Origin of the sequence: Polaribacter porphyrae (assembly GCF_002954685.1) — a bacterium.
GTDB lineage: Bacteria > Bacteroidota > Bacteroidia > Flavobacteriales > Flavobacteriaceae > Polaribacter > Polaribacter porphyrae.
In genome coordinates this window covers 1,537,323-1,581,024 of sequence record NZ_MSCN01000001.1, presented here as the reverse complement: position 1 = coordinate 1,581,024, position 43,702 = coordinate 1,537,323, and the positions used below count along the sequence as shown (strand labels likewise).

The 43,702-nt window shown below is 28.5% G+C and carries 41 protein-coding genes and 1 pseudogene (1 of these 42 running past the window's edge); 25 read left to right on the top strand and 17 right to left on the bottom strand.

Going from position 1 to position 43,702, the window contains the following annotated elements; genetic code table 11:
- Positions 1-71: 71 nt before the first annotated feature.
- The 4 genes and pseudogenes from BTO18_RS07115 to BTO18_RS18170 all read right to left on the bottom strand — a co-directional run.
- Positions 72-1,898 carry an ATP-dependent helicase gene (locus BTO18_RS07115; RefSeq protein WP_105015564.1) on the bottom strand — a complete coding sequence of 609 codons (1,827 nt, stop codon included), beginning with the start codon at positions 1,896-1,898 and terminating at the stop codon, positions 72-74.
- Positions 1,891-3,636, bottom strand: a complete 1,746-nt coding sequence (locus tag BTO18_RS07110; RefSeq protein WP_105015563.1) for an ATP-dependent nuclease — start codon at positions 3,634-3,636, stop codon at positions 1,891-1,893. The genes BTO18_RS07115 and BTO18_RS07110 overlap by 8 nt, the downstream gene beginning before the upstream one ends.
- A gap of 1,323 nt (positions 3,637-4,959) precedes the next feature.
- On the bottom strand, positions 4,960-5,166 hold the full coding sequence (locus BTO18_RS17970) for a hypothetical protein (protein WP_244905137.1): 207 nt from the start codon (positions 5,164-5,166) through the stop codon (positions 4,960-4,962).
- Positions 5,167-5,181: 15 nt separating this feature from the next.
- Positions 5,182-5,456 (bottom strand): annotated as a pseudogene (locus BTO18_RS18170) (SIR2 family protein); the annotation flags it as partial.
- A gap of 847 nt (positions 5,457-6,303) precedes the next feature.
- Between BTO18_RS18170 and BTO18_RS07095 the strand changes: the two are divergent.
- Positions 6,304-6,840 carry a DUF6943 family protein gene (locus BTO18_RS07095; RefSeq protein WP_146106891.1) on the top strand — a complete coding sequence of 179 codons (537 nt, stop codon included), beginning with the start codon at positions 6,304-6,306 and terminating at the stop codon, positions 6,838-6,840.
- 15 nt (positions 6,841-6,855) lie between these two features.
- On the opposite strand, the gene BTO18_RS07090 is transcribed toward BTO18_RS07095, so the two are convergent.
- From BTO18_RS07090 to BTO18_RS07075, 4 genes are read right to left on the bottom strand one after another with little or no spacing between them, the layout of a single operon-like run.
- A complete protein-coding gene (locus BTO18_RS07090) occupies positions 6,856-7,053 on the bottom strand; it encodes a hypothetical protein (RefSeq protein WP_105015559.1) in 198 nt (65 codons plus the stop codon).
- Position 7,054: 1 nt separating this feature from the next.
- On the bottom strand, positions 7,055-7,300 hold the full coding sequence (locus tag BTO18_RS07085; RefSeq protein WP_105015558.1) for a hypothetical protein: 246 nt from the start codon (positions 7,298-7,300) through the stop codon (positions 7,055-7,057).
- Entirely contained in the window at positions 7,263-7,700 is a 438-nt protein-coding gene (locus tag BTO18_RS07080; RefSeq protein ID WP_105015557.1) for a DUF5675 family protein, read from the bottom strand. Before BTO18_RS07080 ends, BTO18_RS07085 begins: the two co-directional genes overlap by 38 nt.
- 2 nt (positions 7,701-7,702) lie before the next feature.
- Complete coding sequence (locus BTO18_RS07075; protein WP_105015556.1) at positions 7,703-8,458, bottom strand: hypothetical protein; 756 nt, start codon at positions 8,456-8,458, stop codon at positions 7,703-7,705.
- A gap of 155 nt (positions 8,459-8,613) precedes the next feature.
- On the opposite strand from BTO18_RS07075, the gene BTO18_RS07070 reads away from it, so the two are divergent.
- The 3 genes from BTO18_RS07070 to BTO18_RS07060 all read left to right on the top strand — a co-directional run bounded on the left by BTO18_RS07070 (position 8,614) and on the right by BTO18_RS07060 (position 10,950).
- Positions 8,614-8,811, top strand: a complete 198-nt coding sequence (locus BTO18_RS07070) for a hypothetical protein (RefSeq protein WP_105015555.1) — start codon at positions 8,614-8,616, stop codon at positions 8,809-8,811.
- A gap of 487 nt (positions 8,812-9,298) precedes the next feature.
- The gene (locus BTO18_RS07065) at positions 9,299-9,646 is read left to right on the top strand and encodes a helix-turn-helix domain-containing protein (protein WP_105015554.1); all 348 of its coding nucleotides are present in this window, start codon (positions 9,299-9,301) and stop codon (positions 9,644-9,646) included.
- Positions 9,646-10,950, top strand: a complete 1,305-nt coding sequence (locus tag BTO18_RS07060) for a type II toxin-antitoxin system HipA family toxin (RefSeq protein WP_105015553.1) — start codon at positions 9,646-9,648, stop codon at positions 10,948-10,950. The genes BTO18_RS07065 and BTO18_RS07060 overlap by 1 nt, the downstream gene beginning before the upstream one ends.
- Here BTO18_RS07060 and BTO18_RS07055 read toward each other — a convergent pair.
- From BTO18_RS07055 to BTO18_RS07040, 4 genes are all read right to left on the bottom strand, one after another.
- Positions 10,947-11,543 (bottom strand): CopD family protein, encoded by a 597-nt coding sequence (locus BTO18_RS07055; RefSeq protein ID WP_105015552.1) that lies wholly within the window; start codon positions 11,541-11,543, stop codon positions 10,947-10,949. The genes BTO18_RS07060 and BTO18_RS07055 overlap by 4 nt on opposite strands.
- Positions 11,544-11,660: 117 nt before the next feature.
- Entirely contained in the window at positions 11,661-12,677 is a 1,017-nt protein-coding gene (gene hemH / locus BTO18_RS07050) for a ferrochelatase (RefSeq protein WP_105015551.1), read from the bottom strand.
- A 35-nt stretch (positions 12,678-12,712) separates the two neighbouring features.
- Positions 12,713-13,246 (bottom strand): TrmH family RNA methyltransferase, encoded by a 534-nt coding sequence (locus tag BTO18_RS07045; protein ID WP_105015550.1) that lies wholly within the window; start codon positions 13,244-13,246, stop codon positions 12,713-12,715.
- A 15-nt stretch (positions 13,247-13,261) separates the two neighbouring features.
- Positions 13,262-14,146: a helix-turn-helix transcriptional regulator gene (locus tag BTO18_RS07040; RefSeq protein ID WP_105015549.1), complete on the bottom strand. Its 885-nt coding sequence runs from the start codon at positions 14,144-14,146 to the stop codon at positions 13,262-13,264.
- A gap of 203 nt (positions 14,147-14,349) precedes the next feature.
- Between BTO18_RS07040 and hemA the strand changes: the two genes are divergently transcribed.
- From hemA to BTO18_RS06945, 18 genes are all read left to right on the top strand, one after another.
- Positions 14,350-15,582 (top strand): glutamyl-tRNA reductase, encoded by a 1,233-nt coding sequence (hemA, locus tag BTO18_RS07035; RefSeq protein WP_105015548.1) that lies wholly within the window; start codon positions 14,350-14,352, stop codon positions 15,580-15,582.
- 9 nt (positions 15,583-15,591) lie between these two features.
- The gene (gene hemC / locus BTO18_RS07030; RefSeq protein ID WP_105015547.1) at positions 15,592-17,184 is read left to right on the top strand and encodes a hydroxymethylbilane synthase; all 1,593 of its coding nucleotides are present in this window, start codon (positions 15,592-15,594) and stop codon (positions 17,182-17,184) included.
- Positions 17,185-17,255: 71 nt separating this feature from the next.
- On the top strand, positions 17,256-17,558 hold the full coding sequence (locus BTO18_RS07025; RefSeq protein ID WP_105015546.1) for a GIY-YIG nuclease family protein: 303 nt from the start codon (positions 17,256-17,258) through the stop codon (positions 17,556-17,558).
- Positions 17,559-17,612: 54 nt separating this feature from the next.
- Positions 17,613-18,575, top strand: coding sequence for a porphobilinogen synthase (gene hemB, locus BTO18_RS07020; protein ID WP_105015545.1), 963 nt, complete (start codon positions 17,613-17,615; stop codon positions 18,573-18,575).
- A gap of 243 nt (positions 18,576-18,818) precedes the next feature.
- The gene (locus BTO18_RS07010) at positions 18,819-19,121 is read left to right on the top strand and encodes a GIY-YIG nuclease family protein (protein WP_226789122.1); all 303 of its coding nucleotides are present in this window, start codon (positions 18,819-18,821) and stop codon (positions 19,119-19,121) included.
- Positions 19,122-19,166: 45 nt separating this feature from the next.
- The gene (hemL, locus tag BTO18_RS07005; protein WP_105015542.1) at positions 19,167-20,456 is read left to right on the top strand and encodes a glutamate-1-semialdehyde 2,1-aminomutase; all 1,290 of its coding nucleotides are present in this window, start codon (positions 19,167-19,169) and stop codon (positions 20,454-20,456) included.
- Position 20,457: 1 nt separating this feature from the next.
- Positions 20,458-20,640: a hypothetical protein gene (locus BTO18_RS07000; RefSeq protein WP_105015541.1), complete on the top strand. Its 183-nt coding sequence runs from the start codon at positions 20,458-20,460 to the stop codon at positions 20,638-20,640.
- Positions 20,641-20,643: 3 nt separating this feature from the next.
- Positions 20,644-20,877 (top strand): hypothetical protein, encoded by a 234-nt coding sequence (locus BTO18_RS17835; protein WP_105015540.1) that lies wholly within the window; start codon positions 20,644-20,646, stop codon positions 20,875-20,877.
- Positions 20,874-21,899, top strand: coding sequence for a uroporphyrinogen decarboxylase (gene hemE, locus BTO18_RS06990; protein ID WP_105015539.1), 1,026 nt, complete (start codon positions 20,874-20,876; stop codon positions 21,897-21,899). The genes BTO18_RS17835 and hemE overlap by 4 nt, the downstream gene beginning before the upstream one ends.
- A complete protein-coding gene (locus BTO18_RS06985) occupies positions 21,900-22,388 on the top strand; it encodes a DUF6973 domain-containing protein (protein ID WP_105015538.1) in 489 nt (162 codons plus the stop codon).
- 50 nt (positions 22,389-22,438) lie between these two features.
- Positions 22,439-23,791, top strand: coding sequence for a TrkH family potassium uptake protein (locus BTO18_RS06980; RefSeq protein ID WP_105015537.1), 1,353 nt, complete (start codon positions 22,439-22,441; stop codon positions 23,789-23,791).
- Positions 23,792-23,793: 2 nt separating this feature from the next.
- Positions 23,794-24,552 carry an EI24 domain-containing protein gene (locus tag BTO18_RS06975; protein ID WP_105015536.1) on the top strand — a complete coding sequence of 253 codons (759 nt, stop codon included), beginning with the start codon at positions 23,794-23,796 and terminating at the stop codon, positions 24,550-24,552.
- Between the two features lie 705 nt (positions 24,553-25,257).
- Positions 25,258-26,187, top strand: coding sequence for an oxygen-dependent coproporphyrinogen oxidase (hemF, locus tag BTO18_RS06970; RefSeq protein ID WP_105017526.1), 930 nt, complete (start codon positions 25,258-25,260; stop codon positions 26,185-26,187).
- Positions 26,188-26,251: 64 nt separating this feature from the next.
- Positions 26,252-27,646: a sensor histidine kinase gene (locus BTO18_RS06965; RefSeq protein WP_105015535.1), complete on the top strand. Its 1,395-nt coding sequence runs from the start codon at positions 26,252-26,254 to the stop codon at positions 27,644-27,646.
- Complete coding sequence (locus BTO18_RS06960; protein WP_105015534.1) at positions 27,646-28,347, top strand: response regulator transcription factor; 702 nt, start codon at positions 27,646-27,648, stop codon at positions 28,345-28,347. The genes BTO18_RS06965 and BTO18_RS06960 overlap by 1 nt, the downstream gene beginning before the upstream one ends.
- A gap of 189 nt (positions 28,348-28,536) precedes the next feature.
- Complete coding sequence (locus BTO18_RS06955; RefSeq protein WP_105015533.1) at positions 28,537-29,781, top strand: S41 family peptidase; 1,245 nt, start codon at positions 28,537-28,539, stop codon at positions 29,779-29,781.
- Positions 29,782-29,898: 117 nt separating this feature from the next.
- Complete coding sequence (locus BTO18_RS06950; RefSeq protein ID WP_105015532.1) at positions 29,899-30,447, top strand: hypothetical protein; 549 nt, start codon at positions 29,899-29,901, stop codon at positions 30,445-30,447.
- A 190-nt stretch (positions 30,448-30,637) separates the two neighbouring features.
- Positions 30,638-31,987, top strand: a complete 1,350-nt coding sequence (locus tag BTO18_RS06945; RefSeq protein WP_105015531.1) for a dihydrolipoamide acetyltransferase family protein — start codon at positions 30,638-30,640, stop codon at positions 31,985-31,987.
- Between the two features lie 167 nt (positions 31,988-32,154).
- On the opposite strand, the gene BTO18_RS06940 is transcribed toward BTO18_RS06945, so the two are convergent.
- The gene (locus BTO18_RS06940; RefSeq protein WP_105015530.1) at positions 32,155-33,036 is read right to left on the bottom strand and encodes a gliding motility protein GldB-related protein; all 882 of its coding nucleotides are present in this window, start codon (positions 33,034-33,036) and stop codon (positions 32,155-32,157) included.
- A gap of 98 nt (positions 33,037-33,134) precedes the next feature.
- Positions 33,135-34,214, bottom strand: coding sequence for a helix-turn-helix domain-containing protein (locus BTO18_RS06935; protein ID WP_105015529.1), 1,080 nt, complete (start codon positions 34,212-34,214; stop codon positions 33,135-33,137).
- Between the two features lie 390 nt (positions 34,215-34,604).
- On the opposite strand from BTO18_RS06935, the gene BTO18_RS06930 reads away from it, so the two are divergent.
- The gene (locus BTO18_RS06930) at positions 34,605-36,101 is read left to right on the top strand and encodes a DUF6770 family protein (protein ID WP_146106889.1); all 1,497 of its coding nucleotides are present in this window, start codon (positions 34,605-34,607) and stop codon (positions 36,099-36,101) included.
- Here the strand turns inward: BTO18_RS06930 and BTO18_RS06925 are convergent.
- Complete coding sequence (locus tag BTO18_RS06925) at positions 36,098-37,405, bottom strand: M48 family metalloprotease (protein WP_105015527.1); 1,308 nt, start codon at positions 37,403-37,405, stop codon at positions 36,098-36,100. The two genes, BTO18_RS06930 and BTO18_RS06925, sit on opposite strands and share 4 nt — an antisense overlap.
- Before the next feature lie 68 nt (positions 37,406-37,473).
- Between BTO18_RS06925 and BTO18_RS06920 the strand changes: the two genes are divergently transcribed.
- Positions 37,474-39,120 (top strand): amidase family protein, encoded by a 1,647-nt coding sequence (locus BTO18_RS06920; RefSeq protein WP_105015526.1) that lies wholly within the window; start codon positions 37,474-37,476, stop codon positions 39,118-39,120.
- Here BTO18_RS06920 and BTO18_RS06915 read toward each other — a convergent pair.
- Positions 39,117-39,503: a fibronectin type III domain-containing protein gene (locus BTO18_RS06915; protein ID WP_105015525.1), complete on the bottom strand. Its 387-nt coding sequence runs from the start codon at positions 39,501-39,503 to the stop codon at positions 39,117-39,119. The genes BTO18_RS06920 and BTO18_RS06915 overlap by 4 nt on opposite strands.
- 224 nt (positions 39,504-39,727) lie before the next feature.
- On the opposite strand from BTO18_RS06915, the gene BTO18_RS06910 reads away from it, so the two are divergent.
- A complete protein-coding gene (locus tag BTO18_RS06910; protein ID WP_105015524.1) occupies positions 39,728-43,300 on the top strand; it encodes a TraB/GumN family protein in 3,573 nt (1,190 codons plus the stop codon).
- A 70-nt stretch (positions 43,301-43,370) separates the two neighbouring features.
- On the opposite strand, the gene BTO18_RS06905 is transcribed toward BTO18_RS06910, so the two are convergent.
- Positions 43,371-43,702, bottom strand: partial view of a M56 family metallopeptidase gene (locus tag BTO18_RS06905; protein WP_105015523.1) — the 3' portion only. 985 nt of this gene lie beyond the right edge of the window; 332 of the gene's 1,317 nt are visible here — the last part of the coding sequence; its start codon lies off the right edge, out of view — the gene reads right to left on this strand; its stop codon occupies positions 43,371-43,373.

The following is a 43,702-nucleotide window of genomic DNA, read 5'->3' as shown; positions in this document are numbered from 1 at the left end:
ATCTAGAAGTATGTTTAAAAATATTAATTATACAATTAAATATTTATAAATTATTATTTTGATAATTAAATTTAAATTAAAGGTTTTAAAAACCTCGAAATAGTTTTAGATTTATAATCACCCCAAGGCATCAATCTCCTTTTTGGGTATGTCACAAACAAAAATCTTTTAGCCCTTGTAAAAGCTACATAAGTATTGTTTTTCTCTTGTTGTAATTCTTCCCCACCTTTATTAACAGCTCTAAAATCTGGGAATGTACCATCGTCCATTCCAATTAAAAATACAATTTCATTTTCTTGTCCTTTCATTGTGTGAACTGTACTTAAACAAATACCTTTTTCTTTACTGCTAGTATTATTGGTTAAACCTAAAGCAATTGCAGATTTGAAACCGTCAAGTGATGGTCTTAAATTCTGCTTTTTGTATTGAATTAATTGATTTGCAAAATCTTCCAATTCATCTAATGTTAGCTTCTTTTCGTCATCATCAACTATTAAATCATTAAAAAGTTTTTTTAATTCCTCAATTTTCAAATGCAGATTATCTATGCTACAATCGTTTATAATATTGTTAATGTTTAATGAAATTGGATGTTTTGAATCTTGAAGCTCATTAAAATTATAGACATCCTTGACTTTTAAAATGTTTTCTAATTTATTTAGATGCAACCTATCAAGAGGATTGATTTTAATTCTAAAGTATAAATCAAAAATCTTCATTGATATCGAGCTAAATTTAATGCCCACATTTCCTGATTTAAAGTAGTAGGGTATCTTTTCTTCTTTTAGCAATTCTTCAACGTATTTGAAAACAAATTTATTTCTAGCTAAGATTGAAATTTTCTCATAATTGATTTCTCCTTCAATATCATCGTGTGTTTTTAAATTAATAAGTTCTTTAATTTTATTTAAAATAAACTCTGCTTCCTTAACTTCAGTGTCAACTGGTGTAATTTCGAAAATTCCATCAATCACATAATTTATTGCTTCCACATTTAGATTCATCAATTCGTTTGAAGCTTCAATTACAGACTTTGAACATCGATAATTTTCATCTAATGTAATCTTCTCTGCTTGAAAATCCCTTACAAAATCTTCTTGCATATATGTTGGTGCTGAACCATTAAATCCATAAATAGATTGGTTTGGGTCTCCAACCATCATTAAATCTTTTATGGTATTCCCAGATAATGCTTTTAACAGGAAATATTGAAGTTTATTCAAATCTTGGCATTCATCAATACAGATAAAAGAATAGGATTTACGATATAGATTGGCAACAGCTTCATTATTAGTAAATAGCTCATAAATTAATCTAATAATATCATCAAAATCAATAGCGTTGTTTGACTTTAAAATGTCTTGATAGGTTTCAAAAAGATATTGATATTCTTCATTCTCGGAACTTTCTGCCAATTCTTCTGCTGAAATGACATCCCTTTTTACTGTTGAAATAAACTGTAAAGCATTATAAGTATATTGATTTTTTTTCTTCGGCTCTAAATCATCATAAATTTCTTTAAAAAAGGGAACAGATTTAATAGCTTGCTTAATTAATTCTAATCTATCTGAATCCTCTTCGAAAATATGAGGCATTTTTTTATAACCCAAAAGCTTAAACCTTAATTCAAGAATTGATTGACAAAAACTATGAAATGTGCCAACAAATACATTTTTGCTGATTTTTTCTGAACCACCTAATCTTTCTCTAATTTCAGAAGCTGCTTTATTTGTGAATGTTATAGCTAATATTTTACCGTCAATAGAATCTGATAATCGCTTTATTCTTTCCGTCAAAACTCTCGTTTTCCCACTTCCTGCACTTGCCAAAACCAAATATGCTCCTTGATTTAAGTTTACGATACTTTCTTGTTTCTCTGATAATTTAATTTTAGTCATCACTTACAGGATTTAATATTGCTTTTACTTTATCAAACAATTCAATCATTTTCTCTGGTAAATCTTTAGCAGACTTGCATAATTCGAGAGCTATCAAAGGTGCAAATTGTGTTTTTAAATTTACGATTATATCATAATAGTCTTCGTTTGGTATTAAATCTAACTGTGCCTTTTTTGCAATTTCGTGTTGTGGATTAGAACATTCAGACAACTCCAAACTATAATAAGCTTTCTTTACTTCATCTATATATCCAGTATTACACAATTCTTTTTCGAAATCATTTTCATCATTTAGAAAAACAACTCTGCTTATGTCATTTAAATTAGATTTTTGTATTTGCTTTTCTACTGTGGTATGAGCTTCTGGTTCATTATCACTAAAGATTAAATAAGGAATATTAAATGCTTCAAAAAACCTTATAAATGGTAAATAATTTCCTGAACCGCCAACTCCAATAAAATCAACACCAAGTTCAATAGAGCTTTTTTCAAAATATCTTTCAATTGTTATTGGTAATACTTGTTCTTCAGTTTCGCCTTCAAAAAGGATAACTAATTTAGAAAAGAACAATTCGCCTCTAGTATTTGTTACTTGTCTATATATTTTACGAATGTCTTCGTTATTCAATCCAGTTTCATCAAACTTTCCAATCGTAGTATCTGTAGTGTTTTTACAAATACTTCTAATTTCATATAATTGTGCGCTACCAGCAATATAACTTGAATGCGTAGAGAGTATCTTTTGACCGACTATGTTGTTTATTTGAGAATATAACTTTTTTTGAGCATTTGGATGCAAGTGAGATTCAGGTTCTTCAATGGCAATGATGGGATAGTAAGCAACTTGACTTGCATCAGCCAAATTCATATTTTGTAAAATAAAAGCCTTTAAGATTAAAAGTGATGACCAACTTCTTGTGCCCATACCGTGGTATTCCATTGAAAACTGGGAATAATTGATTTTAACCCCTTTATTTAAATCTCTCAGCTTCTTGGTAAATGGCGTAATATCTACTGTGTTATTTGGATTATCCATTGCTGTGTCTAATTCCTCAAGAATTGAGTGAAGACTTGTTAAAACATCACTACGATCAATTGTTTCTTTGTTTAATTCTTTTACAAGGTCTTCAATTGTTTTTTTATCTTCATCACTATAATTTATAGATGATAGAAGTTTACCTAAAAAAGAAGTTTTAGATTTTAAATCCTCTAAAATATCTCTATTGGCATCTAAATAAAAAAATGGAATTTCATCAAAGTAAAAACTCAATGAGGTTTGATAAATTTGTTCATACCAAAACCCATCTTCATCACTTTTAAAATCGGGCCATTCATCAATAATGAATTGCTTTTTTGTAAATGTTTTTCTAATAAGGTTTTCTTCAATAATTGTTCGAAAAGCAAGTATTTGATTTCCTGCGGAATCAATTGTAATTCTGTTTTCTGTAATTACTGTAGACCATTTATCTTCAAATTCAGGTATTTGATTTCCATTATCATCTATACTAATAAATAGCACATCTATTATAATTATACTTCTAATAATAGCATCTGAAAAGAAAAAATCATCATCAGTAATTTGAAATGAGTTTGATAGTGCAAGTTGCAATGCTTTTAATAGCGTTGTTTTGCCTGCATTGTTAGTGCCAACAAGAACAGAAGTAGGCTCAAAATCAACTTCTAGATTATCTAACCCTCTAAATCCGTGAACTCTAACTTGCTTTAATAATATCCCCATCTATTTTATGCTACTTTTTTTAATTTAGAAGAAGTATATATTTCAAAATCTGTCAAAATTAATATATTATTTGAGTCAATTGTATTTTGATGTATCGTTTTTTTAGCTTTTTTCAACTTGCTGCATAGAAAATAAAATCCTTTTTAATTTATTTTACAAGATACTAAAATATTATTTTTTGTTGCCAATAAATTAAAGTAGAAAGATGTTACAAGTTTTGTCCTTTATTTTAATTGAAAATAAGCATACAAACTTCCCCACAAACCAAAACCCAGATTATTGTTGTCACAAAAAGCCCCTGTCTTTTGGCTTGTTCCGCGCGCCAATACAAGTTTAGCGTTTTAGTATTCTATAGGTTATTGCATTTTAGAGCTTGTTCCATTCGCAAACTCATTGCACAACTCCAAAAAGCAACACGCACTTAATGTTTCATAAAACACAAAACTCCCCAAAGCTAAGTTACATAATGCGCAGTTATACTGCTCTTCCATAGATTCCAGGCACTATAACGCCATTATGTAAAATAGCCGCACTTCCAACGCTCACATTCGTTATTAATAATTAAATTTAGTTATCTAAACATCATTCCGTTTTTGTCGCATTGTTTTTATAAGTGCTTTTAGCAACTTTAAATGAAGCATAAGAACTATATAATTAGAAGCAGAAAATTAAATACAATTTATAAAGCACCTATAAAATCAAAAAAAGCCAATAAGAGTATAACTTTTTATTTGCAAAAAAATGAAGATAGTTGGTTTCGCTAAAAGTAAATGCGAATTTATAGTCAATAAAACCAATGCATATAATTCAATAATTTTACTCTAGTTCTTAATTTGCAAAACATTCACTTTTAACAAAACCAATAAAAGAAATTGGTAAAAGCAAGTAAAAAGTAATACCCTTATTCTCGCTGCTGCCAGCGCACTAGGTATGTTTATTATTTTTTAATTGCTTATCTCATTCATCTGCACAAAAATTCTACTAATATCTATTACTAAAATTCTTTGTTTGTCTCATTTCGCTAAGAATTAAAAAAAAATCACAATCGTTACCTGCATTTCAAAGCTATAGGTTTCATCAATTGACAATATTTTCAATGGGTCTGTGGTAACTTTATTCCATTCACTAAACCCTTTTTAGATAGTTGTTCCTCACATACAATCACCTAAACAGCGCCCATAAAAAAGTTTGTATTAAAACGTCTTTAAATTATTTTTATTTATGCTAAAACCTTACTGATCAATCACACTAAGCTCTTTGCTTTATTCTCTTAATAAGAATTACAATAAAAAAATTATTAAAACTTGCTAAGATTTGACTAAATCAACTAATATACTTTCTCAATTCGTGTTTTTCATCTTTAATAAAATCATTAATAATTTTTATATATTTTACTAAAGAACTATAATCCACTTCATTTTTCATGGGCAATCTTATCACTTTAACTCCAAGATTATAAAGATAATTATCAAACAACTTCTTTATTTTTAGTTCCTCTTTTGGGTTATCAAAAATTAAAGCATAATGCATATTCCTTGTTAGCGTCCTACTCGTTCTTAAAAGTTTGATTAAATTCACGTCAGTGAACGAAGTCCCAATAAACATACAAGTTTCATTACAAAATTTAGTTAATTGTACAATATTTGTCCAAGAATAAGGTTTTGAAAACTCTTCATTATACTCACTTTCTGTAAATATAATTCTTGTTTTTTTCCACCATAAATTGGAAGTATTCCGTGTAGGTGTATAATTTGATTAATAGAATTGTTATTTATTGGTTCAAAAGAAATTGAATTTACTATTAAACCTTTTTCTTTCATCCTAATCTCTATAAGGTCGTCATAATTTGTTGTTAAAACATTGTTTATGTCATCTGCAGAAATTAGTTTTACGACTGCTTCTAATAAGCTTGAATACTCTATTTCATTTTGATAGTATAATATTTTTCTAATCAGATATATCCAATTTCTTGGTTCAATTTGACTTTTTATTTGCTCCATTATTTTCATCGGGTCATTTGCTGCAAATTTTTTAGCTAAAATTTTATCTTCTTCACTCCATAAAAATTTTTCCCAAAGTGCAATTGACATATTGGTTGGTACTCTTTTTGTATCTTTTGAAAATTCCCAATGAGCAAAAAAAGTGGTGCAAATCTCTTCTGTAAGTTTATTCCAAGTAGGTACTCCACAAGAAGCAGACAAACCTGCTCCAACATAGATAGTTGTTTTTTTTTCTTTATCTGTTTTAGTAATTATACAAAATAGTTTTTACTTTTTGTTTCTAAATTCACTATCAGTTTAGATTCAATCATAAACTCTTATAATAAGTTATTTTATCAATTTCTAATTCAAGTTTTAAAATTCCATTAAAATATAACATAAAACCCGCATAATTGAGAGGTGGATAAATATAGCTGTAAGATAGTCTTTTAAAATACTTCTTGAAAAAGAAACCGTAAGGTAATAAAATAAAAACAACAAAAAGAAGTCAAAACAATGGCTCCCTGCAGCCACTGCTTTTTAGGCTATAAAGGTCAAGCCTTTGGGTTTTGATAAAAATCTCCACTTCCATCCTGAACTCGTTTCAGGACCTCTCTGTTAAAACAAAACTATAGTCTACCTCTAAAAACTGTAAACTTCTAGTCCAGTCGTATTTTTCTCAAAAACCTTGACAGCCTATCCTCGCCAAGGTAGAAAACACTTTCTTTTTGTTGTTTTTCTTTTGAAAAAATTTATGTGCGAAGCGCAGCGCAGCATAAGCATCTTAACTTTAAAATGGATAATTATGCAAACTTTTCAAATCAAGACCCATCAACCTGGGCGCAACTATGACAAACCTCATTTTTTTATCTTAAATAAAGGACTAAACTCTGGAAAACCATTCACAGCTCCTGTAAGGAACTCTTTTGTCGTTTCCACAGAAACCATTCTGCAAAAAGAAGCCCTTTTTCATTTGTCCTATATGTTGCTAGAATCCAAGTGCTATCGGTATTATCTAAAAGGGTCAGTCATTCCTTTTATCTACATTGCAGATGTCAAAAACTTATTAGAAAAAAATAGTAAGTATTTTGGTCAAAAAGACTTTGAAACCAAATTGAAAACCTTAAAAAAAGTAGAAGAATTAGAGCTCGTTTTTCAAAACAAGCTAAAAGCAATACAAGAATTAAAAATAGCAGTATTAAGATCCTGTAAATTGAAACACTAAACAACAACAGCGCAATTATTTTTTGCGCTGTTTTTTTATTGATTTTACAAAAGCTTTCATCATCACAGAAGCAATAAAACTCACAATCGCCCCCAATGCAGCCAATACAATAGTAGTGATGATGTCTTCTGAACCAATATGAGTGATGGCTGAAAAAAAAGTACCCCCTAATACACCAGCACTCAAATTGGAATGGGGTATTTGAAAACTCATATTACTTTCTTTTTTGAATGGTTTCTATTTCTGTGTTTTCTTTATTGTCAGAGACCACAGCTTGACTCACAGCAGTCGCTACAGTGCCTGCAACCGTCATATAAGTAGCAATAGTAACAATCGTTGCAGGTATCGCCACTGGTGCAGCTATAATAGCACCCCCAGCAGTAGCCAACGCAATTCCTATATTTCGTAATACTCTAAAAAATTTAGGAGTAGGTTTTTGATAACGTTCTATAATTTTCATGATTTTGTGATGTAATAGTTAATAAAATTTTTTCTTTTCGGTCTTTAGCTTGATACACCAAAGACAATAATTTCTGCATTGCATCTCTTGAGTAGATTCCTTTTCCAATACCACTCAAGTAGCTTACAGGAGCAATACAACCTTCCAAATCTCTTTTAGCATCATTAGCAGGATGAAATAAAATAAGGCTTCTATCGTCCACGTTTTTTAATATCAAATGATGCTTAAACTTTTTAGAGAATCGAGGAACGATTTCATATTGTCCTTCTGGAATACAGGAAATGTTTCGAGTATTATTTCTCCAGGGCAACTCTATGGTATGACAAAGAAACCGATTAGAAATAAACAGAGTACCATTGGTACCCTGTTTAAAATAAGCTCTTTGTAGTACTAACTCCATGACTATGGAGTATCAACAGTCGCAACAGATAATGCATTGTAAGCACCATTTTTAAGGGCATACATTTCTCCGTTCACTTCCTGATAAAACTCAACTCCAATAACCTGTACTACTTGTAAGGTAGAGTTAGCAGTTATCGTAGCAGATAATGCAATGGCAGCAGTGTCTGCAGCGGTATAGGGTAAAATAGCAGTCGTATCACTCTCAAAAGTTGAGGTTTCATTCTCAAAATCCAATTCGGCAGCACCCATCACTATTTTAAAATGTGTAGTTCCTGCAGGAGCTGCAATTCTAACCACAGGAGAAAAAGCAGCTAAGTCTAAAGTTGCTTCTCCTGTAACTCGATCAAAAGCTTTGGTAAACGGAGCGAATAAAGTTGCTCCTAACTTTCCATTCAAATTGAATTCAAAACCTTCTAAAAGTCCTAGATTGCCATCTTGCAACGTTCTCAATCCTCTTTCGTTAGTCGTATCCGTTTTCGTAATCGCTACTAAAGATTTTGTCAAACGAGAAACCACTCTTTTGTCTTTTGCATTCTGCAAAAGCAAACGAATGGCGTTTCGCAATACTTTACCGCCTTTACCAGCGCGTCCAAATTCAGAACCATTTTCTCGCGTTCTTTGAAACGCAGGATCATTCTGGATTCTGCTTTTGTCTACACCTCCTTTTTCACGAGCGAGGTGTCCATCACTTGTTTTATAAAAAGAAATACCTCCGATAGTTCCTTTTAATTTGATAATTCCTGTTTGTTTTGCCATAAGTATATTTTTTTTGATTTATGACACAAATCAAGTAACTTTATAACCAAGAAAGAAAAAGCAAACTCCATATACTACCATTCCTTCCGATTACGCCAAAAAAATCAAATAAGTAAAGTATGGTATGAGTATGGATAAAGCATAGATAAAGTATGATGAATACAAAAAGAGCTTGCATATATCCAAAAGACATTCAGCGAATCACTGGGCGTAGTGAACGCTATGGACGTAAGTTATTAAATGACATCAAGAATTTTTTAGATAAAGAACCTCATCAGTTTATAACTGTAGATGAGTTTTCAGAATATTCTGGTATTCAGATAGATATAGTAAATCAATATATTATTGATTAAATTATAAGGGACTAATTAGGTGTCAGTATTTAATTGCAACATTGGAAACCCTTATGAATAAAGGGTTTTTCTATTTCGTTTTAGTTCCTCTTTCTCCGCAAAAAAAACCGAAATAAAAGTTTCGGTTTTTTGTTTTTTATATCTTATTAAGATAAAATATCTATTACGCTTACAAAATTTTGCTATGTTCTTTTTTCTACAACAGTAATTTCTTTTCAGCTAAATACAACGCATAAAATATACTACTGTTTGTTTAATAACTATTTTATAAACTTAAAATTTAGTTTTTTATCAAAGCTATTACAAATTATTTGCTCATTATTTTTCTATTTTTCATTATCTTTTCATTCATTATTAATGATTTATAATTCATAATGAATGAATTAAAGTTTTAATAAATTATATTTAATGCATTTTATTTTAAAATCTAATATTAATTTGTATATTTGTATGAAATTTAATTCATTATATCTTTTAAATAATATTTATGAATGATTTAATATACAATAACTGGTATGCAATGAGCGATGAAAACTTATCTAAAAAGATAGGTGAGTTTGTAAAACACCATCGTTTACAGCAAAATAAAACACAATCTGTTATTGCTACACAAGCTAACATTAGTAGATCTACATTAAGTTTGTTAGAGCGTGGAGAAACAGTAACATTGTCTACTTTGCTACGAGTTTTACGTGTACTAGAAGTTTTATATGTTTTAGATGTTTTTAAAGTGACGCAAACCATTAGCCCAATACAGTTGGCGAAAATGCAACAAAACCAAAGAAAAAGAGCTAGTGGTAATATTGCAGCTGAAGAAGATTTAACCGATTGGTAATGATAACAACTGCTTTTATTAAATTATGGGGAAAAACTGTTGGTGCTATTGCTTGGGATGAGAAACAGCAATTAGGTTTTTTTGAATATGATAAAAATTTTCTTGATAAGAAAATAGAAGTAAGTCCACTAAAAATGCCAGTAAATTCTGCACAAACTATTTTTTCTTTTCCAGAATTACGTCCTCCCAAAAATAGTGAATTTAATACATTTAAAGGTTTACCAGGTTTATTAGCAGATACGCTACCAGACGCTTACGGAAATCAATTAATTGATGTTTGGTTGGCACAGCAAGGGCGTCCTGAAAAAAGTATGAATCCTGTGGAGCAACTTTGTTTTATTGGTAAAAGAGCAATGGGTGCTTTAGAGTTTGAGCCTATGCAATTGCAGAATAGTAGCAATGCGTTTACAGTAGAAATAGAAAGTTTGGTAGATGTTGCCAGGAAAATGCTACATAATAGAAGTCAATTTAAGGTAAATGTAAATAAACAGGAAGAAATTGCTATAAAACAGATTATTGCAATTGGTACATCTGCAGGTGGAGCCAGACCAAAAGCGGTTATTGCATACAATAAAAAAACAGGAGAAGTTCGTTCAGGGCAATCTAATGTTCCTAAAGACTTTGAACATTGGTTAATTAAATTAGATGGTGTAAGTGATGTGCAATTGGGAGATACGCAAGGTTATGGACGTGTTGAAATGGCATATTATTTAATGGCAAAAGCTAGTGGAATAAAAATGATGCCTTGTGAGTTGTTAGAAGAAAATGGTAGAGCACATTTTATGACCAAAAGATTTGATAGAGACAAAGGTAATATCAAACACCATATACAAACATTTTGTGCAATGAAACATTTTGACTTTAATTTAATTACAAGTTTTAGTTACGAACAATTGTTTCAAACCATGCGTGAATTACGCTTGACGTATAAAGAAGCAGAAGAGATGTTTAGGCGAATGGTTTTTAATGTATTTGCTAAAAATTGTGATGACCATACTAAAAACTTTTCTTTTATAATGAAGCAAAATCAAAAATGGGAATTGGCACCAGCTTATGATATTTGTTTTGCATATAATCCTACAAGCTATTGGGTAAGTCAGCATGCATTGAGTATTAATGGCAAGCGAAAAGATTTTAGTTTAGATGATTTTCTAAAGGTTGCAAAATCGATGAATATGAAAAAACCAAAACAAATCATAGATACAGTAAGAAATGTAGTCAAAAATTGGAGTAGTTTTGCAGATGAAGTTGGTGTAGATGAAGAAAAAAAACAGATGATTTCAGAGCATTTACTCACTATCTAGATATTGTCCTCATCAGAATCTGTACCTTCTAAAACTTCTCTTTCAGCTTTGTCCCAAGATTTTTTTGCTCTAATTCTTTTGTAAAGTTTGATACTTAACATTAGTAATAGACCAAATAATACAATACCAATAACTCCCCAAATCCAATTAATAGTATTTTTTAAGGTGACTAAAAACACAACAGCAAATAAAATAATTGTGGCTACTTCATTTAAAAGACGTAATCTAAAAGCAGAATATTTAACAATATTTTTCTGTAATTTATTGTAGATATTTTGACAAAATCCGTGATAAAAGTATAGACCTAAAACAAATGCAAGTTTAATATGCATCCAAGGTTCAGATAAGTAATATGGGCTTTCATATAGCATCCAAAAAGCAAAAAAACTGGCTAAAATTGCAGATGGCCAAGTAATAATATACCAAAGGCGTTTGCTCATTAATTTATATTGCGTTTGTAAAATCTCTCTAGCAGGCTCTAATTTATCTTCTGCTTCTGTATGATAAATAAACAGGCGAAGGATATAAAATAAGCCTGAAAACCAGGTAACTACAAAAATAATGTGTAATGCTTTTATGTATAAAAAATCCATAGATTTAAATTAAATTTTAAATTTACACTATTTGTTGGCAAACAAGTTTAGCCCTGATTGAAGTGGCATCCTTTTTTTTTTTTTTTTAAAGATATAATGGAAAGCAGGAAATTGCTTCTAATTATTATTCCAATTTTCAATCCACTCTTTCATTACATTAACCCAGTCATCATTATCATTTAAACAGGGAATATGTTTGTAATGTGTGCCTCCAGCTTCCAAAAACTCTTCTTCACCTTCCATTGCAATTTCTTCTAATGTTTCTAAACAATCAGAAACAAAAGCAGGTGTAATAACAGCTAACTTTTTCTTTCCTTCTTTTGGGAATTTTTCTAACTCAAAATCTGTGTAAGGTTTAAGCCAAGGGTCTTTTAATAATCTAGACTGAAAAGAATTACTCCAAGTACCTTCTTTTAAATCAAGTTCTTTTGCTATTGCTTTTGTAGTTTCAAAACACTGGTGTCTATAACAAGTATAGTGTGCAACAGAATTACGCTCACAACAAGAGCCATCAATTTTACAGTGACTTTTTGTTGGGTCAGATTTTTTAATATGACGTTCTGGAATTCCATGATATGAAAACAAAATATGGTCATATTCAAAATCTTTTAAATGATGTGCAATATTATCACTCATCACTCTAATATAATCTGGCTTTTTATAAAAAGGAGGTAAAGTGTCTAAAATAACACTTGGATAATGTTCAGCTAAAATTTCTTCTGCTTTAGTAACCACAGTTTCGTAAGAAGACATGGCATAATGTGGGTATAAAGGTGCTAAAAAGATTTCTGTTACTCCTTTATCAACCAAATTTTTAATGCCTTTTTCCATACTCATACTTCCATAACGCATTGCTAACTCAATTGGAATATCAATTTTTTGTTTTAGTTTTTCTGTAAACCGTTCAGAAATTACAACTAAAGGTGAGCCTTCATCCCACCAAATTTTTTTGTAAGCTTTAGCAGATTTTTTTGGTCTAAAGTTTAAGATAATTCCTTTAATTAATACGTAGCGTTTCCAATATGGAATATCGATAACACGTTCGTCCATCAAAAACTCATCTAAATACGTTTTTACATCTTTAATGTTAGTAGAATCTGGTGATCCTAAATTGTTTAATAATACTCCTTTCATTAAAATAAGTTTCAAAGTTTAGAGTTTCAAAGTTTTTAATTTGAAACTCTAATATTTTTATTTTTGCTTACTGCTAACTGATTCGTAGCTTCATAAAGCGTAATCGCTAAACTATGTACCACATTTATACTTGAATTACGACCATACATTGGGATTGCAATTGTATAATCCATCAATTTAACATCTTCAATTCCATTGCGTTCACTACCCAAAAGTAATACGATTTTTTCATGATTTTCAAATTTAAAATCTTGAATATTGATGCTTTTATCAGTAATTTCTATGCCAATAATTGTATTGCCTTCTTCTTTTAATTGGTGTATGATTTTTGAAAAATCACTGTAAAAATCATAGTCAATTTGATTAATTGTATTTCTCGCAGTTTTAATTACTTTTCGGTTATTTAGTTTTGGAGAATCCTTATGAAAATAAATTTTCTCAACTCCAAAACTTTCAGAAATACGAAAACACATTCCAATATTTTCTGGGGTTCTAATAGCATCACAAACAATAGTTATTGGGAACTTCTGTTGCTTATTTTTAATATCGTAATGTGTAAGTTGTTTCACTCTTTTAATTTTCTTCTAACTTTTAAGACTCATTACATATTTCTTTGGTGTTGTGCCAAATTTCTTTTTAAATGCTGCAATAAAATGACTTGCAGTACTATAACCAACTCTCATTCCTACTTCATTAACGTTATATTGATTCGATTCTAATAATCTACGAGCATGCTCCATTTTATAATCAAACAAAAAACTAAAAACAGTGTCTCCATATATTTGTTTAAACCCTTCTTTTAACTTTTTGATATTTAACCCTATTTCATTTGCTAATTCTTGCAAACTAGGTGGTTCAGCCATTCTGTCAATTATTATTTCTTTGGCTTTTCTAATTTTGAGTACATTTTGTTCGTCAACTAAAAAAGGACAATATTCGCCTTCAGTATTTTCTTCCTTTCGAAAATGTAAACTCAACAACTCATAAACTTTTCCTTTTACATAGAGTTCACGAATAGAGCTATTGATATTAGAGTTTATAATTTGTTGTAAAACAATAGAAACAGTAGGTTTTATTTCTGTATCATCATAATATTTTCGGTTACTATTTTCATCACTTAAAAAAGGGATATAACCAGATTCTTTAGAAAAAAGCGAGTGGAATTTTTCAATAGAAATTAACAAAGAAACCAATGTGGTTTTTGGTTGGTTTTCTAAATGTATGGGTAATTTTCTCTGCGGATTATATAATAGAATAGATCTGCCATCTAAAACATCAAAAGAATATGATCCATTATTAAATAAAAATTTAGAATTACCTCTCAAACAAAAGTGAATTTGAATAAAAGTACTGTCAATATTCCTTTCAAAAACCTGAATATTTTTGCTTTCATTCTGAAAATGAAGTACATAAAACCCTTTCTCTAATGTAATTTCTTCAAAAGTACTTTCTCCGACATTTTTGAACATAATCTAAAACTTAATTTCGTTTCTTTTTATTTAGAATGATTCTATATAATATTCTTTTAAAACCTTGCTAACACTGCAAAAATAAGGATTTTTGAAAGTTTTTTTGTAAAAAATCATCTAAAAATCATCTAACGTTATTAAAAGTACTTTTAGCGATATTTTTTTATATGTATTGTTCCTAATTTTGTTTCAGTTTAAATTTTATGATAAATAATCAAAAACATTTCTACAATATTGGTGTCAGTTACAAAAAAGCTGATGCTAAAACTCGTGGGAAATTTTCATTGTCAAAAGAAAACCAAATTGCTTTATTAGAAAAAGCAAAAGAGAATTCTATTGAAGGTGTTTTTGTAATATCTACATGTAATAGAACAGAAATTTCAGGTTTTGCAGAAAGACCATGTCATTTAATTGAATTATTGTGTGAATTTTCAGAAGGTAGTATTCAAGAATTTTCTAATATTTCTTTCATTTATAAAAATGAGGAGGCTGTAAATCATTTATTTAGAATTGGCACAGGTTTAGAAAGTCAGATTTTAGGTGATTATGAAATTGTTGGTCAGTTGAGGCAAGCTTTTAAACTAGCTAAAAAGTTAAATACAACAAACAGTTATTTAGAACGTTTACTCAATTCAGTTTTACAAGCCAGTAAAAGAGTTAAAAATGATACTAAATTGAGTTCTGGAACCACTTCAGTTTCTTATGCAGCTGTTCAATACTTAATTAAAAACTTACCAGATTATAATTCTAAAAATATTGTTGTATTTGGTTTAGGGAAAATGGGTAAGCATACCTGTAAAAATTTAGCAGAGTACACACAAAATAAACAGGTTTGTTTAATCAATAGAACAGAAGAAAAAGCTACTCAATTTGTAAGAGAACATGCTTCAATTCGAAAATCTGTTATCGAAAATTTAACAGAAGAGATTTATAATGCTGATGTATTAATTGTATCTACTGGAGCTGATAAACCTACAATTACTCAAGAACACATTACAAAAGATAAACAATTGCTGATTTTAGATTTATCCATGCCAGAAAATGTAGATAAGCAAGTAAATCAATTCGATAATATTACTTTAGTAAATGTTGATGAGCTGTCTAAAATTACCTTCGAAACTTTGGCAAAACGCCAAAAGGAAATTCCTTTTGCAGAAAGCATAATAGAAACGCATAAGTCTGAATTTAATAGTTGGGTAAACCATAGAAAATTTACGCCAACAATTACAGCCTTAAAAGAATCTTTAGAAAGCATCAAGAATGATGAAATTAATTTTCAAAAAAAGAAAATTAATAATTTTGATGAAGATCAAGCAGAAATCTTAACTTCACGTATCATTCAAAAAATTACAACACAGTTTGTGAAACATTTAAAAGCGGAAGATACGTCTGTTTCAGAAAGTATTCAAGTGATAAATAAGGTGTTTCAACACTAAAATAAATTCATGCAAAAAATTATTAGAATAGGAACTCGCGAAAGTCAACTGGCTCTTTGGCAAGCCAATAAAGTGCGCAAAGAGTTAGAAGAGTTAGGTTACGAATCTGAAATTGTTCCTATAAAATCTACAGGAGATATTATTCTTGATAAACCCTTGTATGAGCTCGGAATTACTGGAGTTTTTACAAAGAATTTAGACATTGCTATGTTAAATGGTGATATAGATATTGCTGTACATTCTCTAAAAGATGTGCCTACAGTTTTACCTGAAGGTATAGTACAAGGTGCTGTTTTAAAGCGTGCAAATTATAATGATATTTTAGTTTTAAAAGACACAGAGGAGTTTTTTGGGCAACCAAATGGAATTATTGCAACTGGTAGTTTACGAAGAAAAGCAATGTGGTTAAATCGTTACCCAACCCATAAAGTAGTTGATTTAAGAGGTAATGTAAATACGCGTTTGCAAAAATTAGAAGACAGTGAAACTTGGAATGGAGCTGTTTTTGCAGCTGCAGGACTAGAAAGAATTGGTAAAAGACCAAAAGGAGCAATCAATCTTTCATGGATGATTCCTGCACCAGCTCAGGGAGCAATCATGATTGCATGTTTAGAAAAAGATCAATTTATAATAGATGCTTGTGAGCAATTAAATCATTATGAAACACAAGTTTGTGTAGGAATTGAAAGAGAATTTTTAAATCAATTAGAAGGTGGTTGTACAGCTCCAATTGGTGCTCTAGCTTATGTTGATGAAAAAACAGAAGAAATTAATTTTAAAGGAGTTTTATTAAAAAAAGACGGTTCTAAAAAAATTACAGTTACCAAAACTGCAAAAATGGGAAGACACAGATATTTAGCAAAAGACTGTGCAGATTATATAATTAATAGAGGAGGAAAAGAGTTGATTTTAGCAGATATGCAAGGTGAATCTTTAATAAATCATAAAATATTTTCTACCAAAAAATTATCCGAAGCTCAAAAACAAATCTTATCAAACACTATTGGCGTAGAAGATAGTGATTTTATTAAAATTCGCTTTAATAGAATTTCTCCAAAAGTAATGAAATCTGAAAACGAAAACGTTATTATTACTAGTCAAAATGGAGTGGAAGCAATTTTAAACTCGTTTACCAAAAATGAAATTAATTTTAACGATATTTATTGTGTAGGTAGAAGAACAAAGAAACTGATTGAAAATAGAATAGGTAAGGTAACTCATGTAGCAAAAAATGCTAAAAAATTAGCAGAATATTTATCAGAAAATATTAAAACCAAAGAGGTAACATACTTCTGTTCTGATTTGCGTTTAGATATTTTACCTGCTTATTTAAAGATGAAAGACATAATTGTAAACGAAGTTGAAGCTTACAAAACAATGTTAAGTCCAGATAAATTAGATGATGATGTTTCTGGAGTTTTGTTTTACAGTCCTTCTGGAATTGAAAGTTATTTACAAAAAAATACAACAGATAAAATTGCTTTTTGTATTGGAGAAACCACTGCAAAAGAAGCAAGAAAATATTTTGAAAATGTTCAAGTAGCTAATTTACCAAGTGTAGATTCAGTTTTAGAGTTGGTAAATAGTTATTTTTCAAAATAGTAATAAAAAAGTAAATAAAAATGCTGTCATTCCTGCGTAGGTAGGAATCTCTAGATAAAAAGAAAAAATAATTGTTTAAAACTCAACATCAATATTATGTGTATATAATCACAAATAAAAAAGATGGGGTTTTATACATTGGTGTTTCAAATGATTTGAAAAGAAGAATATTTGAACACAAAAATAAGTTAATTAAAGGTTTTTCAGAAAGATATAATTTAGATAAACTAATTTATTTTGAGGTTTTTCAATATGTTTCTGATGCTATTAAGAGAGAAAAAAATCTCAAAAATTGGAAAAGACAATGGAAAATTAATTTAATAGTTGAAGATAATGCTGATTGTAATGATTTGTCAGAAGATTGGTTTGATTGAAAATGAGATTCCTGCCTACGCAGGAATGACAGACTATTAAAAAAATAGGTTAAGATGAATAGAACTCGCAGACTTCGTGCAAAAGAAGGCGTAAGAAGATTGGTCAAAGAAACCAGACTTTCTGTTAATGATTTTATATACCCACTATTTATTGAAGAAGGGGAAAATATCGAAACAGAAATTGTTTCTATGCCAGGAATCAAACGTTGGTCTTTAGATACAATTTCTAAAGAATTAGATGAGGTTGTTGCTTTAAATATTCCAGCAGTTTTGTTGTTTGGAATTCCTTCAGAAAAAGATGATGTTGGCACAGAAACTTGGAATGATAATGGAATTATGCAACAGGCGATTCGTTTTATCAAAAAAAACTATCCAAGTTTATATGTAATTACTGATGTTTGTTTTTGTGAATATACTTCTCATGGACATTGTGGTGTTTTATGTGATAATGATGTAGATAATGATGCAACATTAGTCAATTTAGCAAAGCAAGTTATTTCTCACGCAAAAGCAGGAGTAGATATGGTTGCACCATCAGGAATGATGGATGGTACAATAGATATGGTTCGTCAATCTTTAGACAATTCAGGTTTTGTAAACTTGCCAATTATGGCATATTCTGTAAAATATGCATCTGCTTTTTATGGACCTTTTAGAGATGCTGCAGATTCTGCACCGACTTTCGGAGACAGAAGAACCTATCAAATGGATCCATCAAACAGAGATGAAGGAATGCGTGAAGCCACTTTTGATGATCAAGAAGGAGCAGATATTTTAATGGTGAAACCAGCTTTATCATATTTGGACATCATAAGAGATTTAAAAAATAATTTTGACAGACCAATTGCCTGCTACAATGTAAGTGGTGAATATGCCATGGTAAAAGCTGCTGCAGAAAAAGGTTGGATTGATGGTGAAAAAGTAATGATGGAAAGTTTACTATCTATGAAAAGAGCAGGTGCAGATATTATCATTACATATTTTGCTAAAGAAGCAGCTAGAATTTTAAATAAATGATTAAAAGAATAATATTATTTATTTCTTTTTTGAATTTCCTCTATTTTTTATTAGAGGGAGGTTATGAGTTTTATGAATATGTCATAGGAATAAACAATGAAAATGCAATAATAAGTGTAATTTGGATTGTTATTTCATTATTCTTTTTAAAAGTATTTATTGAAGTTAAAAAAAGCGACAGAATATATTAAATACGCTGTCATTCCTGCGTAGGCAGGAATCTCAGTTTAAATGTTTGCAAAATTGTTCAAAACACAACATCAATATTATGTATATATCATTACAAATAAAAAAGATGAAGTATTATACGTTGGTGTCACTAATGATTTAGAAAGAAGAATGTTTGAACATAAAAATAAGTTAGTTGAAGGTTTTTCTTCAAGATACAATTTAGATAAGTTAATTTATTTTGAAGCTTATCAGTTTATAAATGATGCTATAAAAAGAGAAAAGAACATAAAGAAATGGAAAAGAGAATGGAAAATAAATTTAATAGTTGAAGATAATCCAGATTGGAAAGATTTATCAGAAGATTGGTTTGATTAATAAAGAGATTCCTGCCTACGCAGGAATGACAGAAATCGAAGAAAAATGAAATTTAAAAAATCAGAAAAACTATATAAAAAAGGATTAAAAAACTTGGTTGGAGCTGTAAATTCTCCTGTAAGAGCATTTTCATCAGTTGGTGGAAATCCGTTGTTTATTAAAAAAGCAAAAGGAAGTAAAATTTACGATGTTGATGGAAATGAATATGTAGATTTAGTCGTTTCTTATGGACCAATGATTTTGGGCCACAGACATAAAAAAGTAGAAAAAGCAGCAAAAAAAGCCTTAAAAAATGGCTATTCTTTTGGGGCATCTACAGAAGCAGAAATAAAACTCGCAAAAATAGTTTGTGATGCTTTTCCAGAAATGGATAAAGTCCGTTTTGTAAACTCGGGTACTGAAGCTGTTTTAAGCGGAATTCGTTTGGCAAGAGCGTTTACTGGAAAAGATAAAATCATCAAATTTTCGGGTTGTTATCATGGACATCAAGATGCGTTGTTAGTTGCAGCAGGTTCTGGTTTAGCTACATTAAGTTTACCTGGTTCTAAAGGAGTTCCTGAAGGAGCAGTAAAAAATACATTAATTGCAGAATACAATAATTTAGAAAGTGTAGAAAAACACTTCGAAAACGATGATAATATTGCAGGAGTAATTATTGAACCAATTGGTGGAAATATGGGCGTTGTAATTCCTCAAAATAATTTCTTAAAAGATTTAAAAGAATTAGCTAACAAAAACGGAGCTGTTTTGATTGCAGATGAGGTTATGACAGGTTTTAGATCTACGTTTGGTGGTGCTCAAGAAAAATTAGGAGTTATAGCAGATATCACGTGTTTAGGTAAAGTTATTGGAGGAGGTTTTCCAGTGGGAGCTTATGGAGCTAGAAACGAGATTATGGAAAACGTTGCACCTATAGGAGGAATGTATCAAGCAGGGACTTTAAGTGGAAATCCAATTGCAATGGCTGGTGGAATATCAACTTTAACAGAGTTGAAGAAACAAAATCCTTATGATAAATTTGAGGAAATAGGAAATATTATAGAAATCATTTTATTAGAAACTGCAAAGAAATACAATGTAGATTTAGTAGTAAACAGATTTGGTTCTATGATGAATCCTTTCTTTACAGAAAGTAAGGTTACGAATTTTGAAGAAGCTCAAACTTCTGATACAGAGAAATTTGGTGTTTTCTTTTGGGAAATGATAAAAAACGGTGTGTTTTTACCTCCAAGTCAGTTTGAAGCTTGGTTCTTAAATTCTGCAATTTGTGATAAAGATATTAAAGTGATTGCAAATGCTGTAGATAAAGCTATGTTAGCAGTTTCGAAAATTTAAAATGGACTCTATAAAAATCATATCTATAGTTTCGATTACACTACAATTCATTTCTTTTTGGTTGGCAGCTCCAGAAGTTTTAGGAATTGAATGGTTAAAAAAAACAGAATCATTAATAAGAAAAGGAATATTAGCAATACCAAATATTGTTTTAGGAATTTTAGGAATGATTGTAGGATATTAATTTATGGAAGGTGTGGATGATTTAAATTACTACATTTTAGTTCCAGCAATTTTATTACTAATTCTATCATTAGTTTTTGCAAAAAAGATAAAAAAAATATTAGATTTAAAAATAACAGCACCAATTTTAAAGAAGTTAATTATAAACGATAGTTTTAGGTTTACTTTATTAAAAACTGCAGCAATGTTATTTACTTTAGGCTTTGTATTACAAATTATTACAATTATTTACCAATGATAAAAAACGATTTATTTTTAAGAGCATTAAAAGGAGAAACTGTAGATAGACCACCAGTTTGGATGATGAGACAAGCAGGTAGATATTTGCCAGAGTTTATGGAAATCAAACACAAGTACGATTTCTTTACGCGTTGTCAAACTCCAGAATTGGCGTCAGAAATTACAGTTCAGCCTATCAGAAGATATGGAATGGATGCTGCTATTTTGTTTTCTGATATTTTGGTAATTCCACAAGCAATGAATATTGAGGTAGAAATGAAACCAAACTTTGGTCCATATTTACCAAATCCAATTCGTTCTCAAAAAGATTTAGATTCGGTAATTATTCCTGATATTCAAGATGCTTTAGGTTATGTAATGAATGCCATAAAAGCCACCAAAGAAAAGCTAAATAATGAAATTCCGTTAATTGGTTTTGCAGGCTCGCCTTGGACAATTTTGTGTTATTGTGTGCAAGGTCAAGGTTCTAAAAACTTTGATAAAGCCAAGGAATTATGTTTTACAAATCCGATTTTAGCCCATTCATTACTGCAGAAAATTACAGATACAACCATTACCTATTTAAAGGCAAAAGTTGAGGCTGGAGTTGATGCTGTTCAGGTTTTTGATTCTTGGGGAGGAATGTTGTCTCCAGTAGATTATCAAGAATTTTCTTGGCAATATATGCAGCAGATTATCGATGCTTTAAAAGATAATGCTCCTGTAATTGCCTTCGGAAAAGGGTGTTGGTTTGCATTAAATGAAATGGCTAAATCTGGTGCTTCAGCTTTGGGTGTAGATTGGACTTGTTCTGCAAGAAACGCACGTTATTTATCAGGAGGTAAAATTACTTTACAAGGTAACTTTGATCCTTCAAGATTATTCTCTCCTCCAAAAGAGATTAAAAAAATGGTTACTCAAATGATTAATGAGTTTGGTAAAGACAAGTACATTGTAAATTTAGGTCATGGAATTCTACCAAATATTCCGTTAGATAATGCCAAAGCATTTGTAGATGCTGTAAAAGAATATAAAAAGTAGATGTCTTTTAAGGAAATTATTAAAACTATTAAAATAGGCCAATTTAAACAACTTGTTATATGGTTTTTTAAACATCCTTTTTTTTTAGTGTCAGCAGTTTTTGCAACATTACAAACTTTAAAAATTGCTCAAAAAGAATTTCCAAATATTCACGGTAATCATAATAAAGCAAATGCTTTTAGACATGCTCTATGGAACATCCTTATAGCAAAAAAATGTAGAATATTTAGTGATAATTTGAATAAAGTGGTTAACTGGACTACCACATTTACGGATTGGCATGAAGATTTTGTTATTAATGATGAATTACCAAGACTTATGGATTTGCATAATAATGCAGTTGGTAGAAAATTATTTTTAGCATGGAAAGACGAAAAAACAAAAACAATTGCCAAATTACTAAAAATGGAATTGACTAATGCAAAGCTGATTATAACAAAAGAAGGCTTTAATGGTGTTAATAATAATAGTTTAGTTTTTCTAGAATAATTCTTTTTTTAGGTATTAAATTTGTAAAACATCAAAATTTTTTATTTAATATGAAATCATTAAAAAGATTGTCTCAAAAATATATCCTTTTAAAAAAGGGATGGACTCCACAACAAAATCTTTTTTATGGTTTTTTTACATATATAATTTTAGGGGGTTTATTATTGTGTCTACCATTTTTTCAAAAAATTTCAGTACCAATATTAGACCATTTTTTTATTGCAACTTCTGCAGTATCTACGACTGGCTTGGTTACAGTTTCTGTTTTTGATACTTATAATTTTTTTGGTCAATTTATAGTAATGTCTTTATTTCAATTAGGAGGCATAGGATATTTAACATTTACAACATTTATGTTGTTATCAACTACAAGAAAGCTTACAAAATGGCATAGAAAAATACTCTCAACAGAATTTACACTCCCAAAAACCATTCAGATTAAAGATTTTTTAAAATCTGTAATTCTATTTACTGTAATTATGGAAACTATTGGAGCCATATTATTTTTTATTGCTTTTAAAAATGAAGGTATGCCATTTTGGGATGCAATTTGGTTTTCAATTTTTCATAGTATTAGCACTTTTTGTACAGCTGGTTTTAGTCTTTTTAATAATAGCTTTATAAATTATGTAGATAGTAATTTTATCAACTTTATTATATCTATGTTAGCAATTTGTGGCTCTTTAGGATTTATAGTAATTACAGATTTTGGGCTGATGGTAAAAGATAAATCTCATAAATTGAGTTTTACTACAAAAATTGTTCTTTATGGTTTTATAGTATTATTAACTTTCGGAACAGGATTTTTCTATTTTTTTGAGCCTTCTATTACTGTATTAGATTCTGGTTCAAGATTTTTGGCGTCTTTTTTTCAATGTATGACAGCAATGACTACTGTTGGCTTTAATACCCTTGATTTTGGTGGTTTCTCTCAAGCAATGGTTTTAATTTGTATCATATTAATGTATGTTGGAGCCTCACCATCTGGAACTGCTGGTGGTATAAAAATCACAACTTTAACAGCTGTTTTTTCAATACTTAAAAGTCGAATTAGAGGTAGCAAGCATATCACTTTTTTAGGAAGAATAATTCCCTATGAGCGTTTGTATATTGCAACATCAGCATTTATTTTTTATACAGTAATTATTGTTTTAGGGACGTTTTTTATTACCTTTTCTGATGATTTTGCCTTTAAAGATATTTTATTTGAAGTAGCTTCTGCTCTAGGCACAGTTGGTATTAGTAGAGGAATAACTGGAGATTTGTCTAATTTTGCAAAGGTTGTTGTTATAGTATTGATGTTTATTGGACGTTTAGGAGTATTGACTTTTGGTTTAGCAATATGGTCAAAAAACATTACTGATGAAAAACATAAAATTTTAGAGGAAGATATAGCTGTATAAATATGATTAAGAATATAATTTTAGGTATTAAAGAATATACAGGAGCATTAGCACTTATTTCAAAATTAAAACTTTGGAGGTATTTTATAATCCCTATATTAATTAGTATAGCTACTGCTATTTTTATTGGGTTAGAAGTATATGCTTTATCTGATAATATAGGAGCTTTTATCTCAAAAATTTGGATTTGGGATTGGGGAAAAGAGACTTTTACAAGTATCAGTAACTTTGTAGGTGGATTAATTATTTTAGTTATTGGTTTAATTTTGTATAAGCATATTGTTATGGCTTTATCAGCACCGTTTATGAGTCCTGTATCAGAAAAGATTGAAAAATACTTATATGGTGATGTAAAACATAAGCATAGAAATACTTCTAATGCAGATCAATTAATAAGAGGTTTAAGGATCAATATTAGAAATTTAGCCAAAGAACTGTTGATTTCAATTCCAATTCTGTTGTTGAAATTTATTCCAATTGTTAATATATTTTCAACTTTATTACTGTTTTTAGTTCAGGCATATTATGCAGGTTTTGGAAATATGGATTATACGTTAGAACGCCATTTAAATTATAATGACAGTATAAAATTTGTTGATAGAAATAAGGGGTTTGCCATTGGTAATGGAATTGTATTTATGCTCTTTTTGTTAATACCAGTAATTGGGATAATTATAGTGCTACCACTTTCAGTTACTGCTGCATCAACAAAAACACTGAAGATTTTACATGGAAATACACAAATAGTTTATGAAAAATAAATTTTTGTTAGATTTTGCATTAGTAGAAATAACAACATTATTTGATGTTATAAACTTACTCATCCTGCAAGGTTTCCAAAACCTTGTAGGTATATAGAAAGTAAACAAATGAAATTAGAAAAGTTAGAAAAATACAAATATTATCATATTTATAACAGAGGTATAAATGGAACTCCAATTTTTAACGATGAAGAAAATATGTATTATTTTCTCAAATTAGTTGACAAATACCTCTCTGAAAAGGTAACTTTTCTATCTTATTGTTTATTAAAAAATCATTATCACTTTTTGATAAGGGTAGATGTTGAGGAAAAATTGGTAACACAAGCTTTTTCTAATTTGTTTAATGCTTATGCAAAAGCTTATAATAAAGAACAAAATCGTACAGGTAGTTTGTTTGAAAAACACTTTAAAAGAAAGCACATTTCTTCTGAAGAATATTTAAAAAATACAATATTGTACATTCATAAAAATCCCGAAAACCATAAAGTTATTTCTGATTTTTCTCAATATGCATTTTCGTCTTATTCAAATATAGTTAAAGATAGTACTACTCTAATAAATAAAAAAGAAGTAATTTCTTTGTTTGATGATTTAGATAATTTCAAATTCTGTCATTCTAACGATTTGATTAATTTAGACCTTCAAGGTTTTGAGAACCTTGAAGGAAAAGGAAGTAATAATACCTACAAGGTTTTAGAAACCTTGCAGGATAATAAAGTCAGTTTTAAAAATAAATTTTTTAGTTACATAGAAAACCTTCAAGATGCAATTACTTCCAAATTAGAAGAAGTTGATGGTAGAGCAATATTTAAAGAAGATATCTGGAAACGTAATGAAGGTGGAGGAGGTAGAACAAGAGTAATTGAAAATGGAGGTATTTTTGAAAAAGGTGGAGTAAATATCTCCAAAGTTTTTGGTGAATTACCAGAACCATTAAAAAAGCAGTTTGATGTTAAAGAAGGTGATTTTTTTGCCTGTGGTTTGAGTTTAGTCTTGCATCCAACTAATCCTTTTGTGCCAACAGTACATGCAAATTGGCGTTATTTTGAAATGTATGATGAAGCTGGAAACATTGTAACCCAATGGTTTGGTGGAGGTCAAGATTTAACGCCCTATTATTTGTTTGATGAAGATGCAGTTCATTTTCATACAATTTGTAAAACAGCTTGTGATAAACACCATTCAGCATTTTATCCAAAATTTAAAGAGACCTGTGATAACTATTTCTGGAACGCACACAGAAATGAAGCCAGAGGAATTGGAGGTCTATTTTTTGATTATTTAAAAGAAACAAAAGAATTTACTATTGAAGATAGATATAATTTTGTAATCGAAGTTGGAAATAGCTTTTTAGAAAGCTATGTGCCAATTGTTGAAAAAAGAAAAAATATTGGATTTACTAAAGCACATAAAGATTGGCAAGAAGTAAGAAGAGGAAGATATGTAGAGTTCAATTTGGTACACGATAGAGGAACACTTTTTGGACTCAAAACAAATGGTAGAATCGAGAGTATTTTAATGAGTTTGCCACCAATTGTGCAATGGAAATACAATCATCAACCAGAAGAAAACTCTGAAGAAGCTAGATTATTATCAATTTTAACTAAACCTAAAGATTGGGTTAATATGTAAGTTAATACAAGGTTAACGCATCTTCATTTTATCAAAATAGAAAACTATTTTTATATTTTTGATTATGCATAAAAAAATTAGACCATTAATTATTGTCTCAATTATAGGTTTGTTAGCCCTTTCTTTAATCCAAGCCTACCTAATTAACAATACTTATAAACTAGAGAAAGCAGCTTTTATATCAGAAACTAGAAAATCTATTTCTAGGATTGATGATTTATCTCCAAATCTTGATACAATTAATGACATATGGCAAGATAATTTTTTAAATATTATAACTGATTATAAGCTGAAGTTGATAAAAAAAAATCAAGTTCTTCAAAAATTTGATTCAGTTACAAACACAATTAACAAACTATATATAGATAGCTATCAAAGAGATTTAAAAGAAAGAGATATTGCCTATAACCTCAAATTTCAAAAAGTTGTAAAAACCATTATTTTATTAGATTCAACAAAAAATGATACGCTTTTTATATCAGATAAAAAGCAAGTATTTCATCTATTAGGAGATCAATTTTCTTTAGATGATGGGCATAAAGTAAGTAGTTCTTTATGGTTAACAGACCATAGTTCAGATAGACTCGTAAATGGTAAAATGAAAGAAGTTGAATTTGATTTACAATTTGAAACTGAAGACAGAATGAATATTGATGGCTGGAAACGTATAGTTCTAGGTAGAATGACAGTATTATTGTTAATATCAATACTAATTTTTTTACTAGTTTTTGGCCTATTATTTTATGCAATTAAAAGTTTTATCACCCAAAAGAAAATTGCAGATGTTAAAACAGATTTTGTAAATAACATTACACACGAACTAAAAACACCATTATCAACCTTAACTTTAGCTACTAAAATGCTAAAATCTGATACAGTAATAGCTTCATCAGAAATGTCTAAAGGCATTGTAAATACTGTAGAGAGACAAAATGTTAGATTGCAAAAATTAATCGATCAAGTATTAAATAATTCTTTAGGATATCAAGAAATTACATTAAACAAAAAATCTGTTAAAACAACAGCATATTTAAATAGTATTATAGATGATTTTAAATTGTCTTTAGATAATGATGATATTCAAATTAAAAAACAATTCGTTATTGATAAAGATATTGAAATTGATAAATTTTACTTTACAACAGCAGTTTTAAATATTCTAGAAAATGCTATTAAATATGGAAAAGGGAATACAGAAATTTTGATTGAAGCTAAAATTGTTAACACTAATTTTAAAGTGATGATTTCTGATAATGGAATTGGAATTCCGAAAAAAGAACTCAAATTTTTATTTGATAAATTTTATAGAGTTGGTAATAAAGAAGTGCATAATGTAAAAGGATTGGGTATAGGTTTGTACTACACAAATCAAATTATTAAAGCACATAAAGGAGAAATTTTAGTGGATAGTCAAGTTGATAAAGGCACAACATTTACAATAACAATTCCAATAACATAATGATAAAAGGTAAACATATTTTATTGGCAGAAGATGATGCAGATTTTGGTAATATTTTAAAACAATATTTACAGATGTCTGGGTTTTCTGTAGAATGGTCAAAAAATGGAGAAGAAGCTTTGCAAACTTTTACAAAAGGTAATTTTAATATTTGTGTTTTTGATGTAATGATGCCTAAAAAGGATGGTTTTACACTTGCAGAAGAAATCATAGAAATTAATCCTGAAATTCCATTTATTTTTCTCACAGCAAGAAAAATGAAAGAAGACAAAATAAAAGGTTTAAAATTAGGGGCAGACGATTATGTAGTAAAACCTTTTGAAGCTGATGAATTAGTGCTTCGTTTGAATAATATTCTAAAAAGAACACAAAAATCAACTGCTAAAATTACAAGTGAAGAAATTATTACTATTGGTAATTATCAATTTAACACAAAAAGGCTTGAACTAAAGAATAATGATACCATTCAAAGAGTCACAGAAAAAGAAGGTGAGTTGATAAAATTCTTATTTCATCATAAAAACCAATTGTTAAAAAGAGAAGAAATTTTAAACGCAGTTTGGCAAAATGATGATTTTTTCTCTGGTAGAAGTATGGATGTTTTTATAAGCCGACTTCGAAAATACTTTAAAAAAGATCCATCAATTTCTATTGAAAGCATTCGTGGAATAGGTTTGGAGTTTACTGTTAATGAAGCTTAATTTTGATAAATAAAATTTTTTAGTAGAATTTTTACCATTGAAAAACGAGATTTCTTTTGTAATATTTCGTTCCTAACTTTTTATAAAGTATAAACGTATTCATTAATGTTAATGCACGGTTAACGCTTACTAAATCAATCAAATTTAAATTTTCTCTTAATAGTTTTGAACTATCAAAAATTATTAAAGATGAAAACTTCAAAACTATGTATTGCATTATTTTTTATTTCAAATATTACTTTTTCTCAAAACAAAAGTTTATCAAATAGCATTGATATAAGCCAAGTAAAACAAGATTTTAATATTCTAATAGATAACATTAAAAACTACTATTTGTATTTAGATGAAGATGTTGTTGATTTAAATTGTATCAAAAATTATTATTCAAACCAAATTAAAGATTTAAAAACTTTAGAAGAAGTTACGTTGTTTTTTGAGCATATTTTGTATGAATTTCATGACAATCACTTTTTGTTAAATACAAATAATAATAAATCTTACAGAACATTCTCGCCAATTTATTTATCAGAAAAAAACAATAAATTTTTTATAGAAAATGTCTGGGCATCAAACATTATGAACTTAAAAACAAATATTTTAAAAGCAGAAGTTATATCTTTTAATGGAGTTGATTACAATAAGGCAATTCAAGATTTTCCTATTTTTTGTACTGATAAAACCAATCCAAAAGTAAGGGCATATATTATCAATAAAATAATTTACGGAACATATAACAACCCAAGAATTTTAAAGCTAAAATTAACAAATGGTACTTACTTTACATTAGATATTGATAAACTTATTCTCAAAAATACATCATCATTAATATCAACTAAAACCATTAATAATATTGGAGTTATAACTATAAATAATTCTCTTGGTAATAATAAATTAATATCGGTTTTTGATAAGGCATTAAACGAATTATCTAACACAAAAGCAATTATTTTAGACTTAAGAAACACGGTAAGTGGAGGAAATACTTACGTTGCAAAAGGTATTATGAGTAGGTTTATTGGTAAAGAAAAACCTTATCAAAAGCATTTATTATTAGAAAGCTTTGACAGCCAACCAAAAATAAAAAGAACCTTTGTGGAATATGTAACTCCAAGAGGAATACAATATAAAAAAACATTAATAGTCTTATCTGGAAGATGGACAGGGAGTATGGGAGAGGGTTTAACTATTGGTTTAGATGGTTTGAAAAGAGCAACTATAATAGGCACAGAAATGCGAAAATTATTAGGTGCTGTGTATACAATACCTCTTAAAAATTTCTCTTTTGCTTATAATATGCCAGCTGAAAAATTATTTCATATTAATAGTACTCCAAGAGAAGATTTTATACCAGAGAATTATGTAAATCAAACTAAAATTGATAAAGATGAGTTCTTAAGTATAGCAATAAAAATCATCAATATCAATAAAAATTAATAGTTAAATTTTAAACCAAGATAATTAACGTTAATGCTAGGTTAACGGTCTGTTTTTATATGGTTTAACTAAAATTCGATTTTACATTTGTACCATAATCATAAAAAAACAAAAACCATGAAACAATTATTTTTAACAGTAGCAATTAGTTTATTTTTCTTATCATGTGGTAATGCACAGACACCAAAAACTCCAGAAACTCCCAAAAAACAGACTTCGTATTCTATTACTTTTGATACAGATGATAAAGAATCGAACTCATCAGTTTCAATAAAAAGAAATGATAATATTTATAAGTTTACAGCAAAATTTCACGAGAGTAAAACAGGTAATTTAAAGAAAATGTTGGTAGATAAATTAGAGAAGTCGAATCTTACAGTTAGTGGAGGCACTTATAGATGGATTAAAAAAGAAAATGGAGAAAAGTTATACGATTGTAAATTAACAGATAACACATTGCGTATTTATGTAGATAAAGAATACGCAAACAATCAAATTATAACCATGATTGATGAACTTGGCATTTTATTAAAAGATGCAATTTCTGGCACAGATTCTAAAGAACAAGCAAAGAAAGATGCTGAAAGAGAATTGAAAAGAGCAGAAAGAGCGTTGGCTAAAGCAAAAAAAGAGTTAGAAAGAGCTAAAAGAAGAGTAAGTAATTAGAAACTTTCTATTGAATAAAGTTTAATTTTTTAAGCTTATAAATGATTAAAATTTAAAATTTAATTATTTATAAGCTTTTATTTTGTGAATAATATAATTGTAAAATATTTTTAACTACATTTTTTGAAATAAAAATTAATAAAATTTCATCCCTTTTTTGTACTTTTGCAGTCTGTTAAAAGCATCAAAAATGGCGAGATTCGAATTAAAGTTACCTAAAATGGGTGAAAGTGTTGCAGAAGCAACAATTACTTCTTGGCTAAAAGAGGTAGGAGATACTATTGAGTTGGATGAAGCTGTTGTAGAAATTGCTACAGATAAAGTAGATTCTGAAGTACCAAGTGAAGTTGAAGGAACTTTAGTAGAAATATTATTTGAAAAAGATGCTATTGTTGCTGTTGGTGACACAATTGCTGTTATAGAAACTGAAGGCGAAGATTCAAGTTCCACTAACATTTCGAGTACAGTCGAGAAATCTTCAATTGAAGAATCTCAACTAAAGGAAGTAGAAAAAACTATCGAAAAAGCCATTGAAGTTAAAAATATACCAATCACTAAAACATCAGATTCTGGTAGGTTTTACTCGCCATTAGTAAGAAATATTGCAGAAACTGAAGGCGTTTCTATGGAAGAATTAGAAACTATTACTGGCACAGGTAAAGAAGGTAGAGTTACTAAAAATGATATTTTAGGATATTTAGAAAATAGAGGCAGCTCTTCAAAAGTAAATGCTCCTGTCATTGCGAACGAAGTGAAGCAATCTCAAAAAACAGATACTCCAAAACAAGAATCTAAACCAGCACCAAAAGCAGCTCCAGTTTCAGTAAATGGAGGAGACGAAATTATAGAAATGAGTAGAATGGGTAAGCTGATAGCCAAACACATGGTTGCTTCAGTACAAACCTCTGCTCATGTACAATCGTTTATAGAAATTGATGTGACAAACATCGTAAAATGGAGAAGTAAAGTTAAAGATGCTTTCTTTAAAAGAGAAGGAGAGAAGCTAACGTTTACACCAATTTTAATGCAAGCTGTTGCTTCTACCATTAAAAAATACCCGTTAATTAATATTATGGTTGATGGTGATAACATCATCAAAAAGAAAAATATAAATTTAGGAATGGCTGCTGCTTTGCCTGATGGAAATTTAATTGTACCTGTTATAAAAAATGCAGACCAGTTAAATTTGGTAGGGATGACAAAATCTGTAAACGATTTGGCAACTAGGGCAAGAAACAATGCCTTAAAACCAGATGAAATTCAAGATGGTACTTATACTGTAACAAATGTTGGTAGTTTTGGTTCTGTTATGGGTACCCCAATTATAAACCAACCACAAGTAGCTATTTTAGCTTTAGGAGCTATTCGTAAAGTACCAGCAGTTATTGAAACTCCAGAAGGTGATTTTATAGGGATAAGACAAAAAATGTTTGTGTCACATTCTTACGATCATAGAGTTGTAAATGGTGCTTTAGGAGGTATGTTTATAAAAACTTTAAAAGAAACTTTAGAAGCTTGGGATGTAAACCAAGATTTTTAAAAACTATAAAATATAGAGGCAAAAAAGAGCTTGGTTTTCCAAGCTCTTTTTTAATTTTAAAAAAGATTTTTGAAGTAAAATAAGAATTAGCAATAAATTATATTATGGGTTAAGGTATTTTTTAGTAATACTAATAAAATTTCTACATATTTGTTTCCTCTATAATTTTATTGTTTTATATATTTTTCTAAATAACCACTTTCCTTAAGAAATTCTGTTGGTTCTTTAATGTTTAAAATATCTTTTATAGCTTGTTTCTTATCAGGTGTTTTTTCGAAATATGATTTAGTTATTTTATAACCAATCCAGTAGCCTAGATCATTAGGTCTATTATCTTTTCCGCTTGTTCCATACAACCAATCGTTATAATCTTTACTATCCATTACTTTTACAAATTCCTTGCAAAGTGCTTCTTCATTTTTATTACCATAATTAAAAGGGACTAAATTTATGTGTTTACCAGAAATTAATTCTCCAATAAAATCTGCACTACCCTCAATTATAGATTGTTTTAGAAGATTATCTTTACCTGAAATATTTTGTTGATAGTGTATAAGTTCATGAGAAACTAACCCAGTAAGTCCATCTAAATTTTTTAGCATTTCAGATCCTATTAGCAATCCTTTATCTGTCACAGTTCCACCAGTGGTAAACATTCCAACAGCAAAATATACTGGTGGGAACTTTGCAATTGGATACCATTTTTTCATTTGTTTGTAAGCATCTTTAATCTCATTTTCTTTTTTGTACAAACTATCCAAAACATTTCTTGATTTTAAATAGTCCTTTTTTCTTTCCTTAACAGTTTTATAAAGAACTTTTGAATCAAAATAACCCACTAAAGGACTTAACCCTTCTGATGCGTTTTTCAAATAATAGTCAAAAGGATTTCCTTTTATTTTTTCTATTTTATCAAATGCTTGCCAAAATCTTTCAAAATCTTCTGTGATAAATTTTGCTTCTAATGGGGTTTCCGCAAAATTTTCTTGACTTTTAATAACGGTTTGTATTCCAAAAAGGAAAATAAATAAGATAAATGTATTTTTCATAAAAAGTAGTATTAAGACCACAAAACAATGATTTTTCTATCTCTTAAAGGTCTTAAAATAAAGTTTTGATGTCCAAAAACATGTTTCTGGACATATTTTTATCTTTTTAAAAAACTTGAAGGATTTTTTCCAGTAGTTGCCTTGAAAATACTATTAAAAGAAGATTTGGAGTTGAAGCCAGATTCCATAGCAATGCCAATAAGTGTTTTATTACTTTCTTTTGGATCTTTAATTCTTTGAATTACATCAGCCACTCTAAAAGAATTTACAAATGAGGTAAAAGTAGTATTATGATAAGCTTTAATGATGCTTGAAACATAACGTTCAGGTAAATTGAGATGAGTCGAAACATCTTTCAATGACAGTTTCTTTTGCTTAAATATCTTTTCATTTTCAAAAATATTTTTTAGTCTTTTTAGTTCTTTTTCGTCATCATACTGTGAAAATTTTTCTCTAATGATTTCATTTTTCAAAATTTTGGGAATATCAAAAAATGATGGTTTAAAATAACCAATATAACCAAGCATAAAGAGGAAAAGTAATAGTGTTACTTCTATAAAAGTAAAGAGTTGAACATTAAAAATTGTAATCAATATCCAAAATATTGTTAAGAGTGAAAAAATAGAAAAAAAGATATATAGTTTTGAAATCTGTAGAAATTTATTTTTAGCATTTGAATTTTTTTTAAGACGATTATTTAATCTATTCAATTCCTTTGCAAAAATAACCAACACAAAAATCATTGCAATTACAGGAACTATTTCGGTTAAAGTAAACCAAACAGAATTTTCTATTAAACTGTAATTTGCTCTCATCAATTTATTATAGTAAAATGAAAATAATTCTACTATTATTTCAATAAATGCTGGTGCAAAAAGAAGATAGTGTTTCGATTTAAGTTGAAATGTAGGTCTGGTGTTAAATTTCAAAAAAAACCATAAAGCAGGTGGAAATGATAAATAAGAACCTAATACCCAAAAAGGAAATGAATTTTCAATACTGTGATATGATGCTCTTATTGCCCAAGTATTTAAAATTTCTAGGGTAACTATAGTAGTAATTATGCCAAGAAAAAAATTCGAGTAGTTTTTCTTTAATATAGATGAAAGCAAAGCAATACTCAACAATAAACCCTGACCAGAAACTAATAAAAGTATGATTTGTTCAAAGGTTTTCATTTTATTTGATATTATATTTCGAATACTTTACAGCTCTTTTTTGATATACTGAATTTTAATTCATTATAATCAGAATTAGCGAATTTCGGTCTTTTTACTTAGAAAGTCAAAAAGAAAAACTCCAAAATTTGGTTGTAATACTGAATCACTTTTCATTTCATTGATTTTATAATGATTTTCTATAAAAGATTAGAAACCAATACTTTTAGAAATTGATTTAGAAGAAGGATAAAAGTTTAATTTTAGTCGTTTAAGTTGGTACTATTGCAATTTAGAATTAAGAAACTCTTCATTTTGTTGAACAATGCTACAAAATGCTCTCAAAACTATTTAGAAGAAAGAACAATTATTACCTTTGTCAACCAAAATTAAAAACTTTAAAATAAAGCTATGAAACGCATACTCTTTATAATCCTATTTATATCGTTTACAGCTAAAGCTCAAATATCTAGTTTGGCAGAATTAGCATCTGGTAAAATAGAACTTTTTAGCCCTATTTACGAAATTGATAAAAGTATTTACGGTTATTTTACAATTTCTAGACTAGATAAAGTTAGTAATGGAGACGAAGTTTTTGAATACACGTTACTAGACAAAAATTTAAATAAAGTTGCAAATGGTGAGTTTCTAGACAAATCTTATAAGAAGTATTATTCAAACTTTATGTTGCCAGAAAAAGTAGGTAATAAAATAATATTGAGTAAAATTTATTTTAGAAGTCAAATGAATTCATTTGGTAATACATCTTACTACAAATTCGTATCTAACAGAACGTTAAATCTTACCACTAATAAAATCTCAAAGCCTTTTTATTTTGATGATAATATGTTAGTTGAGGGTGAGAGACCATCTAAAAAGATAAGTAAAGCTCTTAAAAAGAAGCCATTTATTCAATATCCTTTTGCAATAAATGATGGGTATTTACTTTTTAAAGAATCAAAATTACTGAGAAACTCTTTTAAATCTAAAACCATAACTACACTAGAAGCTTTTAATATTGATAATTCTAAAAAATGGGATTACAATTATAACCCTAATAATGAGGTTATGCAGTCTAGCATTGAATATCTAGATGAAGGTAATATTGTTTTATGGGCAAAAAACTTTAGAAGTAAACAACAAGATTTACACTTTATAAATCCTGAAAATGGAGCGTTAAATTTCATTTATACTTTAGAAGGTAAAAAGTCAGATTATAATCATCTTTTTAAGATTAGAGTACTTAAAGATAAAACTGTAATTGTTGGGATGTACTCTAAAAATAAATCTACTGGTTTTAATATAAAAAAATCTCTTGGGTTATTTAAAATTGAAATCGATAATACAGGTAAAGAAATTTTTAAGAAATATTTTTCTTGGGAAGATGCAGGTAAGTACATGAATATTAAGAAAAATGGAAAGTTAGAAAAAGGATACAAGTTACTAGCAAAGCAGTTTTTTATTTTTAATGATGGTAGTGTTTCTTTTTTAGCAGAGAAATTTAAAAGTCAACAATATTATGTTGTAGTATCGTTAGCCCCAAAAACCACTGATTTTATGATGCTAAATTTTGATAAAGATTTTGCTCTTAAAGAAGTAAATAAAATAGAAAAAGATAAATCGTATTATACGAGTTCAGATTATTTATATTCTCAAAGAATCAAGGAAGGTAATGGAATTGTATTCTTTTATAGAGATTACAAAAAAGATGAAGAAACTAGAAAACGTAGTTGGGTTTTGGGTATTGTTTCTATTATAGATGGTAAAATGAAACATGAGCAAATACCAATGTCATCCGAAGACTTTTTTATATCACCTTATATTGCAAAGGAAGGTTATATTTTATTAAGAGAATATAATAAAGATAGAGAGCATGATGAGATTAGGCTCGAAAAACTAAATTACTAATCTTTACTGTAATAATCTCCAATATTTTTGATTTCATCTAGTGATAAATTCCAAATAAAACTCAAAAATTGTTGGTAGTTTTTAGATTGTTCTTTTGGGTTTAACCTATCTACATATCTATTTAATCGATATTTTTTCTTGGCTTCATAAAGTGCTAAAAAATTTTTACCTAACCATTTTTTTAAGTACGGATTATCGTTGTCTTTAGATAGTTTGTAGAGAATTAGCTTAATGCTTAAACCATTTTCTTCAATATCAAAAAAGCTAACAATATCTTGAGTTTTAGCAATTTTTTGTAATTCTATAAAGTTAGCATTGTTATTTTTATGGATAGAATCTTTTAAATTTAATTCAGAAAAATCTTTTTGTAATTTGTCTATTCTTTCTTGATATTCAGGATGAGATTTAATAGAATCTTTATTTATTTTTTCTTTATATTTAGAATAATCATAGTCAGAAAACTCTTCCATTTTTAACCAAGCTTCTTTAAAAGGTTGATTTGGGATGTCGAAAAAAGTCTTATAAATGGTAGAATCTAATTCTATAGTTGGTAGCGTTTCAAACTTTGCAAGTAGCTTTAAGGCACTTAAATAGTTTGGGTTATAAAGTGCAGTTTTCTTAAAAAATAGATACCCCAAAGAATCTGCCTGCATTTCTCTTTTTCGTCTTTTCTTACTATCAGAATACATTAAATTCTTTAAGATTTTAAAAGAAGAATTATACTTATTATATTTTTGTTTTCTAATTTTTCTTGCTTGCTCTTTTCTTTTCTTCGAAGTTTGTAATTCTGCAATATGGATAATATTATTATTTACATGCTGTAGCTTTTCGTGAGCAATTTCATGGCTTAAAATAGAAATTAATTGATCTTCATTTTGTAAATATTTAAACAAACCTATATTCAAAATAATTTTACCTTTACCAATATTTATGGCATTTACACTTGGGTTTTTAGAAATATAAACATCTAGCTCAAGATTTTTTAAATCATCATTATTACCAATAACAACATTTACGATACTATCTGTGTATTTGGTAAAACGCTTATCAAAAACAAATCGATTTTTTTTAATTGTACTGATAAACTCATCATCACTACTTTTATACAATTTGGTAATTTCTTTCCTTTTTTTACCTCTATACAACTTCTTTAAATTCTTATAAAAAAGAGTGTTTTGAGTTTCATTCTCTTTTATAATTTCCTTTCTTAAGCTATAGGTAGCAGTATCTATAATTCTTAATTCTTGAGAGTAATTAGTAGAAGAAATTAAAAACAGAATACCAAAAATAATTTTTCTAAACATTTTTTTAATCTAAATCGCGAATATACATTAATCTACAAATATTATCTTTGAGAGTAAATTTTAATACCATGAGAAATCTACTTTTTACTGCTTTTTCAATTTTGATGTTCTTTTCTTGTCAAAAAAAAGAAAAACAGCCAGATATTTTATTTAAAAAATATGATGAGACTGCTGCTTTAAAACAACAGCAAAATCATCCTAAAAAAAGAATGCAGTTTAAGCTTTTTCAATCTAAAGTGTTAGATATGAATGCCGTTTTTAAACCCTTTCATGAAGATTTAGCTTATTTTTCTGAAGAAGATTATCAATCTTTAAAGCCATTAATTTTAGAGCAGAATATACCATCGCTTCAAAAAAACATTAAAGAAGGAAAACTGACATATGAGAAACTAACGTTATTTTATTTATATAGAATAAGAAAGTTCGAGAGTGACTCTACAAAATCATTAAATTCTATTATAGCTTTAAATTCTGATGTTATTAAAGAAGCCAGAAAAAGAGATGAAAATAAAAATAAAGCAACAGATTTTTCTTTATATGGGATGCCAATTTTATTGAAAGATAATATCAATACAAAAGAAATGCCAACTACAGCTGGTGCATTAGCATTACAGAGAAACTACACCAAAAATGATGCGTTTATCGTAGAAAAATTAAAAGAAAACGGAGCCTTAATTTTGGGTAAAGTTAATTTAAGTGAATGGGCATATTTTTTCTGTTCTGGTTGCCCATTAGGCTATTCAGCAATTGGTGGGCAAACCCTAAACCCTTATGGAAGAGCAGAATTTGAAACAGGTGGTAGTTCTGCAGGTAGTGGTGTAGCAGTAGCCGCTAATTTTGCTGTAGCCGCTGTTGGTACAGAAACTGCTGGTTCTATAACTTCACCTTCAAGTCAAAATTCTGTGGTAGGTTTAAAACCTACAATAGGTGTATTAAGCAGAACAGGTATTGTACCAATTTCATCAACTTTAGATACGCCAGGACCAATGACAAAAAGTGTGGTTGACAATGCAATTTTTATGAATGCGATGCGTGGTTTTGATAAAAATGATACTGCTTCTAAACAATTAAAAGAAGATTATTTTAAAAACGGATTAGATATAAAGTTAGAAGGTAAAAGATTAGGAGTTTTAAAACCTTTATTGGGCGATTCCATTTATGCACAAAACGTAGATAAGTTAAAAAAAGCTGGAGCAACTATTGTAGAAATAACGCCACCAAAGTTTTCGTACAAAGGTTTTATTACCTTGTTAAATATAGATATGAAGCATGATTTGCCAAAGTATTTATCAGATCAAGCAGATAAATCAATCTATATAAAAGATATAGAGAGTGTTGTAAAGTTTAATAAAAAAGATTCTTTGTTAAGAGCTCCTTATGGGCAGCAATTATTTGAAGGTATTGTTAATGACGATACTACTTTAGAAGAATTAGAAATTGTAAAGGGAAATTTAAAAGCAGAAGGTGAAAAGTTTTTACAAGCTCTAAAAAAAGATAATTTAGATGCCATTTTATCGATAAATAATTATCATTCAGGTATTGCTGCAGTTGCTAAATACCCAACATTAACAGTGCCTATGGGTTATAAGAAATCTGGAGAACCTGTAAGTTTAACTTTTGTTGGTTTACCCTTTTCTGAAAGAAAATTACTAGAAATAGGATATGCTTTTGAGAAAATAACAAAAGTTAGGCAACTACCTGAAAATTATAATTAATCGGTTACAAAACTTTGTGGTCCAGACCAATTACTAAAAACATTACCACCACAATTAGTTCTAACATAAAAGTCATATTCTGTTTTAGAAGTAAGGTTTGTAATTTCTAAAGAAATAGTGTTAACACTTGTTCTAGTTCCATTACCAACAACAAAACCTCGCAAGCCATATTCAACATTAAATAGTCTGCTATTATTAGTGTCACCCCAAGCTAACGTAGCTGACGTATTTGAAATAACAGGAATATGCAGACCATTAGGCTCTGTACAGGATTCTTCTTGAAGACCATTATCATCATTATTTTCAGAACTAGAACAACCAATAAGCAAAAAAATAAAAAGAATGCGTAAAATGATATTTTGTTTCAATAAGTATATTTTCATGTAAGGAAATTTCTTCAAATATAGTAAAACAACAATAGTACATCAATTAAATATTGAGCAAATACAAATTGATATAATAAAATTACTAAATGTTAAATTTTTGATATTCACTAGAATATTTTACGATTTTATAACCTATTTATATTTATAATTTTTCCTTCAATTTTTATTTTCTATTCAAGCTATTTTAGTTAAATTTAAGTTTAATTTAGAATAGACTCTGCATGATAAAAAAAATTGCTGTAGTTGCCTTTTTAATGGTAGTTACAATTGCTCAATCACAAGAAGAAAATAGCTTATTATGGAAAATTTCTGGCAATGGATTAACCAAGGATTCTTATTTATATGGCACAATGCATGTAAGTCAAAAAATTGCATTTCATTTAGATGACGTTTTCTATGAATCTCTATTAAAAAGTGATTTTGTTGGTCTAGAATCAGATCCATCAACTTGGTTAGAGCACATGTTTAACTCTCCTGAAGAGTTAAATTATATAAGAGGTATCAGTTATGTAAATCAATCTGATTTTTACAATTCTCCTTTTAAATTATTAGAACCAAAACCACAAGAAATCATGTTTTATCTGTCTAGAGAAGATATGCTTTTAAACGGAATTTTGTACAGAACAAATCAAATGATGCAAAATTTTCAAGAAGATACTTTTTTAGATATGTTCATTTATCAAACAGGAAAAAAGAATGGGAAAAAGATATACAGTTTAGAAGATTACAACCAATCTTCAGCACTTGTAAAAAAAGCGACATCATCTAAAGCTGTAAAAACACAACCAGATGTTTGGTTGCAGAAAAAAATGAAAGATGAAGGCTTTTTAATGATAATGAATAATGCATATAGAGACAGAAAAATACATCTTTTAGATTCTATAAATAATGGTATGTACAGTAAAAAATACATGGATAATATGCTCTATATTAGAAACGAGAATATGGTAAATAGTATTGATTCTATTACCAAAAAGGGTTCATTGTTCTCTGCTGTTGGTGCTGCACATTTGGGAGGCGAAAAAGGTGTTATTGCTATGTTGAGAGAAAGAGGTTATACAGTAGAGCCTTTAGAATCTAGCATTACCAAAAAAGCCGAAGATGCTAAAAAGAGTATAGAAAATAAAGTAATTGACGTCCAGTTTAGAGAACAAACTGCTTCAGATAATTTCTTCACTGCACAATTACCTAATAAAATGTACGAGTTAAATATTCTAAATAATACATCATATATAAGCCCAGATTTAACAAATGGAGGGTATGTGATTATCACAAGAATGAATACTTTCTCTAAAATTTATGGTAAAGAAATTAAAGATGAAAATTTTGATAAATTATTGTTTGAATCTATCCCAGGTGAGATTATTACCAAAAAAGAAATTACCAAACAAGGTATTAATGGTTTAGATATTTTAAATAAAACCAAAACTGGAGATTTTCAACGATATCAAATTTTCTTTACGCCTATTGAAGTGTTGATTTTTAAAATGCATGGTAATAATGAGTATGTAAAAACTTTTGGAGATACATTTTTTAACTCGATTCAATTTAATAGTAGTGATGATTTTATCACTGTAAGCCCAAAAAATAAAGGTTTTATTGTTGATGTGCCAAGTTCTCATTCATTCACAAATAAATTATACCAAGGTAATAGAACCATACAAGCAGTTGATAAAAAAGGCAATTACTATTTTGTTAAAGAGGTTGCTTTAAATGATGTAAATTATATAGAAGAAGATGCTTTTGAGTTGGAAAGAATACAAGAAAGATTTTGTAAAAATTTAGAGATTGACTACAAAAAAGGTATTTTTAAAGATGAGAAACAAGTTTTTGAAAGTAATACTTTATTAAAAGATGCGCGTAAAAAGCTATTCTTAAAAACAGTAACAAATGGGAGTCATTATTATTTGCTAGGTTTTGTTTCAGAAAATGATAAAATGAAAGATACTTTTTTTAACTCGTTTAAGATTACAAGTTTCGACTATCAAAAAAGGTTTGAGAAAAAAATAGATACCTCACTTTATTTTTCTGTAAATACAAATGTTGACCCTGTTTTTAATAGATTCAATTCAAATGTAAAGAAAAATAAATCTTACAAATCATATCAAAAAAACACTACTTATACAAATAGTACAAACGAAAAAATCTATGTTAAACTTAAAAAACTAAACGATTTAACAAGTTATGACAATATAGATTCTCTATGGAAAAATGAATCTGGAGGTTTAAATTACAGAAGATTGAATAGCTTTACAGGAAATAATTCTAGAGTAAATTTTAACGGTTTGCATACCAGAAATAAGTTAAAAAAGAAAAACATCAAAAAAGGTATTGATAAAAACGGACAACATTTTTACACTTATTATTTTAAAGATTCTTTAAGTAGCAAAGCTATAAAAGTAAAAAAGATTTTAGTACAAGGAGCTATATACGAACTCAAAACTTTAGTCGATACTACTTATGCTGAAAGTAAATTTGTTTCAGAGTTTTATAATACATTCAAACCAAAAGACACTATTCTAGGTAAGCCTTTGTTTAAAGACAAAACTGATCAATTTTTTAAGGCTTTAAAGAATAAAGATAGTTTAGCTCTAGATAGTTATAGCTATGTTAATTTTAAAAAGAAAGATGTTAATAAGCTTATTAATACTATAAAAACGTATGATTTTTCTGATAATCAATTGGAGATTAAAGAGCATTTAATAAATGAACTATCAGAATTTAAAACCAAAAAAGTAATACGTTTTTTAGATGATTTATATATAAAATCGTTTACTAATCCAAGAAATCAACTGGCTATAGTAAAATCAATTTTGAATGAAAATTCTTCAGCTTCTTATACAAGGTTTTTAAAATTATTAGAGTTGGATGTTCCTCTTTCGTCCAATAAGTATGAAATGAACACTATGATAAGTTCAGTATCAGATTCATTATCAATTGCAAAAGAATTATTTCCAGATTTGTTAAATTATGCGACCATAGAAGAGTATAAAGAACCGATTTATAAGCTTTTAGCAGAAATTAAAGAAAAAGATTCGATGCAAAGTAAAGATTACGCAACTTATAAAAAACAAATTTTGAATCAAGCTAGAATTGAATTGAAAAGACAATTAAGTAAAAAAGCGTCAAACAATTCTTTTTCTAACAGAACATCAGGTGACTTGTTAAATATTTATGCAAAATTATTGTTTCCTTTTAGAAAAGATACTAATGTAAAAACCTTTTTTGATAATCTTAAGTTTGTAAAAAATGCAGATGTGAAATCTACACTGTTAGCATTGCAAATAGAAGCATCAGAAAAATATAATAAATTGGTTTTTGAAGAGGTTACTTCTGAACTTACAAGTAGAGGAATTTTTTATAAAAAGCTACATGAAATTAATAAAACAGATTTATTTCCAAAAAAATATAACTCTAAAAAAGAAGTGTATAAAGCATTATTATTTAAAAGTGAAACAAAAAAGGAATTAAAAGATAGTATAGTTTTTCTTGACAAGAGAGATTTTTCAATTTCAAATAAAAAATACGAAGGTTATTTCTACAAATCAAAAATTAATAAAAATAGTACTAAAACTTATGGTAAAGAGTGGAAGATGAATTACATTATAGTAGAAAATAAAGAAAATGAAATTGTAATAAAACCTAAAACTTTACGAGTAAAATTAAACTTGGATACCACAAAACCCATTAGTGAAATTATTGATGATATTGTTGAAGAAAACAGATTAAAAAACAGAAAGCGTGTCAACTTAAATCCAAATAAATACGTAAATTACAACAGAGGTTTATTTTAATCGAAATTTGTTGTGTCTTAAAATAACGTTACAATTCACCTTTAGCTAGAGTTTTAGAATTTAAAATTAACTATCTATTTTTAGTGTCAAAATAAATATAGTAAACTCCATCTATATTGTTTTTTATAGAAGTTTTATTAGGAATATAATGTAAAGAATCAATTTTTATATCCTTATTATAATAAGGAAGAAGAGCAGGTTCTTTTATAAAAGTTTCATTGATTATGTAATTATATGATTTACCTGAACGATTCATTAAACTTCCATATTTAAGGTTTAAAACTACATTGTAAAGACTATATTTTTCATTTTTTACCTTATTATTTGAATTTAATAAAACCTTATTCTGTTCAAAATTATTTGTGTTAAAAGATATTAGTATAAGTGAAAAAAAACTGATGA

Excerpts from the sequence above, each read along its gene's own strand:
- BTO18_RS07115 (WP_105015564.1), bottom strand. The coding sequence starts at position 1,898 with ATGACTAAAATTAAATTATCAGAGAAACAAGAAAGTATCGTAAACTTA.
- BTO18_RS07110 (WP_105015563.1), bottom strand. The coding sequence starts at position 3,636 with ATGGGGATATTATTAAAGCAAGTTAGAGTTCACGGATTTAGAGGGTTA.
- BTO18_RS17970 (WP_244905137.1), bottom strand. The coding sequence starts at position 5,166 with ATGCATTATGCTTTAATTTTTGATAACCCAAAAGAGGAACTAAAAATA.
- BTO18_RS07090 (WP_105015559.1), bottom strand. The coding sequence starts at position 7,053 with ATGAGTTTTCAAATACCCCATTCCAATTTGAGTGCTGGTGTATTAGGG.
- BTO18_RS07085 (WP_105015558.1), bottom strand. The coding sequence starts at position 7,300 with ATGAAAATTATAGAACGTTATCAAAAACCTACTCCTAAATTTTTTAGA.
- BTO18_RS07080 (WP_105015557.1), bottom strand. The coding sequence starts at position 7,700 with ATGGAGTTAGTACTACAAAGAGCTTATTTTAAACAGGGTACCAATGGT.
- BTO18_RS07075 (WP_105015556.1), bottom strand. The coding sequence starts at position 8,458 with ATGGCAAAACAAACAGGAATTATCAAATTAAAAGGAACTATCGGAGGT.
- BTO18_RS07070 (WP_105015555.1), top strand. The coding sequence starts at position 8,614 with ATGAATACAAAAAGAGCTTGCATATATCCAAAAGACATTCAGCGAATC.
- BTO18_RS07065 (WP_105015554.1), top strand. The coding sequence starts at position 9,299 with ATGAATGATTTAATATACAATAACTGGTATGCAATGAGCGATGAAAAC.
- BTO18_RS07060 (WP_105015553.1), top strand. The coding sequence starts at position 9,646 with ATGATAACAACTGCTTTTATTAAATTATGGGGAAAAACTGTTGGTGCT.
- BTO18_RS07055 (WP_105015552.1), bottom strand. The coding sequence starts at position 11,543 with ATGGATTTTTTATACATAAAAGCATTACACATTATTTTTGTAGTTACC.
- hemH (WP_105015551.1), bottom strand. The coding sequence starts at position 12,677 with ATGAAAGGAGTATTATTAAACAATTTAGGATCACCAGATTCTACTAAC.
- BTO18_RS07040 (WP_105015549.1), bottom strand. The coding sequence starts at position 14,146 with ATGTTCAAAAATGTCGGAGAAAGTACTTTTGAAGAAATTACATTAGAG.
- hemA (WP_105015548.1), top strand. The coding sequence starts at position 14,350 with ATGATAAATAATCAAAAACATTTCTACAATATTGGTGTCAGTTACAAA.
- hemC (WP_105015547.1), top strand. The coding sequence starts at position 15,592 with ATGCAAAAAATTATTAGAATAGGAACTCGCGAAAGTCAACTGGCTCTT.
- hemB (WP_105015545.1), top strand. The coding sequence starts at position 17,613 with ATGAATAGAACTCGCAGACTTCGTGCAAAAGAAGGCGTAAGAAGATTG.
- hemL (WP_105015542.1), top strand. The coding sequence starts at position 19,167 with ATGAAATTTAAAAAATCAGAAAAACTATATAAAAAAGGATTAAAAAAC.
- BTO18_RS07000 (WP_105015541.1), top strand. The coding sequence starts at position 20,458 with ATGGACTCTATAAAAATCATATCTATAGTTTCGATTACACTACAATTC.
- BTO18_RS17835 (WP_105015540.1), top strand. The coding sequence starts at position 20,644 with ATGGAAGGTGTGGATGATTTAAATTACTACATTTTAGTTCCAGCAATT.
- hemE (WP_105015539.1), top strand. The coding sequence starts at position 20,874 with ATGATAAAAAACGATTTATTTTTAAGAGCATTAAAAGGAGAAACTGTA.
- BTO18_RS06985 (WP_105015538.1), top strand. The coding sequence starts at position 21,900 with ATGTCTTTTAAGGAAATTATTAAAACTATTAAAATAGGCCAATTTAAA.
- BTO18_RS06980 (WP_105015537.1), top strand. The coding sequence starts at position 22,439 with ATGAAATCATTAAAAAGATTGTCTCAAAAATATATCCTTTTAAAAAAG.
- BTO18_RS06975 (WP_105015536.1), top strand. The coding sequence starts at position 23,794 with ATGATTAAGAATATAATTTTAGGTATTAAAGAATATACAGGAGCATTA.
- BTO18_RS06965 (WP_105015535.1), top strand. The coding sequence starts at position 26,252 with ATGCATAAAAAAATTAGACCATTAATTATTGTCTCAATTATAGGTTTG.
- BTO18_RS06960 (WP_105015534.1), top strand. The coding sequence starts at position 27,646 with ATGATAAAAGGTAAACATATTTTATTGGCAGAAGATGATGCAGATTTT.
- BTO18_RS06955 (WP_105015533.1), top strand. The coding sequence starts at position 28,537 with ATGAAAACTTCAAAACTATGTATTGCATTATTTTTTATTTCAAATATT.
- BTO18_RS06950 (WP_105015532.1), top strand. The coding sequence starts at position 29,899 with ATGAAACAATTATTTTTAACAGTAGCAATTAGTTTATTTTTCTTATCA.
- BTO18_RS06945 (WP_105015531.1), top strand. The coding sequence starts at position 30,638 with ATGGCGAGATTCGAATTAAAGTTACCTAAAATGGGTGAAAGTGTTGCA.
- BTO18_RS06940 (WP_105015530.1), bottom strand. The coding sequence starts at position 33,036 with ATGAAAAATACATTTATCTTATTTATTTTCCTTTTTGGAATACAAACC.
- BTO18_RS06935 (WP_105015529.1), bottom strand. The coding sequence starts at position 34,214 with ATGAAAACCTTTGAACAAATCATACTTTTATTAGTTTCTGGTCAGGGT.
- BTO18_RS06930 (WP_146106889.1), top strand. The coding sequence starts at position 34,605 with ATGAAACGCATACTCTTTATAATCCTATTTATATCGTTTACAGCTAAA.
- BTO18_RS06925 (WP_105015527.1), bottom strand. The coding sequence starts at position 37,405 with ATGTTTAGAAAAATTATTTTTGGTATTCTGTTTTTAATTTCTTCTACT.
- BTO18_RS06920 (WP_105015526.1), top strand. The coding sequence starts at position 37,474 with ATGAGAAATCTACTTTTTACTGCTTTTTCAATTTTGATGTTCTTTTCT.
- BTO18_RS06915 (WP_105015525.1), bottom strand. The coding sequence starts at position 39,503 with ATGAAAATATACTTATTGAAACAAAATATCATTTTACGCATTCTTTTT.
- BTO18_RS06910 (WP_105015524.1), top strand. The coding sequence starts at position 39,728 with ATGATAAAAAAAATTGCTGTAGTTGCCTTTTTAATGGTAGTTACAATT.